Annotated in this window: 63 protein-coding genes and 1 pseudogene (2 of these 64 cut by a window edge); 47 read left to right on the top strand and 17 right to left on the bottom strand. The window is 32.6% G+C overall.

What is annotated here, in order from left to right; genetic code table 11:
- On the top strand, positions 1–1,428 hold the 3' portion of the coding sequence (locus B7R67_RS04235; protein ID WP_158095020.1) for an EAL domain-containing protein. It extends 660 nt beyond the left edge of the window; 1,428 of the gene's 2,088 nt are visible here — the last part of the coding sequence; its start codon lies off the left edge, out of view; it ends in the stop codon at positions 1,426–1,428.
- 13 nt (positions 1,429–1,441) lie between these two features.
- Here B7R67_RS04235 and B7R67_RS04230 read toward each other — a convergent pair whose 3' ends face one another.
- Positions 1,442–2,278 carry a metallophosphoesterase gene (locus B7R67_RS04230; RefSeq protein ID WP_158095019.1) on the bottom strand — a complete coding sequence of 279 codons (837 nt, stop codon included), beginning with the start codon at positions 2,276–2,278 and terminating at the stop codon, positions 1,442–1,444.
- 124 nt (positions 2,279–2,402) lie between these two features.
- Between B7R67_RS04230 and fadH the strand changes: the two genes are divergently transcribed.
- Together fadH and B7R67_RS04220 are read left to right on the top strand one after the other, a co-directional pair.
- Complete coding sequence (gene fadH, locus B7R67_RS04225) at positions 2,403–3,167, top strand: 2,4-dienoyl-CoA reductase (RefSeq protein WP_088067850.1); 765 nt, start codon at positions 2,403–2,405, stop codon at positions 3,165–3,167.
- A gap of 13 nt (positions 3,168–3,180) precedes the next feature.
- The gene (locus B7R67_RS04220) at positions 3,181–4,395 is read left to right on the top strand and encodes an EAL domain-containing protein (RefSeq protein ID WP_088067849.1); all 1,215 of its coding nucleotides are present in this window, start codon (positions 3,181–3,183) and stop codon (positions 4,393–4,395) included.
- Between the two features lie 187 nt (positions 4,396–4,582).
- On the opposite strand, the gene B7R67_RS04215 is transcribed toward B7R67_RS04220, so the two are convergent.
- Together B7R67_RS04215 and B7R67_RS04210 are read right to left on the bottom strand one after the other, a co-directional pair.
- Positions 4,583–5,314 (bottom strand): class I SAM-dependent methyltransferase, encoded by a 732-nt coding sequence (locus B7R67_RS04215; protein WP_088067847.1) that lies wholly within the window; start codon positions 5,312–5,314, stop codon positions 4,583–4,585.
- A gap of 521 nt (positions 5,315–5,835) precedes the next feature.
- Positions 5,836–6,072, bottom strand: a complete 237-nt coding sequence (locus B7R67_RS04210) for a glutaredoxin family protein (protein WP_088067846.1) — start codon at positions 6,070–6,072, stop codon at positions 5,836–5,838.
- A gap of 250 nt (positions 6,073–6,322) precedes the next feature.
- On the opposite strand from B7R67_RS04210, the gene B7R67_RS04205 reads away from it, so the two are divergent.
- The 9 genes from B7R67_RS04205 (at position 6,323) to B7R67_RS04165 (ending at position 12,523) form a co-directional block, all read left to right on the top strand.
- Positions 6,323–6,559: a YkuJ family protein gene (locus tag B7R67_RS04205; RefSeq protein ID WP_088043970.1), complete on the top strand. Its 237-nt coding sequence runs from the start codon at positions 6,323–6,325 to the stop codon at positions 6,557–6,559.
- 240 nt (positions 6,560–6,799) lie between these two features.
- The gene (locus tag B7R67_RS04200) at positions 6,800–7,273 is read left to right on the top strand and encodes a ribonuclease H-like YkuK family protein (protein WP_088067993.1); all 474 of its coding nucleotides are present in this window, start codon (positions 6,800–6,802) and stop codon (positions 7,271–7,273) included.
- Between the two features lie 54 nt (positions 7,274–7,327).
- A complete protein-coding gene (abbA, locus tag B7R67_RS04195; protein ID WP_088067844.1) occupies positions 7,328–7,519 on the top strand; it encodes an antirepressor AbbA in 192 nt (63 codons plus the stop codon).
- A gap of 311 nt (positions 7,520–7,830) precedes the next feature.
- Entirely contained in the window at positions 7,831–8,277 is a 447-nt protein-coding gene (gene cbpB, locus B7R67_RS04190) for a cyclic-di-AMP-binding protein CbpB (RefSeq protein WP_088067842.1), read from the top strand.
- 81 nt (positions 8,278–8,358) lie between these two features.
- Complete coding sequence (locus B7R67_RS04185) at positions 8,359–9,228, top strand: LysR family transcriptional regulator (RefSeq protein WP_088067840.1); 870 nt, start codon at positions 8,359–8,361, stop codon at positions 9,226–9,228.
- Between the two features lie 81 nt (positions 9,229–9,309).
- Complete coding sequence (dapD, locus tag B7R67_RS04180; RefSeq protein ID WP_088067838.1) at positions 9,310–10,026, top strand: 2,3,4,5-tetrahydropyridine-2,6-dicarboxylate N-acetyltransferase; 717 nt, start codon at positions 9,310–9,312, stop codon at positions 10,024–10,026.
- A gap of 60 nt (positions 10,027–10,086) precedes the next feature.
- On the top strand, positions 10,087–11,208 hold the full coding sequence (locus tag B7R67_RS04175) for an N-acetyldiaminopimelate deacetylase (RefSeq protein ID WP_088067837.1): 1,122 nt from the start codon (positions 10,087–10,089) through the stop codon (positions 11,206–11,208).
- A 143-nt stretch (positions 11,209–11,351) separates the two neighbouring features.
- On the top strand, positions 11,352–11,894 hold the full coding sequence (locus tag B7R67_RS04170; RefSeq protein WP_088067835.1) for a peroxiredoxin: 543 nt from the start codon (positions 11,352–11,354) through the stop codon (positions 11,892–11,894).
- 173 nt (positions 11,895–12,067) lie between these two features.
- Positions 12,068–12,523 (top strand): TlpA family protein disulfide reductase, encoded by a 456-nt coding sequence (locus B7R67_RS04165; protein WP_088067834.1) that lies wholly within the window; start codon positions 12,068–12,070, stop codon positions 12,521–12,523.
- Between the two features lie 213 nt (positions 12,524–12,736).
- Here the strand turns inward: B7R67_RS04165 and fabZ are convergent.
- A pseudogene (gene fabZ, locus B7R67_RS04160) lies at positions 12,737–13,093 on the bottom strand (3-hydroxyacyl-ACP dehydratase FabZ); the annotation flags it as partial.
- Between the two features lie 171 nt (positions 13,094–13,264).
- Between fabZ and B7R67_RS04155 the strand changes: the two are divergent.
- On the top strand, positions 13,265–14,299 hold the full coding sequence (locus tag B7R67_RS04155) for a cytochrome d ubiquinol oxidase subunit II (RefSeq protein ID WP_088067830.1): 1,035 nt from the start codon (positions 13,265–13,267) through the stop codon (positions 14,297–14,299).
- A gap of 512 nt (positions 14,300–14,811) precedes the next feature.
- Here B7R67_RS04155 and rnjA read toward each other — a convergent pair.
- Positions 14,812–16,479, bottom strand: a complete 1,668-nt coding sequence (gene rnjA, locus B7R67_RS04150; protein ID WP_088067827.1) for a ribonuclease J1 — start codon at positions 16,477–16,479, stop codon at positions 14,812–14,814.
- 3 nt (positions 16,480–16,482) lie between these two features.
- Positions 16,483–16,695: a DNA-dependent RNA polymerase subunit epsilon gene (locus tag B7R67_RS04145; protein ID WP_088067825.1), complete on the bottom strand. Its 213-nt coding sequence runs from the start codon at positions 16,693–16,695 to the stop codon at positions 16,483–16,485.
- Between the two features lie 347 nt (positions 16,696–17,042).
- On the opposite strand from B7R67_RS04145, the gene B7R67_RS04140 reads away from it, so the two are divergent.
- Positions 17,043–17,951: a DMT family transporter gene (locus B7R67_RS04140; protein WP_088067824.1), complete on the top strand. Its 909-nt coding sequence runs from the start codon at positions 17,043–17,045 to the stop codon at positions 17,949–17,951.
- Between the two features lie 16 nt (positions 17,952–17,967).
- Complete coding sequence (locus B7R67_RS04135; RefSeq protein WP_088067823.1) at positions 17,968–18,741, top strand: Cof-type HAD-IIB family hydrolase; 774 nt, start codon at positions 17,968–17,970, stop codon at positions 18,739–18,741.
- Positions 18,742–18,776: 35 nt separating this feature from the next.
- Here the strand turns inward: B7R67_RS04135 and def are convergent, their stop codons facing one another.
- Positions 18,777–19,334, bottom strand: coding sequence for a peptide deformylase (def, locus tag B7R67_RS04130; RefSeq protein ID WP_088067822.1), 558 nt, complete (start codon positions 19,332–19,334; stop codon positions 18,777–18,779).
- 193 nt (positions 19,335–19,527) lie between these two features.
- A complete protein-coding gene (locus tag B7R67_RS04125; RefSeq protein ID WP_088067820.1) occupies positions 19,528–19,680 on the bottom strand; it encodes a YjcZ family sporulation protein in 153 nt (50 codons plus the stop codon).
- A gap of 129 nt (positions 19,681–19,809) precedes the next feature.
- Between B7R67_RS04125 and B7R67_RS04120 the strand changes: the two genes are divergently transcribed.
- The 6 genes from B7R67_RS04120 (at position 19,810) to B7R67_RS04095 (ending at position 26,840) form a co-directional block, all read left to right on the top strand.
- Positions 19,810–20,490 carry a YkyA family protein gene (locus B7R67_RS04120; protein WP_088067818.1) on the top strand — a complete coding sequence of 227 codons (681 nt, stop codon included), beginning with the start codon at positions 19,810–19,812 and terminating at the stop codon, positions 20,488–20,490.
- Positions 20,491–20,954: 464 nt separating this feature from the next.
- Positions 20,955–22,034 carry a pyruvate dehydrogenase (acetyl-transferring) E1 component subunit alpha gene (gene pdhA, locus B7R67_RS04115; RefSeq protein WP_235822087.1) on the top strand — a complete coding sequence of 360 codons (1,080 nt, stop codon included), beginning with the start codon at positions 20,955–20,957 and terminating at the stop codon, positions 22,032–22,034.
- 3 nt (positions 22,035–22,037) lie between these two features.
- Positions 22,038–23,015: an alpha-ketoacid dehydrogenase subunit beta gene (locus B7R67_RS04110; RefSeq protein WP_088067816.1), complete on the top strand. Its 978-nt coding sequence runs from the start codon at positions 22,038–22,040 to the stop codon at positions 23,013–23,015.
- A gap of 108 nt (positions 23,016–23,123) precedes the next feature.
- Complete coding sequence (locus tag B7R67_RS04105) at positions 23,124–24,491, top strand: dihydrolipoamide acetyltransferase family protein (protein WP_328587362.1); 1,368 nt, start codon at positions 23,124–23,126, stop codon at positions 24,489–24,491.
- Positions 24,492–24,496: 5 nt separating this feature from the next.
- On the top strand, positions 24,497–25,909 hold the full coding sequence (gene lpdA / locus B7R67_RS04100) for a dihydrolipoyl dehydrogenase (RefSeq protein ID WP_088067814.1): 1,413 nt from the start codon (positions 24,497–24,499) through the stop codon (positions 25,907–25,909).
- Between the two features lie 691 nt (positions 25,910–26,600).
- Positions 26,601–26,840: a hypothetical protein gene (locus B7R67_RS04095; protein ID WP_088067811.1), complete on the top strand. Its 240-nt coding sequence runs from the start codon at positions 26,601–26,603 to the stop codon at positions 26,838–26,840.
- Between the two features lies 1 nt (position 26,841).
- Here B7R67_RS04095 and B7R67_RS04090 read toward each other — a convergent pair whose 3' ends face one another.
- On the bottom strand, positions 26,842–27,237 hold the full coding sequence (locus B7R67_RS04090) for a DUF1885 family protein (RefSeq protein ID WP_088067809.1): 396 nt from the start codon (positions 27,235–27,237) through the stop codon (positions 26,842–26,844).
- 156 nt (positions 27,238–27,393) lie between these two features.
- Between B7R67_RS04090 and B7R67_RS04085 the strand changes: the two genes are divergently transcribed.
- Both B7R67_RS04085 and B7R67_RS04080 read left to right on the top strand, forming a co-directional pair.
- The gene (locus B7R67_RS04085; protein WP_088067807.1) at positions 27,394–27,687 is read left to right on the top strand and encodes a DUF3055 domain-containing protein; all 294 of its coding nucleotides are present in this window, start codon (positions 27,394–27,396) and stop codon (positions 27,685–27,687) included.
- Between the two features lie 166 nt (positions 27,688–27,853).
- Positions 27,854–27,976, top strand: a complete 123-nt coding sequence (locus tag B7R67_RS04080) for a GapA-binding peptide SR1P (protein ID WP_088067805.1) — start codon at positions 27,854–27,856, stop codon at positions 27,974–27,976.
- 59 nt (positions 27,977–28,035) lie between these two features.
- Here the strand turns inward: B7R67_RS04080 and B7R67_RS04075 are convergent, their stop codons facing one another.
- Both B7R67_RS04075 and B7R67_RS04070 read right to left on the bottom strand, forming a co-directional pair.
- Positions 28,036–28,860: a protein-glutamine gamma-glutamyltransferase gene (locus B7R67_RS04075; RefSeq protein ID WP_235822086.1), complete on the bottom strand. Its 825-nt coding sequence runs from the start codon at positions 28,858–28,860 to the stop codon at positions 28,036–28,038.
- Positions 28,861–29,034: 174 nt separating this feature from the next.
- Positions 29,035–30,486, bottom strand: a complete 1,452-nt coding sequence (locus tag B7R67_RS04070; RefSeq protein WP_088067801.1) for an aminotransferase class I/II-fold pyridoxal phosphate-dependent enzyme — start codon at positions 30,484–30,486, stop codon at positions 29,035–29,037.
- Positions 30,487–30,761: 275 nt separating this feature from the next.
- Between B7R67_RS04070 and B7R67_RS04065 the strand changes: the two genes are divergently transcribed.
- Positions 30,762–31,031 (top strand): UPF0223 family protein, encoded by a 270-nt coding sequence (locus tag B7R67_RS04065; protein ID WP_088067799.1) that lies wholly within the window; start codon positions 30,762–30,764, stop codon positions 31,029–31,031.
- 222 nt (positions 31,032–31,253) lie between these two features.
- On the opposite strand, the gene B7R67_RS04060 is transcribed toward B7R67_RS04065, so the two are convergent.
- Positions 31,254–31,883 carry a YktB family protein gene (locus tag B7R67_RS04060; RefSeq protein ID WP_088067797.1) on the bottom strand — a complete coding sequence of 210 codons (630 nt, stop codon included), beginning with the start codon at positions 31,881–31,883 and terminating at the stop codon, positions 31,254–31,256.
- 197 nt (positions 31,884–32,080) lie between these two features.
- Between B7R67_RS04060 and B7R67_RS04055 the strand changes: the two genes are divergently transcribed.
- Both B7R67_RS04055 and B7R67_RS04050 read left to right on the top strand, forming a co-directional pair.
- Positions 32,081–32,269, top strand: a complete 189-nt coding sequence (locus tag B7R67_RS04055; RefSeq protein WP_056468536.1) for a hypothetical protein — start codon at positions 32,081–32,083, stop codon at positions 32,267–32,269.
- Positions 32,270–32,483: 214 nt separating this feature from the next.
- Positions 32,484–33,284, top strand: coding sequence for an inositol monophosphatase family protein (locus B7R67_RS04050; RefSeq protein WP_088067795.1), 801 nt, complete (start codon positions 32,484–32,486; stop codon positions 33,282–33,284).
- 20 nt (positions 33,285–33,304) lie between these two features.
- Here the strand turns inward: B7R67_RS04050 and B7R67_RS04045 are convergent, their stop codons facing one another.
- Complete coding sequence (locus B7R67_RS04045; protein ID WP_088067793.1) at positions 33,305–33,490, bottom strand: DUF5325 family protein; 186 nt, start codon at positions 33,488–33,490, stop codon at positions 33,305–33,307.
- Between the two features lie 198 nt (positions 33,491–33,688).
- Between B7R67_RS04045 and typA the strand changes: the two genes are divergently transcribed.
- From typA to B7R67_RS04030, 3 genes are all read left to right on the top strand, one after another.
- The gene (gene typA, locus B7R67_RS04040) at positions 33,689–35,536 is read left to right on the top strand and encodes a translational GTPase TypA (protein WP_088067988.1); all 1,848 of its coding nucleotides are present in this window, start codon (positions 33,689–33,691) and stop codon (positions 35,534–35,536) included.
- A gap of 79 nt (positions 35,537–35,615) precedes the next feature.
- Positions 35,616–35,930, top strand: coding sequence for a YlaH-like family protein (locus B7R67_RS04035; RefSeq protein ID WP_407920375.1), 315 nt, complete (start codon positions 35,616–35,618; stop codon positions 35,928–35,930).
- 32 nt (positions 35,931–35,962) lie between these two features.
- Positions 35,963–36,235, top strand: a complete 273-nt coding sequence (locus tag B7R67_RS04030) for a hypothetical protein (protein WP_088067791.1) — start codon at positions 35,963–35,965, stop codon at positions 36,233–36,235.
- Positions 36,236–36,593: 358 nt separating this feature from the next.
- Here B7R67_RS04030 and B7R67_RS04025 read toward each other — a convergent pair whose 3' ends face one another.
- Complete coding sequence (locus B7R67_RS04025) at positions 36,594–36,794, bottom strand: YlaI family protein (protein ID WP_088013081.1); 201 nt, start codon at positions 36,792–36,794, stop codon at positions 36,594–36,596.
- A gap of 153 nt (positions 36,795–36,947) precedes the next feature.
- Between B7R67_RS04025 and B7R67_RS04020 the strand changes: the two genes are divergently transcribed.
- Positions 36,948–37,409: a PNPOx family protein gene (locus B7R67_RS04020; protein WP_088067789.1), complete on the top strand. Its 462-nt coding sequence runs from the start codon at positions 36,948–36,950 to the stop codon at positions 37,407–37,409.
- A gap of 155 nt (positions 37,410–37,564) precedes the next feature.
- Entirely contained in the window at positions 37,565–38,893 is a 1,329-nt protein-coding gene (locus tag B7R67_RS04015; RefSeq protein WP_088067787.1) for a PhoH family protein, read from the top strand.
- Between the two features lie 183 nt (positions 38,894–39,076).
- Here B7R67_RS04015 and B7R67_RS04010 read toward each other — a convergent pair whose 3' ends face one another.
- The gene (locus B7R67_RS04010; RefSeq protein WP_088067786.1) at positions 39,077–39,565 is read right to left on the bottom strand and encodes a hypothetical protein; all 489 of its coding nucleotides are present in this window, start codon (positions 39,563–39,565) and stop codon (positions 39,077–39,079) included.
- A gap of 298 nt (positions 39,566–39,863) precedes the next feature.
- Between B7R67_RS04010 and B7R67_RS04005 the strand changes: the two genes are divergently transcribed.
- The 3 genes from B7R67_RS04005 (at position 39,864) to pyc (ending at position 45,003) form a co-directional block, all read left to right on the top strand.
- Positions 39,864–40,154, top strand: coding sequence for a YlaN family protein (locus B7R67_RS04005; protein ID WP_088067785.1), 291 nt, complete (start codon positions 39,864–39,866; stop codon positions 40,152–40,154).
- A gap of 176 nt (positions 40,155–40,330) precedes the next feature.
- The gene (locus B7R67_RS04000) at positions 40,331–41,473 is read left to right on the top strand and encodes an FtsW/RodA/SpoVE family cell cycle protein (RefSeq protein ID WP_088067783.1); all 1,143 of its coding nucleotides are present in this window, start codon (positions 40,331–40,333) and stop codon (positions 41,471–41,473) included.
- 80 nt (positions 41,474–41,553) lie between these two features.
- A complete protein-coding gene (pyc, locus tag B7R67_RS03995; protein ID WP_088067781.1) occupies positions 41,554–45,003 on the top strand; it encodes a pyruvate carboxylase in 3,450 nt (1,149 codons plus the stop codon).
- 119 nt (positions 45,004–45,122) lie between these two features.
- Here the strand turns inward: pyc and B7R67_RS03990 are convergent, their stop codons facing one another.
- The gene (locus tag B7R67_RS03990) at positions 45,123–46,058 is read right to left on the bottom strand and encodes a COX15/CtaA family protein (protein WP_088067779.1); all 936 of its coding nucleotides are present in this window, start codon (positions 46,056–46,058) and stop codon (positions 45,123–45,125) included.
- Positions 46,059–46,456: 398 nt separating this feature from the next.
- Between B7R67_RS03990 and cyoE the strand changes: the two genes are divergently transcribed.
- The 7 genes from cyoE to B7R67_RS03955 all read left to right on the top strand — a co-directional run bounded on the left by cyoE (position 46,457) and on the right by B7R67_RS03955 (position 53,066).
- Positions 46,457–47,377: a heme o synthase gene (gene cyoE / locus B7R67_RS03985; protein ID WP_407920374.1), complete on the top strand. Its 921-nt coding sequence runs from the start codon at positions 46,457–46,459 to the stop codon at positions 47,375–47,377.
- A 95-nt stretch (positions 47,378–47,472) separates the two neighbouring features.
- Positions 47,473–48,513, top strand: coding sequence for a cytochrome c oxidase subunit II (coxB, locus tag B7R67_RS03980; protein ID WP_088067775.1), 1,041 nt, complete (start codon positions 47,473–47,475; stop codon positions 48,511–48,513).
- 32 nt (positions 48,514–48,545) lie between these two features.
- Positions 48,546–50,402 carry a cytochrome c oxidase subunit I gene (gene ctaD / locus B7R67_RS03975; protein WP_088067773.1) on the top strand — a complete coding sequence of 619 codons (1,857 nt, stop codon included), beginning with the start codon at positions 48,546–48,548 and terminating at the stop codon, positions 50,400–50,402.
- On the top strand, positions 50,402–51,025 hold the full coding sequence (ctaE, locus tag B7R67_RS03970; protein WP_088067771.1) for a cytochrome c oxidase subunit III: 624 nt from the start codon (positions 50,402–50,404) through the stop codon (positions 51,023–51,025). The genes ctaD and ctaE overlap by 1 nt, the downstream gene beginning before the upstream one ends.
- 4 nt (positions 51,026–51,029) lie before the next feature.
- Entirely contained in the window at positions 51,030–51,368 is a 339-nt protein-coding gene (ctaF, locus tag B7R67_RS03965; RefSeq protein WP_088067769.1) for a cytochrome c oxidase subunit IVB, read from the top strand.
- 322 nt (positions 51,369–51,690) lie between these two features.
- A complete protein-coding gene (gene ctaG / locus B7R67_RS03960) occupies positions 51,691–52,590 on the top strand; it encodes a cytochrome c oxidase assembly factor CtaG (protein WP_088067767.1) in 900 nt (299 codons plus the stop codon).
- Positions 52,591–52,601: 11 nt separating this feature from the next.
- Positions 52,602–53,066, top strand: a complete 465-nt coding sequence (locus B7R67_RS03955; RefSeq protein ID WP_088067765.1) for a DUF420 domain-containing protein — start codon at positions 52,602–52,604, stop codon at positions 53,064–53,066.
- A 289-nt stretch (positions 53,067–53,355) separates the two neighbouring features.
- Here the strand turns inward: B7R67_RS03955 and B7R67_RS03950 are convergent, their stop codons facing one another.
- Positions 53,356–53,727: a YugN family protein gene (locus tag B7R67_RS03950; protein WP_088067763.1), complete on the bottom strand. Its 372-nt coding sequence runs from the start codon at positions 53,725–53,727 to the stop codon at positions 53,356–53,358.
- A gap of 176 nt (positions 53,728–53,903) precedes the next feature.
- On the opposite strand from B7R67_RS03950, the gene B7R67_RS03945 reads away from it, so the two are divergent.
- From B7R67_RS03945 to B7R67_RS03915, 6 genes are all read left to right on the top strand, one after another.
- Positions 53,904–54,947 (top strand): CAP domain-containing protein, encoded by a 1,044-nt coding sequence (locus B7R67_RS03945; protein ID WP_088067761.1) that lies wholly within the window; start codon positions 53,904–53,906, stop codon positions 54,945–54,947.
- A gap of 115 nt (positions 54,948–55,062) precedes the next feature.
- Positions 55,063–55,476, top strand: a complete 414-nt coding sequence (locus tag B7R67_RS03940) for a YlbD family protein (protein ID WP_158095018.1) — start codon at positions 55,063–55,065, stop codon at positions 55,474–55,476.
- An 11-nt stretch (positions 55,477–55,487) separates the two neighbouring features.
- Positions 55,488–55,778, top strand: coding sequence for a YlbE-like family protein (locus tag B7R67_RS03935; RefSeq protein ID WP_088067757.1), 291 nt, complete (start codon positions 55,488–55,490; stop codon positions 55,776–55,778).
- Positions 55,779–55,842: 64 nt separating this feature from the next.
- A complete protein-coding gene (locus B7R67_RS03930; protein ID WP_088067753.1) occupies positions 55,843–56,415 on the top strand; it encodes a histidine phosphatase family protein in 573 nt (190 codons plus the stop codon).
- 61 nt (positions 56,416–56,476) lie between these two features.
- Complete coding sequence (locus tag B7R67_RS03925; protein WP_088067751.1) at positions 56,477–56,932, top strand: YlbF family regulator; 456 nt, start codon at positions 56,477–56,479, stop codon at positions 56,930–56,932.
- A gap of 559 nt (positions 56,933–57,491) precedes the next feature.
- Positions 57,492–57,671 carry the 5' portion of a YlbG family protein gene (locus B7R67_RS03915; protein ID WP_088067747.1) on the top strand. It continues 93 nt past the right edge of the window, so only the first 180 of its 273 coding nucleotides appear in the window; its start codon is at positions 57,492–57,494; its stop codon lies beyond the right edge, outside the window.

Genomic DNA, 57,671 nt, shown 5'->3' with positions numbered 1-57,671 from the left:
CTTCTAAATAAAAATGGTCACTATTTAAGGAGTCATATTAAATGTATTCCGATTATGTTAGACCAGGATATAAAAGGGATCTATTTAATCATTAGAGATACAACATCTATTCAAGAAAAAGAAAATTATTTGTTTTTCTTATCTCAAAGAGACCAGCTAACAGGCTATTATAAACGTGATATGTATACAAATCTTATGAACCAATCAATCCACGATAGTGAGATTTTAAATAGTGGTGTAGGATTATTAATTGTTAATATCGACCGTTTAAAAGTATTTAATGAAACGTATGGTTATGAAATTGGAGATTATATTATTGAAGTCGTATCGAAACGAATTACATCTACCGTTAAAATGACAACAAAAAGAAGTTGTCCATTAATTCGCCATAGTGGAGACGAATTTGTCGTTATTTATGAAACAAAATCGAAAGATAAAATGAAAAAATTAGCTGAGAGCATTATCGAAGAACTAAAAGTTCCGATTGATATACCATCATTTGATGAAAAAGTGATGATTTCTTCGACGATTGGAATTAGTTCATATCCAAAGGATGGACTGTCTAGTGAAATCATTTTAAGAAATGCAGAAAGAGCACTTTTAGCATGTAAAGAAAATGAGCGGGGTACTTATTCGTTTTATGATAAGGCATATTCTACCTTAACTCAAAAGAAATTAAATTTAGAAAATTTATTAAGACAATCGCTTGAAAGAGACGAACTTGAAATTGTTTATCAGCCTCAAGTTTCATTACATAATAACCAATTAATCGGATTAGAGGCGTTATTAAGATGGAAGCACGAGAAATTAGGATATATTCCACCAAGTGAATTTATTCCTATTGCTGAGCAATCCCATTTGATTATTGAAATAGGAAACTGGGTTTTTAAACAGGTTGCTAAGCAGATTAAAATTTGGATTGATAAAGGCTACGATGTGAAAAAGGTAGCTGTTAATCTTTCTCCAAAGCAGTTCTATACAGGTGAAATAGGACAACATATTTCAGAATGTTTAGAAATTTACAATATACCTGGCGAGCTTTTATCAATTGAAATTACGGAGAGTTCAATGGTAAATCGTGAACAGACCGCATCAATTCTTCAAAAGCTTAAAAACTTAAAAATCAAAATTGCAGTAGATGACTTTGGAACGGGTTATTCTTCTCTTAGTTATATTAAGGACTTTCCTGTTGATATGTTAAAAATTGATCGTAGTTTTATTCAGTCAGTTACAAATGATAGTCGAAATGCTGCAATCGTCACAACTATAATAAGCTTAGCTCATTCACTTGGTATTGACGTTATAGCTGAAGGTGTAGAAACTACGGAGCAAATTGCCTTTTTAAAGAAAAAACATTGTTTAAAAGCACAAGGTTACTATTTTAGTAAACCGGTTTCAGCAAGTGAAATTGAAAAAATCTATTATTAAAAGAAAGGACGAATTAAGTTTTCTTAATTTGTCCTTTTATTTCGATCGAGATGATTTCTGGTGGGGTCAATATTCGAATCGGAAACTTTGTCGTCCCAATCCCATTTGATACAACTAAATGACTATTATACTTGGTTGATAAAGTATAAGAACCACGATTGTACTTTTTTGCGTATGGGGGCATAAAGAATGATTGGTAGAAAGGGAAATAAATTTGACCACCATGGCTATGGCCAGATAGTTGAAGATTAATTGGATAATTTTTTGTCATATTTGCAATATCTGGTTCATGTGCTAATACAATTGTATATGTGTTTTTCTGAATCCGTTCTAATATTTTATTATATTGTTTGTTCCCCAGCATATAATCATCAAGACCGATAAATGATATCTTTTGGCTATGTACAAAATACGTTTTTTCTTCATTTTTTAATAAAGTAAAATGACTCTCCTTCAACAACTTTTCATATTGTTCAGTAAAATAACCCCCATGATCATGATTCCCATAGATTGCGAGCTTACCTATTTTGGGTGTTAGTTCTTTTAGAAGCTGAATTACTTCTTTTTGATAAGAAAACTTTCGTATATCGCTGATTAAATCACCAGTAAATACAATAAAGTCAGGCTGCATATGGTTAATTTTCTTAACGATTCTCCCAAATCTCTCGACATCCTCTTTATCATTAAAGTGAGTATCTGATATTTGAATAATATTGAAAGCTTTATTTGAATTCACATTGTTGTTTGAAAAGCTGATCTGCTTCGTTTTGATTAATGTAGGCTCGATGAATATACCGTAAAAAATGATGCAAATAAAAATCAAAATGCATGAAAAAAGTTTCGTTTTCAATTGTTCTCCCGACCTTTTATAAGAAAAAATTGACTACATATTATATTTAATAGTTTGATAGTTAAAAATATTCTCAAAATAGAAAAATGTTGTTAAACTATAGAATACAAAGGGAGTGATACTTGTGAAGGATAAAGTTGTAATCGTTACTGGTGGCTCTAGCGGAATGGGAAAAGCAATGGCTTTGCGCTTTGCAAAGGAAGGTGCAAAAGTAGTAATTGCTGGAAGAGATATAGAAAAATTAAATGATGCAAAGAAAGAAGTTGAACAATTTGATGGTCAAGTTTTACCCGTTATGATGGATGTTCGAGATCCTGAATTAGTAAAAAAAATGGTGCAAGAAGTTGATCAATCATTTGGCTCAATCGATTTTTTAGTTAATAATGCGGCAGGTAATTTTATTTGTGCAGCTGAGGATTTGTCTGTAAATGGTTGGAATTCGGTTATAAATATCGTATTAAATGGCACATTTTATTGTAGTTCGGAAGTTGGAAAATATATGATCGAAAATAAAATAAAAGGTGCTATAACAAATATAATTGCAACATATGCTTGGGATGCTGGACCTGGAGTCATTCATTCTGCTTCGGCTAAAGCAGGAGTTCTAGCAATGACAAGGACGCTCGCGGTTGAGTGGGGGCGGAAATATGGTATTCGAGTAAATGCAATAGCTCCTGGTCCAATCGAGAGAACTGGAGGAGCGGCTAAACTATGGATATCTGAAGAATTAGCTAATAGAACAATTAAAAGTGTACCATTAGGTAGATTAGGTACACCGGAAGAGATTGCTGGATTAGCAGCATATTTATTTTCAAATGAGGCTGGTTATATTAATGGTTCTTGTTTTACAATGGATGGAGGACAGTCCTTAAATCAATACCCTTTCTAGAAGGAGGTTCAAAATGGATCCATTAGATGTAATAAGTAACTTAGATAAAGTCATACCATATTTCCAACCAATTTACGGAGCTGATACACAAAATTGTATAGGTATAGAAGTAGTTGGAAGGATGAATCTTGAAACTTTACATAGTCTTGAATTCTTCTTTGCAAATGATTTAGTACCAGACGATTACTTATTAGAGGTTGATAATCATATATTAATTCAAGCTCTAGATGAAGTATTAAGAACTAAATTCGATGGTGGAATTTTTATAAATCGCCATCCTTCTGCATTACTTTCAGATGATCCTGAAAATCTTCTTACTATTTTACAATCGTACGAGGAAAAAGGAATTAAACTTAGTAAAGTTGTCATTATTCTTCAACATCAACTTTTTTATGGATTTGAGAAAGAATTAAAGAACTTGATTACATATTATCAGACGTATGGAATTAAATTTGCAATTAATAGTGTAAATGACAAATTAATTAATTTAGAAAAACTCCGACATTTATCTCCTGATATTATAAAAATCGATTTCAAAATGGTCCAACAATTACATACTGCATCATTTCAAGATCTATTAAATTCTGTTATATATGTTGCGAGAAAAATAGGTGCATCTATGTACTATGACGGCATTATCGATTCGATTCAATTAAGAAATGCTTGGAAAAATGGTGGTAGATTCTACCAAGGTGCTTATTTATGTAAACCACAAGCTTCTATTACTAAAGCTAATTATGAATGTGAACCTCTTAAAAATGATATCGTTAAATTTATTCGAGGTGAAAAAAGTAAATTAATTGCTTTACGTGACATGACGAATTTGATCCAGCTTCGAGTAGAATCAGCAATTAACAAATACAAGTTAGGCGAAGATATCAATTCTTTCCTATTGAGTATTTCAAGTGAACTAAATTCATTTTGTTTTAGGATGTATATATGTGATGAAGATGGCTTTCAGCAATCAGCTAACTTATTTAAATTATATGGAGAGCAATGGGAGCTTCAACACCAATACAAAGGACGTAATTGGAGTTGGAGACCATATTTCTTAGAAACTGTTTTGAAAATGCAATCAAATGATCAGGGACAATTATCTGATATGTATCGAGATATCGAAACTGGAGAAAAGATACGAACATTTTCTTACCCTATGAGTAATGGTAACTATTTATATATCGATTTGAGTTATGATTTCCTGTTTAAACATAATGAGTTGCTTTTTTAAAGGCTCTGTTAATGTTAATTATTGAAAAAGATTTTATCCAATTAAAAGACATTGATTGGGCTGGAAGGTCCCCAGACACCTATGAGAGTAGCGGGAAGTTCAATTAAAAAGAGTCAATATTAAAAAATGACTGTCAATTTTTTATGACAGTCATTTTTAAGATATAGTTCTAAAAATGATCTATGTATTATTTTTTACAAGAAAAGGCTAGTACGATTGGAATTCGATGTCTTCTTAAAAATTCTTCTTCGTTTTGAAAGTGACATCGATTTGGAGTACCTTCTCGTAATTCCTCAATAAGAAATCCAGTTTTTCTTAATAGTGTGAAATACTGTTCAATTGTACGATGATATTTGATTACGTCTTTATTAATCCATGCTTCTCTTCTTTCACCCGTATGAAAGTAATCATCAACGATCCAATTACCTCGTCGATCTCCAGACGGCTTACTAAGAAACGAAGCAGTTGTTAGTGGATGCTGTAAGCTGAAGATAAATTGACCATTTATTTTCAATGCGTTATATATTTTTTGAAAAAGGGTTTCGATATTTAATACATAATGTAGAGCAAATCGCGATGTAACAATGTCGAAATCATCTTTTGGAAATTGATAACTTTCCATTGAAGAATGATGTAAAATTCCAGAGGTGCCTTCTAAATTTCTCATAGCAGCTTTAAACATTTGCTCAGAACCCTCAATTCCTGTATAGCTTTTTGCGCCAAGCTGAAGTAGTTCTTTGCCAAAACTTGCGTCACCACATCCTAAATCTAGTATGTTTTTGCTATCTACATGACCAAGTAGTTCATAAATAAGTGGTCCTTCAATTGCATTATTCGGGCTATCTTCTCTGTTTCTCCGTTTCATATAGTCTGAAAAAAAATCTTCTTGATCATAAGCAGTTGATCCTCGGAATTCCATAATAACATCTCCCAACTGTAAAATGTTTTTTATAGTTGACACAAATTAACTAACTTTAACACTATATTTAAATGGGAAATAGAGAGAATTTACCTATTTTATTTTAATGTCAAGTTTTGTAAAAAAGATGAGAACGATTCATCTAGAAAAAATAGTAATAAAGATGATACGATTAGTTAAAGTTCAGGTTTGAGGGAGGATTTTCTTTGAGAGGACTTATTTCGAAAGTTCTTTTTGTATCGTCCGTCATGTTTTTTGCTTTTCATTTTATTGGAGTTGGTTAATGAAAAACTATTTCTGGACAAGTTCTTGAATTATTCGTAAAACCAAATGTACTTTCTTAAATAAAAGGGTCTGTTAAAAAGAAGGTTGATTTCCGGTACATGATGGTCGTTTTCCATGGGGCTAGCTTACGGCTTGCAAAATATCACAAAAACTTTAACAGAGCCAAATAATAAAAACACCAAAATGAATTAAAAAAATTCAATTTGGTGTTTTTATTTTGATTGTTTTCGTAAAACTTATTTACTCGTTTTTAAAGCAGCTTCTATTTGCTCCATTTGAACGCCTCTTATAATTTCTTCACCGATTACTAAAGTAGGTGTAGAAAATGAATCTAGTTCAGTCATCATACGTTTTTTTGCACTTTCATCATTTGAAACATTATATTCAACATAATTAATTTGCATTTCTTTTAAATAGTTTTTCAAAAATTCGCAAGGAGGACAACCATCTTGTGTAAATAATTCGATCTTCATAAACTACATCCTTTTTATTAAATTTATAACTACTTCGTTTAAAACTATTATGACATATAAAAAGAATGAAGTTAAAGAAATTTCTTTTTAACTCTAATCTATTATTTCACTTGTATTTATCGAGAAATACAAGTATTCTTATTAATGGACACTTACATAGCTTATTTCTGTCATAAAATTTTGTGGATAGAAATTGTAAGAAAGTATAACCTATATTTAGGAATGACACATGGTAGAAAGGAGTTCTAATATGTCTTTATTATTAGGAATTTTAGAACGCTTAGAAAGTTTAAAACAACAAGCAACGAACGGTGAGGTTGCTCAAAGATTTTTTGAAGTAAACGGTGAAAGAAAGTGTAGCGTAAAGTACTCTGAAAAAAATGAAACATTTGAATTAGAAGTATTTCAACAAGGTGAAAAGCCACAAACGTTTCCTTTCGATAATATTGATATGGTAGCGATTGAAATATACGAAATCATCTCTTAACAATGAAAAAACAAGCGTAAGCTTGTTTTTTTTTGTTTATTCTTCTGGCCATCAATCCTACGCATAACCCCACAATTATATTTACAAAACTACCTTTTTTTTGAATAGTTTATTACAAAATAGTAAGTTCGTGCTAATCCCATTTCATAGTGAATACATTATTATGTATTGATATGAAAAAGGGAGGTCATATATGTGAATAAAGATCAGTATAGATTTTACAATGTCAGTGAAAGAAATATGAGTTTTGATAAAGTAGTTGATCGATTATATCACTTTGTAAAAAGTGATCCGAATAAACAATATCGACTTTCCATTGGAACTGACTCGCAGGTCCATAGTAATGGAACTAAATTTATTACAGCACTACACTTGCATAGAGTTGGTAATGGAGCTTGGGGATGTTTACATACATGCTGGCATCACAAGAAAATCCGAAATTTAAAAGAGAAAATATTTTTGGAAACAATGTATAGTCAGGAAATTGCTTTTTTATTATCACCTTTCCATTTAGAAAAAATATTTAGTCCACTTCATGAAAGTTCCAATTCAAATAACTTTAGTTTTGAAATTCATTTAGATATTGGAAAGAGGGGACTTACGAAGGAATTTATACAAGAAATGACATCAAAAGTGAGTGCGATGGGAATTACCCCAAAGATTAAACCAGATTCTTATACCGCTTTTAGTTATGCTAATAAATTTACAAAATAACGAGTTTAAATTAAATAAATATTGATTAAAATGAGGATTAGGAGGGATGGATGGATGCTAAGTGAACAAAATTTCACAGAAGATGAATTGTCGTTATTAGTAGATACGGTGATGAAACAAAATTATGCGATTGAACTGATTTCATCTCAAATAACTGATATAGAAAATGGCTTAATGGATGCAGGCGAAGACCAGTATGTCCGTCTAGTGCATCTATATCATAAATTAAGGGATTTGGGGCTATGATGACTATTATAGATGAACGTTTAGATAATAATAATTTATCTAAACGTTTTTTTATGCCATGAGAACGTTTTATGGATACATTGTTACGGAATCATTAAATAAAAAAGTTACATTGGAAAGGGATTACAAATCTGATAATATAGGAATGGGAAACAGTCCTTAAAAAATGAAAAGACTGTTAATAGATTTATACACATGACAAGCAAAGGAATAGGCATATGATTTAAAAGTTTTAAAGTAACACACTGAGCTTATTCAAGATTAAGATATATCTTAAAAATACTTTTGCTTTTCTATTGGGGGACGATGTTTTGATTAGTATTGACGGATCACAATTTTTTGAGCATAAAGTCGAAGAAGTGATTATATCAAGTGAAAAAGTAGCGCACGTTCAAATAGGAAATAGTTTAGAACATGCATTATTAGTACTTACGAAATCTGGCTATTCATCTATTCCAGTTTTGAATCCTAAATTTCAATTGCTTGGATTAATTAGTACTTCGATGATATTAGATGGAATACTTGGTTTAGAAAGAATTGAATTTGAGCGTTTAAGTAATATGAAAGTAGAAGAGGTAATGTGTACTGAAATACCATTATTGAAAACTACGGATACATTAGCTAAGGGTCTTGAATCAGTAGTTGATCACCCTTTTGTATGTGTAGTAGATGCTGATAATACGTTTGAAGGGATATTAACCCGAAGAGCAATTTTAAAACAATTGAATAAGAATGTGAGAAGATATAATAAGCATTAACAGTAAAAAAGTAGGTCATCATTGTTGGCTTACTTTTTTTATAATGTGAGTAAAAGTAGACAAAGGCAAGGGGGGAATGGAATGCAGATTGATGATATACGTTTAATGATTACTTTATCAGAAGAGAAGAATATGAGGAAAGCCGCAGAAAGATTATTCGTTTCTCAACCAGCGTTAAGTCAAAGGCTTCAAAACTTAGAGAAACAAATAGGGAGTGAATTATTTATTCGTTCTCAAAAAGGTTTAATCATTACGGCTTCTGGTGAAATCATCTTAAACTATGCAAGAAAAATGGAAGAAACATATCAAACAATGTTAGAGCAGCTACAAATTTTAAAAACAGATATATCAGGTACTTTAAAGATAGCAGTTTCCTCAGTCGTAGCTCAATATTGGTTACCACCTGTCTTAAAAAAGTATGTTTCATTATATCCGGATGTTCAAGTTTCACTTTTTACAGGCTGGAGTAGTGAAATTACAAATCGCTTATATGAAAATGAAGTGCATTTAGCTATTGTACGAGGAAATCAAAATTGGTTCGGTGAAAAGGAATTACTTTTTTCTGATGAATTATTATTAGTAGATACAAAAAAACATTCTCTTACAGATTATAAAGATAATCAAAGACCTTTTATACAGTTTAAAAGTAACTCAAATTATTATCAGCTTATCCAATCATGGTGGTACGAGCATTTTAACTCATTGCCTAGACATGAAATTGTAGTCGATCAAATTGAAACATGTAAACAATTTGTCTTAAATGGCTTAGGCTTTGCAATTTTACCATCATCGGTATTACATGATGTAAATGATGAAAGTGTATTAAAAACACCTTTATTTACTAAAGAGCAATCCGGTTTATATCGAGATACATATTTGCTTTATAATCGAGATGCCATGAAATTAAAACAAGTAGAGGGCTTTATTGAATCAATTCGAAAAAAAAAGTGAAGATTAATCGACAAAATCTTGCTAGTTAGATACTAGATTTGATAGAGTTATCTTATTGATATTTTAAAGGGGGCAATTTAAATGAAATTAATGGACGCAAATGAAATTATTGCATTTATCGCAAATAGTACTAAAAAAACACCAGTTAAAGTATATGTAAAAGGTCAATTAGACAAGCTTACTATTCCTGAATCAGTACAATCTTTTATTTCTCAAAATTCAGGCGTGTTATTTGGTGAGTGGGATGACGTTAAAGTAATCCTTGAAGAACAAAAACAATACATAGAAGATTATGTAGTGGAATCAGATCGTCGTAATTCTGCAATTCCACTTTTAGATGCAAAAGGTATTAAAGCTCGTATTGAGCCAGGAGCGATTATTCGTGATCAAGTAACAATTGGTGACAATGCTGTTATTATGATGGGATCTGTCATTAATATCGGAGCTGTTATTGGTGAAGGTACAATGATCGATATGAATGCTGTCCTTGGTGGACGTGCAACAACTGGTAAAAACTGTCATGTTGGCGCTGGTGCGGTTTTAGCTGGTGTTATTGAGCCACCTTCAGCAAATCCAGTTATTCTTGAAGACAATGTATTAATCGGTGCAAACGCTGTTGTTTTAGAAGGTATCAAAGTAGGTGAAGGTGCAGTAGTTGCTGCTGGTGCTATTGTTACTGAAGACGTAGCTCCTTATACAGTAGTTGCTGGTGTACCAGCTCGAAAAATTAAAGATATTGATGATAAAACAATCTCAAAGACTGAAATCATTCAGGCTTTACGTCAACTAAACCAATAATGACAACAAGTACTTGTGAAGCGTAGAATATTTTTCTACGCTTTTTTTGGAGGGATACAGGTGGAAACATTTATTAAAATTAGAAGAGATCTTCATTTAATACCTGAACTTGGCTTCCAGGAATTTAAAACCCAGGCTTACTTATTAGATTATTTATCTAATCTGAATCAAGAAAGACTTGAAATTGAAACTTGGAGAACTGGTATTTTTGTTCGGGTTAAAGGCCAAAACCCGACAAAGACTATTGGCTATCGAACAGATATAGATGGTTTACCAATGAAAGAAGATACAGGATTAGCGTTTTCTTCCATTCATGAAGGGAATATGCATGCTTGCGGACATGATGTCCATATGAGTATTACACTTGGTGTTCTTACGAATTTAGTAAATGAGCCGATTAATGATGATGTTGTCTTTCTTTTTCAACCAGCGGAAGAAGGACCAGGTGGAGCTGAGCCTTTACTAAAGAGTGATGAATTTAAGCCATTTAAACCAGACGAAATATACGCATTACATATTGCACCTGAGTATCCAGTTGGCACTGTCGCAACGAAACCTGGGATGCTATTTGCACATACTTCCGAGCTTTTTATTGATTTCCATGGCTTAAGTGGACATGCAGCGTTTCCTCATTTAACGAATGACATGATTGTTGCATCTAGTCATTTTATTACTCAAATCCAGTCAATCGTTTCTAGAAATGTTAATCCATTGGATAGTGCTGTTATTACGATTGGAAAAATAACTGGTGGGACAGTCCAAAATGTTATTGCGGACCATGTTCGATTAGAAGGTACAATGAGAGCGTTAAATGAAGAAGCAATGTTGAAATTAAAAAATAGAATTCAAAGTCTTGTGAATGGATTTCAAGAGAGCTTTCAGTGTAAAATAGATGTAGATTTTGGAAGTAATTACTATGGAGTTATAAATGATGAATCACTAACGAATGATTTTTTCGATTTTGCGAGACAATATGATGGTATCGATGTGATCGAGTGTAATGTCGCAATGACAGGTGAAGATTTTGGGTATATGACAAAAGAAATACCTGGGATGATGTTTTGGATTGGTGTAAATTCTAAATACGGACTTCATCATCAAAAGTTAAATCCCGACGAAAATGTCATTCCATTAATGATTCGATTTATTACAGACTTTATGAAACACACTGTTAAAGCCTAAATGTAAAAACTTTTGAAATTTAATTTTATGAAAATGGTTTTCAGTTAATAATTATTATAAATTAATATTGACTTTAAATAAGTAGTTTACTATAATATCATTTGTATGATAAATAGTTACATAAATTATTGGAGGTAATTATAATGGCAGAACGTTTTGTAGGAAAACAAGCACCACGCTTTGAAATGGAAGCAGTATTACCAAATAAAGAATTTGGTAAAGTAAGTTTAGAAGAAAACATGAAAAACGATAAATGGACAGTATTATACTTCTATCCAATGGACTTCACTTTCGTATGTCCAACTGAAATCATTGCGATTTCTGATCGTTATGATGAGTTTGAAGATCTTGATGCTGAAGTTGTAGGTGTTTCAACAGATACAATTCACACTCACTTAGCATGGATTAACACAGATCGTAAAGATAATGGCTTAGGTCAATTAAAATACCCATTAGGTGCTGATACTAACCACGCTATCTCTCGTGATTATGGCGTTTTAATTGAAGAAGAAGGTATCGCATTACGTGGATTATTCATCATCAGCCCAGAAGGTGAATTAATGTATCAAGTAGTTCACCATAACAATATCGGCCGTGAAGTTGATGAAGTATTACGTGTACTTCAAGCTTTACAAACTGGTGGACTTTGCCCAGCTAACTGGAAACCAGGTCAAGCAACTTTATAATTCAACGTTTAAAAAAATAATGTCAAAGGTCTAACATAATCGTTAGGCCTTTTTTAAAACTGCACAAATGAAAGGCTTCTTTAGCCTCGACAATTGGAAAAGTTAAACAACAAGCTCTCTCAAATATGGGGATCAGCCAAAAGAGAAGAGAGAAATAGTTAGGAGGAATTTAGATGAGACTACGCTCACCAATGCCGGAATTAAACGGTGCAACTACAGTATTAAATGGAGAGGTTCAAAAAGAGACTCTAATTGGCGAAAAACCAACTCTAATTCATTTTTGGTCCGTTAGTTGTCATTTATGTAAGGTAGCAATGCCTAATATTAATGCTTTTAGAGATGAATATAAAGATCGTTTAAATGTAGTTAGTGTTCATATGCCAAGATCTGAAGATGATTTAGATATTGAAAAAATTAAACAAGTAGCAGAAGAACATGGGATTACACAAACGATATTAGTTGATAATCAACATACAATTACAGATGCTTTTGAAAACAAATACGTACCATCTTATTATGTTTTCGATAAAACAGGAGTATTACGCCATTTCCAAGCAGGCGAAGGTGGAATGCCAATGTTAGAAAAGCGTGTAAACCGAGTGCTAGACGAAGCTGCAAAAGTAGAATAAGGATAGGGTTCTGTTTCTATCATAAAATGTTAAAAAACACCGCAATCCGCGGTGTTTTTTGTTTTCAACAAAAAAATAGTCCAGTCCGATATTTGATACGACCGAACTAAGTTTATGTATTTATTTTTATACTTGAAGTTTCATTAAATCCCCTGCTAAATAAGACAACCTTATGTCCAACTATTTGAGTAATATTTTAGAAATTAATTGCTTTTAATCACCAAATGCAAATAATAGTTCTGTTTCGCAAACTAATTCTCCATCAACTGTAGCAATTCCTTTGCCTTTTCCAATAGGACCTTTTAATCTAGTTGTTTCAACCTCGAGACGGAGTTGGTCTCCAGGTTTTACTTGCTGTTTAAATCTACATTTATCTATACCTGCTAAAAGCCCTAAACGTCCTTGGTTTCCTTCTTTCGTTAACATCACAACGGCACTTACTTGGGCTAATGCTTCTATAATTAATACGCCTGGCATAACTGGATAATTGGGGAAGTGTCCTTTAAAAAAATCTTCATTCACAGTCACATTTTTTATCCCAACTGCTCTTTTTCCTTCTTCTAATTCTAAGTGTTAGGCGACTTTATGATGAAGAAGTTGATTGGAGCGGAAGGGTACTGTCTTTTCCTTGATCCTGCTCTTAAATATTTCCATTATCTTCTTATCGAAACTAGAAGTATTAGTATTTTATCGGTATAATTAAAGAAAACTAATGGAAAATTTCTGTAGGAGGAAATAAGTTTGGATATTCAAACGATCGCAATCTTTATATTATGGTTGTTTTTATATGCCTACATGATTATAGCTTCAATTGATTTTGGCGCTGGATTTTATGCATTTTACGCCATTTCAACCAAAGAAGAACCAAAGTTAATTGGCTTAATTAATAGACATCTATCATCAATTTGGGAATTGGCTACATTATTTTTTATCTTCTTCTTCGTAGGGGTTGTAGGTATATTTCCTAGAGTGGCATATTATTACGGAGTTCCTCTACTAGTACCAGGCAGTGTTGCGATGATATTTTTAGCAATCAGGGGATCGTTTTATACTTTTCAGCAATATGGAGGGAATAGGAGTAAAGTCTTTTTACTTTTATATGGAGCAACTAGCTTATTAATACCCGTTACATTATCAACCGTTCTAACAATTTCCGAAGGTGGCTTTATCATTGAAAATGGAACGGATATACGATTTTATCCCTTTAAATTAATTACGAATTTCTACTCATTATCGGTTATGCTTTTAGCAGTATGCTCTGTATTATTTATTAGTGCAATGTTTTTAATTTACTCTGCTAAGCTAATCAACGATTCAGAGTCAGAAATAAAGTTGAGAAAATATGTATTAGTGTGGTCATTGCCTACTATCCTATCTAGTATCATTGTATTTGCTTCGATGAAATTACATAATAGTCAGCATTTCGATCGGATGCATAATGTATGGGGATTTTTCCTTATCTCATTTATCTGTTTTGTAGTTGCCATTTATTTTGTATTTAAAAGAAAAAATTATGGATTAGCGTTCTTACTTGTATTATTACAATATTTTTTCGCTTTTTTCGGTTACGGCATAAGCCATTTACCGTTTATTTTATATCCGTATCTCAGAATTGAAACAAGTTTTGCTAAAAGTAGTTTAGCTTTTGTTTTAATCATCTTATTTGTTCTATTTTTCATATTGTTCACGATTTATTTTATATTTTTAGTTCTTAATAAACCTTTTTTTATAAAACATATTTTGAAAAATAATGAAAGAAATGACCTACAGGATTAAAGAAGCTTATATTATAAGCTTTCAGACTGGCCGCCAAACGCTCGCTTTCTTCGTTGCTTCGCCTGCCTGCGGTGCTCATTACCGTTAAGGGTAACTCCGCTCCTCGTCAGGCTTCGCGCGTCGAAAGACAAGCGTTTTCAATCAGTCTGAAAATCAGATAAATAGGACTTTGTCTACACACTGGAAGCTTATATTATAAGCTTTTTTTTATTCCTTAGTTGAAATGGAAATAAAAAAGGGAATGTATAAATGTTGTGATTTTACAAATGGCATTTGAAAAAGATTTTTAGAATTAAAAGTATAGGATATTTGAAGACATTGATTGGAGAGGAAGGTGGGAGACTCCTATGGGAATAGCGGGAAGGGTGAGACCTCGCAGGCTAGCCGAGGAGGCTAAAGCCTCACGCCCCATGGAAAGCGAGCATCCTGTAACGGAAATCAACATATTTTTTGCAGAACATTACAATAAAAAAAGGTGTCTCAAAATGAGACACCCCTTTTTAATCAAAAGATTAAACTTCCATAATGATTGGAAGAATCATTGGTTTACGTTTTGTTTTTTCGTATAAGAATGGTGATAAAGTATCTGTAATTTCATTTTTAATTTCTGACCATTGAGATGTTTTTCGTTCCATGATTTTGTTTAAATGTGCAGCGATCATTGCTTGCGCTTCATTAATTAAATCGCCACTTTCTCTCATATAAACAAATCCGCGAGAAATAATATCTGGGCCAGCAGAAATTTTAAATTCTTTCATATCGATACTTACCACAACAATTACAAGGCCTTCTTCTGATAAGATTCTACGGTCTCTTAATACGATATTACCAATGTCACCGATACCGCTACCATCAATATACACATTACCAGATGGTACCTTACCAGCTACCATTGCTTCGTCAGCACGTAGAGCTAAAACCTCACCATTATCCATAATGAAGCAATTTTCCTCAGGTACACCACAGTCCATAGCAAGCTTAGCGTGCATACGCTGCATTCTATACTCTCCATGAATAGGCATAAAATACTTAGGTTTCATAAGTCTAAGCATTAACTTCTGCTCTTCTTGACCACCATGACCACTTGTGTGGATATCGTTTAAAGATCCGTGAATGACTTCAGCACCAGCACGATATAATAAGTTGATTGTTCGATTTACACTCATCGTATTCCCAGGGATTGGAGATGAAGAAAATACGACTGTATCACCAGGGATAATTTGAATTTGACGATGTGTTCCATTAGCTATACGTGATAATGCAGCCATTGGCTCACCTTGGCTACCTGTACATAAAATTACAATTTGATTAGCTGGAATACGGTTAATTTGAGATGCATCAATAAATGTATCTTTAGGGCATTTAATATAGCCTAAATCATGACCAATCTCAATATTTGCTTCCATGCTTCTTCCAAAAACAGCAATTTTACGTCCAGTAGCAATAGCAGCTTCAACGACTTGTTGAAGACGATGTATATTAGATGCAAATGTTGCAAATATAATACGACCGTCTACTTTACGGAAAATTTCATTAATCGTGTCTCCAACTTTGCGTTCTGACATTGTAAAATGTGATACTTCACTATTTGTACTATCAGAAAGTAAACATAAGACACCTTCTTTACCGATTTCAGCCATTTTTGTTAAATTAGCTGTTTCCCCAACTGGAGTGAAATCGAATTTAAAGTCTCCTGTATGTACTACTTGTCCTTGAGGAGTTTTAACAACGATACCATAACAATCTGGAATACTATGAGTAGTACGGTAAAAAGTAACACTTGTTTTTCTAAATTTGATGATATCGTCTTCTTTAATTTCAATTAATTTAGCTTTTCTTAGTAAGCCGTGCTCTTCTAGTTTATTTTTAATTAAACCAAGAGCAAGTTTGCCGCCATAAATTGGGATATTTAATTCTCTTAATAAATATGGAATTCCACCAATGTGGTCTTCATGTCCGTGAGTGATAAATAAACCTTTAATTTTTTCCTCATTTCGAACCAAATAAGAATAGTCTGGGATAACATAGTCTATTCCTAGTAGTTCATCTTCAGGGAATTTGATTCCGGCATCAATTAATATAATTTCATCTTGGTATTGTACTGCGTATGTATTTTTTCCAATTTCCCCTAAGCCACCTAGTGCGAATACGGCAGCTTGATCATTTTTAAGAAATTTCATAGATTACGCTAGCTCCAAAATTTTAAAGCTTTCACTTTGTTTTTCAAATTCAAGATGAGCACCGGTTAAAGCTTGAACAAGCTCAATATTATAATTGAAAGGTAATAATTTCGCACGAACTTCTCTTTCACTTTCTGCTTCAACATAAACAGTTTTAGTTTTTTCTCTTACAGGTACCTCTAAAGGTAATTCCTGATAGTATACTTTAAAAATCATTTAAATCTCTCCTTGTCAATTCACTATCTTCTCAATATTATAAGTGATTTTCTTTATATTTTCATTCTTTTTATTGAAGAATAGCTAAAATACGGTCATTTTAAAAGTTTATTTGAAAATATCGAGATATATTTTTTCCTTTTTAATAATTGCTTTAGCCGTTTTTTTAGTTTTTTTCTAAGTTTACGTAACATTAGTTTTACCTCCTTAGCATGAAATTAAACTTATATGTAGATATCACGGACATAGTATATTTATGTGTAGTATTTAACGAAAAAACATTTTCATACAATCTATACGAAAAAGAAGTTAAAATAGAGAGTATTAAAGATTAAGGGGAGAAATCTGTGAAGAAATTATATGCTGCTTTGTTTTTGTTAAGTATGATTTGGAGTACATCTTTTCTATTTATAAAATTACTGTTAGACGACATAGGTCCAGAAGGAATTGTGTTTTACCGTTGTTTCTTTGGGGCACTAACTTTATTAATCATCATGTTCATTAAAAAGGTTAAAATTGATTATAAAAATTTGCCTAAAATGACTTTGATTATTGCAATCTCTTTGTTTAATCATGCAATTCCATGGCTTTTTCTTTCTTTTAGCGAAACACATCTACAAAGTAACGAAGCTGCCGTTTTAAATGCATTTACTCCGATTGCAACTCTAATAATAGGCTATTTTTTCTTTACTCAAAAAATCCACAAGAAACAATGGATTGGACTTTTTGTTGGAATCATTGGTCTTATGATAATGATGAACATAAATCCATCAACAATTTTCTCCAATAATATAATTTATTCATTATTCATGTTATTTGTTACATTTTGTTATGGGCTTGGTTCACATTTAACTAAAAAGTATTTACAAAAAATTGATGTATTAATCGTTTCTTTTCTAACGCTTAGTATTTCTGGTCTTTTCGGCTTTTTTTACATGATTATTTTAGGGAAAGGCACGATTAAACCATTCATTAATTTTAATGTTTTTAGTGGTGTTTTTGGTTTAGGCGTATTATGTTCAGGGTTGGCATATTTATTATTTTATTATATGGTTAAAGAGGGTAGCGCAGAATTTGCAACAATGGTTACTTATATAGTTCCTGTATTTGCATCAGTTTGGGGATTTTTATTTTTAGATGAACCAATATCGATCAAGATGATCGTTGGATTATTAATTGTACTTCTAGGAGTATTTATTACAAATAGTAAGGGAAAGTCAAAAATTAACAATTCAAAAGCAAATGCAGCATCTTAGTGAGGAGAGATAACAAATGACGAAACCAATCGTTTTTTTTGATATAGATGGTACAATTTTAAATCATGATAAAGTAATTCCAGAAAGTACAAAACAAGCAATAACTGAGCTTCAAAATAAAGATATACATGTAGCAATCGCGACTGGTCGTGCACCATTTATGTTTAAAGATATTCGTGAAGAATTAAACATAAACAGCTTTGTTAGTTTAAATGGGCAGTATGCTGAATTTGAAGGTGAAGCAATTCATACGCATGCTTTACATCCTGAACAGTTACATTTATTTTCTAAAAAAGCAAAGGAACTAGATATTCCACTAATCTATTTAAATAATGAGACAATGAAAGCATCAACTGATGCACATCCACACATAAAAGAAGCTATGAGTTCGATTAAAATGTTTCATCCTGAAGTAGAACATGATTTCTATAATGGCCGTGATATCTATCAAGTATTACTATTCTGTGAAGAACAGAAAGAATCCTCTTTAACAGAGGGGTTTGAACAATTTAATTTTATTCGTTGGCATGAATATTCGTCAGATGTATTACCTGTTGGAGGCTCTAAAGCGAATGGTATTCAACAAATGGTAAATCACCTTGGTTTTAATATGGAAAATGTTTTCGCTTTCGGAGACGGTTTAAATGACTTAGAAATGATTGAAAAGGTCGGCACTGGTATTGCGATGGGGAATGCAGTAGAACCACTTAAAAAATTAGCAAACCATGTTACAACGAATGTTGATGAAGATGGTATCTTAAACGGACTAAAATGGGCAGGATTACTTTAATCAAAAAAGCGAATGATTTAATCATTCGCTTTTTTTTAATTTCTTTCTAAAGGAGAAGCTCCCTCAGGTGCGGAAAAAGGATTGTCTTTATTGATTCGATCATAAAACATTACACCGTTTAAATGATCAATTTCGTGTTGGAAACAAATAGCTGGTAATCCCTTTAAACGAATTTTCACTTCACCTTGTCTTGTGTCAAATCCAGTTACTGTTATCCTAGCGTAACGAGGGACGTAACCAGGTACATCACGATCTACTGATAAGCATCCTTCACCACCTGAAAGATAAACTTGCTCAACAGAATGACTAATGATTTTTGGATTTAATAACGCGTAACTATATAAATTTCCTTGTGAGTCCGTTACATGAACCCCGATTGCTCTTTTATTAATTCCAATTTGAGGTGCAGCTAATCCTATACCAGATCGTAAACCATACTCTGCAACGATTTCAGGGTTTTGACTATTTATTACATATTCTAATAAAGAGTTCGCTAAATTTATGTCATCATTCGATGGTGGTAAACTAACTTCCTTAGAGACTTCCCTTAATCTTGGGTCGCCTTCGCGGATAATATCTTTCATTGTAATCAAAAGAATTTCACTCCTAACATAGTTTATGCCTAAATATAAATATGTACTATTCAGCAGTATTATTAGTTTAGTCTAACAAATCTTTTTTAAATTGTCAGTAAGGCATAAAAATAACGAATATGAAAAAGGAGCGAAAAAATATCGCTCCTAAAGTTTGTGGTTATACATTAAAAATAGAGGTAATTAGTGGAAATTATAAAACAAATGCTGCACCAACGATAATTAATAAAATGAATAGAACAACGATTAATGCGAAACCGCCGTAACCGCAACCGCATCCTCCACCGTATCCGTATCCTGGGTAACCACCTTTTCCGAATCCACCACCGTATCCGTAACCGTACATAAATTTAACCCCCTTTTTAAACTGATTCCGCAAGTAGCGGATAATACAAATTATGAAAAAATAGCTAAAGTGTGTGGGTATGTGACCATATATTTTTCTGAACGTATAAAAACTCAGAAAAGATGCAACATGAAAATAATCATGAAAAAAATAGGTGAAGTTATGTATAAAAAATCTCATGCTTTATTTTTGATTATTGTTCTTTTGTTAATGTTCTGTTCAGCCTGTACTTCACAAATAAAACAAAAAAAATTAGTTTTTCAAAAACTTAATAAAATTACGAAGATGGAACAAAAATTCGAAAAAGCCGGTGAAACGATTCAAAGCTTAGAAATAAAAGAATTGGAGTTCTATGAAAAAATTTATTTATATAAGGTTAATGAAGTAAATAAAAGGCAAGATGCAGCGAAACATGCAATCAATTTATTAAATAAACGGAAAGAAAAAATTAATGAGGAGTCAAAATTAATTCACGACATAGACATAAAAATTGAAGAACTTCAAACAATAAATATTGAAACAAAAGATGAAAAGTTTCGAAATGAAGTCTATCTGTTTGTAAAAACATGGAGAGAGAGAACTAAATTATACGATCAATTAAATAAGAAATATAAACAAGCAATTGAAACAGATTTATCAATTTATAATTTATTATCTCAGAAAAAAGTTGATTTAAATAATGTTAAGAGTAAAACAAAGAATACAAACCGAATTTATAAAGACGTAATTAATTTAAATGATCAATTAAATCTTTATACTCAAAAATTAAATGATATCAGAAATCACTTAATTGAAAAATATGGTAAATAATGCATTTTATTCAGAGCCTATCAATAAAAATCGTTGTAGTACAGTTTGAAATTCCAACTAAAATAAATCGCTTTTTCGCTATTTAAGTATAATTTAAAGGAGATTCTGTTATTGTATAACAGTTTGCTGTTTCAAAGATAGTACAGGTGAAAATTTTAGTAGAAAATAATTTGGAAAATCGCTAATAAAATAATACAACAAAATATTTGACGAGTTTATGAACGTGTTATAAACTGTACTAGTGTTCAATGTTGTACTAGTGTAATACACAATTAGAATAAGTACAGTTTTTAATTATGAGTACTAGTTACTTGTAATTACTCTTAAGAAAATACACATGATGGATATAGTAAATAAATCCTCGATAATTAAAGAAGGGTGTGGGTTAAGTGGCAACTACTACGAAGAAAGTAGATGGAAAGGGAGCAACAGAAATGAAGAATACACAAACTGTTTCTGAATTAATGAATCATATGCTTCAATTTGGTGATTCAGTTGAAACTCTTCAAATTTTAAATGAAGAGGGCGAAATCGTTAATGAAGCAGCAATGCCTGATTTATCTGACGAAAAATTAAAAGAATTAATGAAACGTATGGTATGGACTCGCGTTCTTGACCAACGTTCTATTTCATTAAACAGACAAGGTCGTTTAGGTTTCTATGCACCAACTGCAGGACAAGAAGCTTCTCAATTAGCAAGTCAATTTGCTCTTGAAAAAGAAGACTTTATCTTACCTGGTTACCGTGATGTGCCTCAAATGATTTGGCATGGTTTACCTCTATATAAAGCATTTTTATGGTCACGTGGACATTTAGTAGGAAGTCAAATTCCTGAAGATGTAAATGTAATCTTCCCACAAATTATTATTGGTGCTCAAATTATTCAAGCTGCTGGTGTTGCGCTTGGTAAAAAATTAAAAGGGGAAAACTCTGTTGCTATTACATATACAGGTGATGGTGGAGCTTCTCAAGGTGATTTCTACGAAGGGTTGAACTTTGCTGGTGCTTATAACGCTCCTGCGATTTTCATTGTTCAAAATAACAGATATGCAATCTCAACTCCTGTTTCTAAGCAATCAAAAGCTAGAACAATTGCACAAAAAGCAATTGCAGTAGGTATTGCAGGTATTCAAGTTGATGGTATGGATCCATTAGCAGTTTATGCAGCTACTTCAGAAGCTCGCAAACGTGCAATCAATGGTGAAGGTCCAACATTAATCGAAACATTAACATTCCGTTACGGTCCTCATACAATGGCTGGAGATGACCCAACTCGTTACCGTACAAAAGATACAGAAAATGAATGGGAAGCAAAAGATCCAATCGTTCGTTTCCGTAAGTTCTTAGAGAAAAAAGGTCTTTGGACTGAAGAAGAAGAAAATGCGATTATCGAAGAAGCAAAAGAAGCAATTAAAGAGGCTATCAAAGTTGCTGACCAAGAGCCAAAACAAAAAGTTACTGATTTAATGGAAAATATGTTCGAAACTAAAACAAGTAATATAGAAGAGCAATATGCAATTTACAAAGAGAAGGAGTCGAAGTAAGTCATGGCGCAAATGACAATGATTCAAGCTATCACAGATGCATTACGCGTTGAAATGAAGAACGATCCAACTGTAGTAGTATTCGGTGAGGACGTTGGAGTAAACGGTGGTGTATTCCGTGCAACTGAAGGTTTACAAGCTGAATTCGGCGAGCAACGTGTATTCGATACACCACTTGCTGAATCAGGAATCGGTGGATTAGCAATCGGTCTTGGAATTCAAGGATTCCGTCCAGTACCAGAAATTCAATTCTTCGGATTCTTATTTGAAATTATGGACTCAATCGCTGGGCAAGCTGCTCGTATGCGTTACCGTACAAGTGGTCGTTTTACTTCACCTATTACTTTCCGTTCACCATTTGGTGGAGGTGTACACACACCAGAAATGCACGCGGATAGTTTAGAAGGTTTAATGGCTCAAACTCCAGGTTTAAAAGTTGTTATCCCATCAACACCTAAAGATGCGAAAGGTCTTTTAATTTCAGCTATTCGTGATAACGATCCAGTTATCTACTTAGAGCACATGAAATTATACCGTTCATTCCGTGAAGATGTACCTGAAGGTGAATACACAATTGAATTAGGAAAAGCTGATGTGAAACGTGAAGGGAAAGATGTATCTGTATTTGCATACGGTGCAATGGTTCACGCTGCATTAAAAGCTGCTGAAGAATTAGAAAAAGAAGGTGTATCAGTAGAAGTTGTTGACTTACGTACTGTTCACCCATTAGATACTGCTGCAATCGTTGCATCTGTTGAGAAAACTGGTCGTGCTGTTGTAGTTCAAGAAGCTCAAAAGCAAGCTGGTATTGCTGCAAATATAGTTGCTGAAATTAATGATCGTTGTATCCTTTCATTAGAAGCACCAGTTGTACGTATTACTGCAGCTGACACTGTATACCCATTCTCAGAAGCAGAAACTGTTTGGTTACCAAACCATAAAGATGTAGTTGAAGGTATTCAAAAAGTATTAAACTTCTAAGAGTAATTAGCAAAAATAGTGAAAGGTATTTGATGAATTCATCAATACCTTTCTTACATTATAAATAAAAATTTAAAAATAATTAAATTTGTTCGGAGGTAGAAATCTGTGTCAAACTCAGTGGCAAGTCTATTTGAATTTAGATTACCAGATATCGGTGAAGGTATTCACGAAGGTGAAATTGTAAAATGGTTTATTAAAGCAGGCGATGAAGTAAACGAAGATGATATCATTTGTGAAGTACAAAACGATAAGTCAGTTGTTGAAATTCCATCACCAGTAAAAGGGAAAGTGTTAGAAGTACTAGTTGCAGAAGGAACAGTTGCAGTTGTTGGTGACGTTTTAGTACGTTTAGACGCACCTGGTTATGAAAACTTAAGCTTCAAAGGCCAACATGCTGAAGAAGCTCCAACTACTACTCCAGTACCAGAAGCTGCAGAAGCAGTTCAAGCAAAAGTACAAGAATCTTATGAGCAAGCTGAACCAAAAACAGATGCTGCACCACTTTCACCAGTAGCTGCAATTGAACCAAAAGCTCATGTAATTGCAATGCCTTCTGTACGTAAATATGCTCGTGAGAAAAACGTAGATTTACGTATCGTTCCAGGATCAGGTAAAAATGGTCGTGTAACAAAACAAGACGTAGATGCATTCTTATTAGGTGGAGTAGCTCCAGCTGCTGCAGCTCAAACAGAAGTTGCTGTGGAGGTTGTAACTGAAGCTCCTGCTGCTAAACAAGAAGAGACTAAAGCAATGCCAATTCCAGAAGGTGCATATCCTGAAACTCGTGAAAAAATGAGTGGAATTCGTAAAGCAATTGCTAAAGCAATGGTTAACTCTAAACACACTGCTCCACATGTAACATTAATGGATGAAGTAGATGTAACAAAACTTGTTGCTAGTCGTAAAAAATACAAAGAGGTTGCTGCTGCACAAGGTATTAAATTAACGTTCTTACCTTATGTTGTAAAAGCATTAACTTCTGCATTACGTAAATTCCCAGCTTTAAATACATCAATCGATGATGCTACAAGCGAAATCATTCACAAGCATTACTATAACATCGGTATTGCTGCTGATACTGACAAAGGTTTATTAGTACCAGTTGTTAAAGATGCTGATCGTAAAGCTATTTTCTCAATTTCAGCTGAAATTAACGAGTTAGCTACAAAAGCTCGTGATGGTAAATTAGCTCCAGCAGAAATGAAAGGTGCAACTTGCACAATCACAAATATCGGTTCAGCAGGTGGACAATGGTTTACTCCAGTAATTAACCACCCTGAGGTAGCTATTTTAGGTATTGGTCGTATCGCTGAAAAACCAGTGGTATTAAATGGAGAAATCGTTGTAGCACCAGTATTAGCGTTATCATTAAGCTTTGACCACCGTATTATCGATGGTGCAACAGCTCAAAACGCTTTAAATCATATTAAACGATTATTAAATGATCCAGAATTATTATTAATGGAGGCGTAAGATAAATGGTAGTAGGAGATTTTGCAATTGAACTAGATACGGTCGTTATCGGTGCCGGTCCTGGTGGTTATGTTGCAGCAATTCGTGCAGCACAACTTGGACAAAAAGTTGCGGTTATTGAAAAAGGTAATCTTGGTGGAGTTTGTTTAAATGTTGGTTGTATCCCATCAAAAGCATTAATTACTGCTGGTCACCGTTACGAAACTGCGAAACATTCTGATGATATCGGTATTACAGCTGAAAACGTAAAAGTAGATTTTACAAAAGTTCAAGCTTGGAAAAGCAGTGTTGTTAATAAATTAACTGGTGGTGTAGCTGGTTTATTAAAAGGGAACAAAGTTGAAGTTATTAAAGGTGAAGCTTACTTTAATGATGCAAACACTCTACGTGTAATCACTGAAGATTCAGCTCAAACTTATACTTTTAACAATGCAATTATCGCAACAGGTTCAACTCCAATCGAAATCCCAGGATTCAAATGGAGTAACCGTGTAATCGATTCAACAGGTGCATTAAACTTACCAGAAATTCCTAAGAAATTAGTTGTTATTGGTGGCGGCTATATCGGTATGGAATTAGGTACAGCATACGCTAACTTTGGTACTCACGTAACAATTCTTGAAGCTGGTGACGAAATCCTAAACGGTTTCGAAAAATCTATGAGCTCAATTGTTAAACGTGGATTAAAGAAAAAAGGTAATGTTGATATCGTTACAAAAGCGTTCGGTAAAGGCGTTGAAGAAACTGCTGACGGCGTAACTGTTAAGTTCGAAGCAAATGGAGAAATGAAAGAAATCGAAGCTGATTACGTATTAGTAACAGTTGGACGTTTCCCTAACTCTCGTGACATGGGCTTAGAAAGTGTTGGAATTGAAATTAACGAACGTGGCGTAATCACTACTGATAAACAAGCTCGCACAACAGTTAAAAATATTTATGCAATTGGTGATGTAATTGCAGGACCTCCATTAGCTCACAAAGCTTCTTATGAAGGTAAAGTAGCTGCTGAGGCAATTAGCGGAATGTCAAGTCAAATTGAATACTTAGCAATCCCTGCAGTAGTATTTACTGATCCAGAATTAGCAACTGTTGGTTATACTAAAAAACAAGCGGATGATGAAGGTTTAGCTGTAAATGTAGCAAAATTCCCATTCGGTGGAAATGGTCGCGCATTATCACTTAACTCGACAGATGGCTTCGTTCAATTAGTTTCTCGTAAAGAAGATGGAGTACTAGTTGGTGCTCAAGTAGCAGGTGTAAATGCTTCAGATATTATTTCTGAACTTGGACTTGCAATTGAAGCTTGCATGAGCGTTGAAGATATTGCACAAACAATTCATGCTCACCCAACATTAGGTGAAATCTCTATGGAAGCTGCTGAATTAGCAATGGGTCATCCAATCCACATTTTAAAATAATTAATTAATTAAAACCTCCTATAATTAGGAGGTTTTTTTATGTAATGAATTTGAAATGATGTGTAGTGTGTAGTAGCAAATATAGTCAGAACTGCAATTAAGACTAAAAGAATCGAAAATAAGAAGTCAATCTCTGCAAATAAATGAGGAGATGATGCAAAAAATCAGCAAACTGCAAATAAAATCCGAAAATCGCAATTAAAATTGACAAAATCGCAATTAAAATTGGCAAAATCGCAATTAAATTAAAAAATTACCTATACCAGTTAGAGTATTATGAGCTAAATAGTGTACAAACTACACTCTTTCAAATGATAAAATAGTAATTTTCGTTCTAATACCTGGAAAATACTATAATAAATGATAATAATCTGCTAAAAATCAATAAAAAGGTATTTAATTTCAACTACAAAAATAAAAGAATCTCCGAAATACCCCACACATACTTTAGAAGCAGGAAGAGCAGGAAGAGCAGGAATAACAGGAAGAGCAGGAATAACAGGGAAAGGCAGGCAGGGAAGGTATATTTGCCAGAAATTACTTAGAGGAAATACCAATTCTATAGAGTCTTTTTCCTTTACCTTGCAATTCCTTGTTCATGCTTTTAATTTATAGCATGATTAAATAATTTTTAGCATAACGTATATAAAAAACACTTACTTGTCTTATGAATTGAATGGTGGGAATGACGATGAAAAAACAATTAATTATACTACTCGTTCATCAATTATTTTGGGTAGGGTTTTCAATAGTGATGTACTTGTCTAAACGTGATCAAACTTATTCAAAAATAATACTGTTTCTAGTCTTTTTTTATCAGCTTTATTTAATCGCAAAATATGTTGGAAACACAAGAAAAGCAAGTATTATGATTACTTGCTTTTATGCATCGATCTTTTTCTTTTGTCAGGCAATTGTAAACTTGTTTTAAATTATCGTTTGTAAAAATACATGATACGTTTGTTGAATAATTCAAGTTTTCCTTCGATTTTTTGAGCTAAATATCTGCATAGCTCATTTGCTTTACCTTTATCACCATAAGTAGAGTTTGGTAAAAGTGTTATTACGATGTTTTTTTCATCCTGAATGGAAACAACAAAATGATTATAGCGTGAATCATTACTTTTTAAATAAAGAGCTTCCTGTTCATCTAATTTTTTATTTGAAATCAAATAAGGAAATGAAGCCCTTTCATAATTCCAGTCAACTTGTTGGCCTATTTTAGTTGAAGATTGTATGTAATCATTAATTAAAGTATTTAGTAGCTCTAAATTTGCTTCTTGATATTTTGATTTATCCATTAATTGAATGGTAGCTTGTTGAACCATTATAAATTTCCCCCTAAGTTGTCTTTCCAAAAAAATCACTTTTAATCATTAATATCATAACATTATTTCAAATTTTTAGACAAGTATTCGGTATGAATTTAACTCTTTCTTCATATGTATTAACTTACAACTATAATTTGAGGAGTGGGTGAAAAGATGTTTGAAAAATTATATGATGATCATGAAAATGTTAGGGTTCGATTTGCTGGTTTCGTTACAAATGATGTAAGATACGATATTGGCATTGTATATACGAACATGTTCTTTGGGAAGCCACTCGTCATCTGTATGCAATCTAGACAGTGTATCGTATTGGATCGCCAAGATGTATCGTATCCAAATCAATTAAAATTTTTATGCAAACTGAAAAGTGATGAAGAGGCAATGAAACTTGCAGAATATTTATCGGATTGGTTACCTGCACCAAGTATTGAGGAGAGTTATGAATAATTAAAAATAAATGTGTTATACTAATCGATTCACGTACACATTAAATAACCCTTTGAATAATGTAGTATTAAAAAAAAGTTATACTTATTTGCCTGTTGCGTAAATAAGTATAACACTTTATAATGAAGTTAGATGAATAATACAACATTATGAAAGGGGTTACAAGATGGGAACGTTCGTGTGTAAATGTTGTGAAAAAACAGTAGGTCATTTCGAGGATGAAAAAGTAACAACTCTTTATGTAAAAGAGTGTGATGACTGCGAATCAGCAGATAAAGAAGTGTGTTAATAATAATATAGCAGCTAAACATAAAGAGGGGACTAAATAGTCCCCTCTATTTTTCTTTATTATGCAATTTGGTTCTGATCACCAATTCGAGCAGTGATTACCTCAGATGAAACTTCTTTCGTAGTAACAGGAATTAATTTTGAATTATCCTTCAAATATGGAGCCATTTCATTCGGATTGATTCTTGTATTTAAATTCGTTAAATAAGCAGAAATCATTGCAAAAGGATATCTATGCATATTTAAATGGAAGATTATTTCTTGAAGTGTACGAATTCCGATACCATGTCCGTAATAAAAATTACTTCCCATGTGAACAGCGTTTTCACCTTGCCACTCTGGATTAATTGGATCAACCTGAGGGTTTTTAATATAAACTACATCTCCAGGAGCTGGGCGATCAACTTCAGAAGTTAGTATCGCTAATTTTGGATCGTAATTCCAAGTATATAAGTAAAAGCCATTATTGAAGATTTCATCGAAAATTTCAAAGCCATATAAATCTAATAAGGCTTTATAAAATATCATTATGATTGCAGTTGCACATTCCGTAGCATAAAAGTGACCATTGCGAAAAATATCATAGATTCCCATAGAAGGTCTTACACCTGGCCTAAGGCGAAATCCTCCCATTGGTGTACGAATCCAAAACATAGGATTACAATATGCTCTTCTAAATACTCTAAACTGCATACCACTTGTCATCAATTCTTTTGAAGCTTTTATAATATTTGATCTAAGAGCTAAATCAAATGATAATTCTCTATTGGATTTGTAAATATGTGATTTTTTACTAGATGTTAAATTTGATAATATTTCTTTATAAAGTTGATTATTCGAATCCCCACTGTCATTTAATGAAGCATGAACAATTTTATTATTCACGACTATCAATTAGTCCACATCCTTACGTAAAAGCAAATTTTAAATACGAATCAAATGATATTCTTATCTATCATATGCCTACTTAATTTAGATGTGATTTTCAAAACAAAAAAACTAGGATACTTTTCCTAGTTTCTTCATTTAAGATATGATTTTTATGATCAATACTGATTTCTATTTTAATACTTTTAATGTTAATAATTCTTCGTCTTCTGGGCCTTGAACTGGTAAACCAGCTTCAATATTCTTTTTAATGTAAACTAAATTCTCAAGTGTAATTTCTTCGCCAGGTAAAAAGATTGGAATACCTGGTGGATATACCATTACGAATTCAGCAATAATTCTGCCTACTGATTCCTCTAATGGAACTGATTCTGTTTCCGCGTAAAAAGCATCTCTTGGAGAAACAGCTAGATTAGGAATTGTAGGTATTTCAACATTTAGGCTTGTAGTTTGTTTTGAAATTTCAAATTCAGAAACAAGAACTTCAAGAGCGTGAATTAACATTTGGACATCTTCTTCGCTATCTCCTGGAGTAAGGATGCAAAGTACATTATATAAATCAGACATTTCCACTTCAATATTAAATCGTTCTCTTAACCACACTTCAACATCGTGGCCTGTAATGCCAAGTTTTTTAACGCTAATTAATAATTTAGTTGGATCAAAATGGAATGTTGCCTCTTTTCCAACTAATTCATAGCCAGGGCAATATAAACCTTCTATACTATTAATTTTATTTCTTGCATTATTTGCTAGTTTAATTGTATCAGTTAGTAATTCTTCGCCAACTGTAGCTAATCGCTTTCTAGCTACGTCAAGAGAAGCTAATAATAAATAGGAAGTAGAAGTTGTTGTAAGCATGCTTAATACAGATTGCACTCTGTGGACATTTACAATCCCTTCTCTTACGTTTAAAATTGAACTTTGAGTCATGGAGCCACCAAGCTTGTGAACGCTCGTAGCGGCCATGTCAGCCCCTGCTTGCATCGCGGAGATCGGTAATTCATCATGAAAATGAATATGTACACCATGAGCTTCATCAACTAATACAGCAAGACCATGAGAATGTGCTAAATCAACTATACTCTTTAAGTCAGCAACGAAGCCAAAATATGTAGGGTTAATCACAAGAACTGCTTTAGCATCTGGATTATTTAATATAGCTTCTTTCACTGCATTTGTTGTAATACCATGTGAAATACCTAATTCACTATCAATTTCAGGATGAACAAATATTGGAGTTGCACCAGAAAAAATAATTGCTGATAGTACAGACTTATGGACATTTCTTGGTACGATTATTTTATCTCCAGGTCCACATACGCTCATGACCATTGTCATTATGGCACCACTTGTTCCTTGTACAGAGAAGAAAGTATGGTCAGCGCCAAAAGCTTTAGCTGCTAGGTCTTGAGCTTGTTTTATTTTACCTTTTGGATGATGTAGATCATCTAAAGGAGCAATGTTGATTAAATCAATCGATAAAGCATTGTCGCCTATAAATTCTCTAAAAGTAGGATCCATTCCATTTCCTTTTTTATGTCCCGGAATATGGAATTGAATAGGATTCTTTTTCGCATGCTCTAAAAGAGAAGAAAATAACGGCGTTTCATTTTGTTTCATAAAACATACACCCCATTTATTGAATAATAGTGTTTTTCGGAAGTGGTATGTTTGTAAACAATTCTACTGTTTACTCTCATTAAGTTAAAAACTGTTTTACCTTCATTTGAAAAACAAAAAGATTATATCATTCTATGAATTTTCTGTATAGAAAAAAATTGTAAAAGATGAAATTTTATTCATTTAGATGAAATTATATCAATTATAAGAAAAAGAATGGAAATAACTAAATGTGTTAAAATGGAAATGATTAGATAGAAATAGGAGTGAAATAAATGGATTACCAATACCCAATTCTTTACGACTGGAGTACAAATGAAACAATTGAAGTCATACAATTTTACACATCGATCGAGAAAGCTTATGAAAAAGGAATCGATCGTGAAGAACTAATGGCAACATATAAACAGTTCAAAACAATCGTCCCAAGCATTGCTGAGGAAAAAAAATTATGTGGAGAATTAGAAGAAATATCTGGCTACTCAGCATATCGAGTAATGCAGAAAGCTAAAAAGGCCTCACCTGGTGAAAAAATAAAAATGTAGTTGGGAATTTTCGGAATCTCCAATATATTCCAATTAATAGCTTAATTCGCGAAAATTAAAGCCCATTGTAGGATTTTTACTTCCTTCAATGGGCTTTATCTTATAGTTGACGAGGTTGAATCACGATAACTAAAATTCGTCCTGTCGAAAAATGTGTAAAGAATGGGCATAGACTTTTGTTTTTCACATATGTATAATTAAACAACACTTATATTAATTTATTCATTTTATACTTATTTTGTATAAAGGAATCAAAGTATTATAAGTTTCTTTAATACGATGGATTAGTTCTTCCTTCGTAAGTGTAATTGCTTCATCTTTTTGTATTGTAATACCACATAGGAATTCTGATTTTTTTACATCATGTAATCTTTGGATTCCTTTATAAAAATCTTCTTTTTTCATTTTGCTTTTTTGAATCACATCAGGTTTCATATGGTCGTAGGAAAGTACAAAATCATTTGGAATCATTTTGAACAGTTTGCTTTTATTTTTTTCAAAGTTAATTGCGATTGATTGTTTATTTGGACTTTCATAAATAATTCCAAATAAAACAAAAAGGTGTGAACCCCAAAGTCCAAATTGGAAGTGAGGGAGCATTTTATATCCACGATTATTAGTTGCAAATGCAATCCAAGTATCTTTAGGAGCATTCACAGTACGACGAGCATGTTTTGCAATATGACCAAAAAAGATTTGATTTGCTTGTTCACTTAAAAAAGGTAAGATTTCTTGTTCTATTTCTTTAAATTTCGGTTGAATTTCATTTTGAATTGCTGCCATTCTAGTTTCTAAAGTCGAGTCAGTTGTAAATATTTCAAAATCACTTTCTTTAAAATAAGGTTGAACCATGTTGAAGCCCCCTAAATAAATATCTCTATTTAGTATACCATGTTTGTCCAAAACAAATGGGTAGAATGTTTCTCTATAAAATAGTTACATTATAAGCTCAAATAACATATATTAGTAGCAAGATAAAAATCAGAAAATTTTGTTAATTAACTTTTACAATTTGTTTTTGCCAACTTATATTCTATGGAGGGATAATGATGAGACAAGTGATTAATGCTTTAAAAAGAACTGATGCAGAAAAGAGAATTCCTGTACTTAGATTAGAATTAGATTATGAATTAGCTACTTTATTTGATGCAATGACAGTGAATGATAATGAAGCAATGATCGAATCTAAGAAGAAATTAGAATTATTAAGATTAGAATTAATTCGTCTAGAAGCTTAGCGAGTTTTATTTACCGAACCTTTAAATAGGTTCGTTTTTCTGTGCACTAATACTTTAGCCCGCCCAATGATTTATCGTATGCCCACCCTCCAAAAAAGTTCCTCATCAGTCAAATAAAATTCATTTCATTAGGTTTTTTTAGGATAAAATTGGTAAACTGATATACAGAACCATAAAACTACTAGATTAGGACGTAGAGTTTGGAGTGTTTAACATGAAAGAAGATTGGAATAGTATTGAACAATTTGCCAGAAGTTTACTGCAAGAAGCTGCCGAAAACATTAAAAGTTCTTTATACGACTCCATAACAATTAATACAAAGTCAAATGAAAATGACTTAGTAACTAATAAAGATGAAGAAATTGAAAAATTCTTTTATGAAAAAATTAAAAAGAAATTTCCCAACCATTACCTATTAGGTGAAGAAGGAAAAGGTGATGAGTTAAATCAAGTAAATGGCATTGTATGGATTCTTGATCCAATCGATGGAACAATGAATTTTGTTCATCAAAAACGTAATTTTGCGATTTCTTTAGGGATCTATGAGAATGGGATCGGAAAAATGGGCTTTATACTTGATGTAATACATAATGAACTATATTTTGCCAAAAAAGGAGAAGGTGCTTATTTAAATGACCAAGAAATAAGTCCTTTAAAAAATATAGTACTTGAAGAGGCAATCGTGGCAGTAAATGCAATCTGGTTAACTAAAAACCGCTATTTAAACCACGAAAAATTAGGTAAGTTAATTAAAAAAGTTAGAGGTAGTAGATCATATGGATCGGCTGCAATCGAAATGGTATATGTAGCGATGGGGAGAATTGATGCATATATTACACCGAGATTATCACCTTGGGATTTTGCTGCAGGTAAAATTATTGTTGAAGAGCTCGGTGGTATTTGTACAACCTTGAAAAATGAGGAGCTTTCAATTTTAAAAAAAAGCTCAGTTTTAGTAAGTAACTCTTCGATCCAAAAAGACTTAATAACCGATTATATCGAATTTTTTCAATAAAAATAAAGAGAAGGTAAAGTTTATAACTTACCTTCTCTTTTTAATTTAGCACGTAATGAAAAACCATAACCAACTAATAATATTGATGCAATTAGTGATATACAAGCCCCAATAATGCTTTGTTCTGCTAGTGTAATACCAACAAGAATTAAAAAGATTACTGATAAAAGTGCTACACAGAATAATCGAAATTTAATGCTAGACATGGTAAATCCTCCTGTTCCAATTCTTATTTTACTCCTTGTAGAATGGGATGTAAATTTGAAAAAAACAATCTTAACGAAATATTAATGATTATTTTATTTTTAAGATTAAACATTTTATTGATATATCCTACTGTGCATGTGCTATAATGTTTTAGTTAATAATGAAAACAGATGTTTAAACATTTTAGGAGTGAATATATTTTGAAAAAAAGAGAAGATTTACGCAATATAGCGATTATTGCGCACGTTGACCATGGTAAAACAACGTTAGTTGATGAACTATTAAAACAATCTGGTACATTCCGTTCAAATGAAAATGTAAATGAACGTGCAATGGACTCAAATGATATAGAACGTGAACGTGGAATTACAATTTTAGCAAAAAACACTGCAATCCAATACGAAGGTAAACGTATCAACATCATGGATACTCCTGGTCACGCCGATTTCGGTGGAGAAGTAGAACGTATCATGAAAATGGTTGATGGTGTTCTTTTAGTAGTAGATGCTTATGAAGGATGTATGCCTCAAACTCGTTTCGTACTGAAAAAAGCTTTAGAACAACATTTAACACCAATCGTTGTTGTAAACAAAATTGACCGTGACTTTGCAAGACCAGATGAAGTAGTAGACGAAGTAATCGATCTATTTATTGAACTAGGTGCAGATGAAGATCAATTAGAATTCCCTGTTGTATTTGCTTCAGCGATCAATGGTACTTCTAGTTTAGAATCTGACCCATCGAAACAAGAACCAAATATGAATGCTTTATTCGATACAATTATTGAACACATTCCATCTCCAATCGATAATAGTGAAGAGCCGTTACAATTCCAAGTAACATTATTAGACTACAATGACTATGTAGGTCGTATCGGTATCGGACGTATTTTCCGTGGAACAATGCAAGTTGGTCAATCAGTTGCATTAATGAAACTTGATGGATCAGTTAAACAATTCCGTATTACAAAAATGTTTGGATTTATTGGGTTAAAACGTATTGAAATCCAAGAAGCAAAAGCTGGTGATTTAGTAGCAGTATCTGGTATGGAAGATATCAACGTTGGTGAAACAGTATGTCCTGCTGAACACCAAGAAGCACTTCCTATTTTACGTATTGATGAGCCAACACTTCAAATGACATTCTTAGTAAATAACTCACCTTTTGCTGGTCGTGAAGGTAAATTTGTTACTTCTCGTAAAATTGAAGAGAGATTATTACAAGAACTTCAAACTGACGTAAGTTTACGTGTAGAAAACACAGATTCTCCTGATGTATGGATCGTAAGTGGACGTGGAGAGCTTCACTTATCAATCTTAATTGAAAACATGCGTCGTGAAGGCTATGAGCTTCAAGTTTCTAAACCAGAAGTTATCATTCGTGAAATTGATGGTGTAAGATGTGAGCCTGTTGAGCATGTTCAAATCGATGTACCTGAAGAGTATACTGGTTCAATTATGGAATCAATGGGTGCTCGTAAAGGTGAAATGAGAGATATGGTGAATAATGGTAACGGCCAAGTTCGTTTAACATTTATGGTACCAGCTCGTGGATTAATTGGTTACACTACAGAGTTCTTAACGTTAACTCGTGGATATGGTATCATTAACCACTCATTCGATAGCTACCAACCAGCTATTCAAGGCCAAGTTGGTGGACGTCGTCAAGGTGTGTTAGTATCAATGGAAACTGGTAAAGCTTCAACATACGGAATTATGGGTCTTGAAGACCGTGGTGTAATTTTCCTTGAGCCAGGTACAGATGTTTATGATGGAATGATTGTTGGTGAGCATAACCGAGATAATGATTTATCAGTAAACGTTGTTAAAGTTAAACACGCTACTAACATTCGTTCAGCAAATAAAGACCAAACAACTACAATGAAAAAGCCACGTATCATGACGCTTGAAGAGTCATTAGAATACTTAAACGATGATGAGTTCTGTGAAGTTACACCTACTTCAATTCGTTTACGTAAAAAGCTTCTTGATAAAAATGAGCGTGAGCGTGCAGCTAAAAAGAAAAAATTCGCTGAACAAGAATAATTAAATTTTAAAATAATTATGATATAATAAAACCGACTAGAGAATAGTCGGTTTTATTATTTAATAGGGGGATATTGATTTGGAAACTCCAAAGGGGCTAGGGTTTGTTATCACACAACTGATCAATATTACACATGATACGAAGCTTTCGATGTGGATATTATATGGTTTAATTGTAGTTTTAAGTATTGTGGTATATCATTTAGGATTTGCCAAAAAATTAAGCATTCTTAAAATGTTAATTATTTATATTTTGTTAATGGTAGGATGTAGCTTCCTTACATTCTTAGCATTAAGAATACCGATTGTAGAAGCATTACTTGCAAGTGTATTTGTATTAGGTGTTTACAAAATTCGTTTACATCAATCAAAAAAGAATAAGGCTACTACATAATAACGTAACACACGTTAGAAAGTTGGTATAAGATGAAATCTGTTCAAGACGCTTTATATAATTGGTTAACAATTAAAGTAATTTACGAAGGTAGACCTTCAGATGAAGCTGCAAAAGAGACGTATGAGATGTTTGATTCGATTTTAAAAGAGGATCATCAAGTATCTAACGTTAAAATAGATAAAATGGAAGATTTTTATTTACTTACTTTTACACAAGGAGAAAAAGAACGCACTACGCGTTTTCCGATTGAAATGATTGATTGTTTCTTAGATCAAGTAAAAGTTAATCCAGAAAAATATTAAGAGCAGGAATAAGGAAGGGCAGGATCAAGGGGATATGGAAAGATTTAAGTCTTTAAAACCTCAGAATCCTGTTTTTTTATTTCAGTACTCTGCCAGAGAAGAATTATGAGCAGGATTAAGGGAAAGCAGGATCAAGGGGATAGGGAAAGATTTAAGTCTTTAAAACCTCAGAATCCTGTTTTTTTTATTTCAGTACTCTGCCAGAAAAGAATTAAGAGCAGGCTCAAGGGGATAGAGAAAGATTAAAGTCCTTAATACCTACCGATCCTGCTTTTTGTATTTCTTTTCCCTGCCTTTCCTATCTTTACCATAAAAAAAATAGAAGCCCGCATGGAGCTTCTATTTTTTCCTGCACTATTCACCACTCATCATTATCTTTAACCGGTTTTAAGAAACGGAATTTGCCAGTTGCAATTCTTTGTTCAGTTTTTATTTTTATTCGATCATAACATTCAGAACATGTATATGTATGGATAGGACGATTTCTTAACTTTTTTGCAATTGGTGATTCATCACTAATTGATTCACTTTTATCACAAATCATACACTTAACTCTCATGTGAAATTTCTCTCCTTATATCTGTAACTTAAGTTAACATAATTATAACAGGTTTTAGAATATATTTTTAGAAATCAGTGGTTTTTGCAGGAAGTTTTAAAAAAACTTTGAATTATATTAGTATACTCTTTAATTGAAGGAGATGGAACAGTGATGGCAAACAGTATTGAAAAAACATTGTCACCAGCTTTATTTGAAGATTGTAATAAAGAGAAGATTGTTTTTTTAAGTACGTTTAGTTCCGAAAAGAATGTACCAATAATGAATGCAATTTCTTGGATCGTCGCTTTGGATGATAAAACAATTCGCTTCGCTGTCGATCAACGCTCATTAATTTTAGCGAATATTGAGGAGGTAAAAGGTGTTTCTTTAAGTTTATTCTCTAGTGAGACAGTATTTAATATTTCAGGTAATGCATCAATCTTAACGAAGCAGATGCCTGGTATCCCATTAAAATTAGCTTGTATTGAAGTAGAAATAAATGAAGTGAAAAATATAATGTTCTATGGTTCGAAAATTACGACAGAGCCAGAGTACGCAAAAACTTATGATGAAAGAGCTGCAAAAAAATTAGATGTAGCTGTGCTAAATGGTCTGAGATCATTTGAGCTTTGATGAGAAGCATTAAATCCTATTCTAAAGTAGAGAGAAATTCATATAATATATAAACGGTTCGTCCATTCCGACTAGTAACAATGTTTGTAAGATATTCATTTTAGAATCAAGTCTAATTATTCTATTCTGTGTTATTTGAGTCAGGAGGTTAAGGATTGAGTAAAATATATGTTCTCGACACCAATGTACTATTGCAAGACCCACTAGCAATCTTTTCATTTGAAGATAACGATGTAGTTGTACCAGCTGTTGTATTAGAAGAAGTAGATTCAAAGAAGAGATATATGGATGAAGTAGGTCGTAATGCTAGGTATGTTTCCAAATTAATCGATAGCTTTCGAGAACTAGGGAAATTACATGAAAGTATTCCTCTTGAAAATGGTGGTACGTTTAGAATTGAATTAAATCATCGCTCATTTCAACAGTTACAAGAAATATTTGTTGAAAAAACTAATGATAATCGAATTTTAGCGGTTGCTAAAAATTTATCTTTAGAAGAAGAAGCCAAGGAAAATGGTAAAACTGTCATTTTAGTTAGTAAGGACACATTAGTACGAGTTAAAGCTGATGCTTTAAATTTACTAGCCGAAGACTATTTAAGCGATCGAGTTGTTGAAGTTGATCATATTTATACTGGTTATTTGGAGTACTACATAAACACAGATTTATTAAATAAATTTTATGAAAAGACTGAACTACCAGTATCAGATATTGCAAATCATCCTTTTTATCCAAATCAATTTATTGTCTTAAAGGATGCACTTGGTGGGAAAAGTTCTGCTCTTGGAGTAGTAGATAAAACAGGAACAAAAATTAAAAAATTTGTTTTTTCAAATGAACATATTTGGGGAATACGTCCAAGGAACGCACAACAATCTATGGCTTTAGAATTATTACTACGTGACGATATTCCACTTGTTACATTAATAGGTAAAGCTGGTACAGGAAAAACTTTATTGGCTTTAGCTGCGGGGTTAATGCAAACAGAAGACCTCCAAAACTATAAAAAATTGTTAGTAGCTAGACCAATCGTTCCTGTAGGGAAAGACTTAGGATATCTACCAGGTGAAAAGGATGAAAAGCTTCGACCTTGGATGCAACCAATCTATGATAATCTAGAGTATTTATTTAATACAAAAAAACCAGGTGAACTTGATGCCATTTTAGCGGGTATGGGATCGATCGAAGTGGAAGCATTAACCTATATAAGGGGCAGGAGCATTCCTGAGCAATTTATTATAATAGATGAAGCTCAAAATCTAACAAGGCATGAAGTGAAAACCATTTTAACTCGGGTTGGAGATAAGAGTAAGATTGTATTAATGGGAGATCCAGAACAAATTGATCACCCGTATCTAGATGAGTACAATAACGGTTTAACATATGTTGTTGAAAAATTTAAAGACCAAAAAATAAGTGGTCATGTAAAATTAGTAAAAGGTGAACGATCGTCAATCGCACAACTTGCTGCTGATTTATTGTAAAAAAACATCCTACCAAATTCGATTGGTAGGATGTTCTTTCTATTTACAGTAAGAAAGTATAAATGGAGATGTATAGAAAACTCGACATAGTTGCCAATTTTAATAAAGTATAAGTGTAACTAAGCCTTTGTGTTCTCTTAAAGGCTCGCCAATCGGCGAGTTTTCTTTCTATTATAAGAAAACTTATAAAATTATTTTTTGAATAGAAGTGATAGGTGCATCTTTGTTTGAACCATCATAAAAATATAAATGTACTGGTCCATTTTCAATAATTCTTTTTCCGTTATATGAAAAAGCTAAATAACTTTCGTATACAGTTTCAAAAGGTAATTTTATGACTTCACCTTCAGTTTCAATTGTAACTTCTGAATGACGATCTTTTGGCTTACTATTATCGATAAAATATGAAAACGGCATTGCATAAGATTCTTTAAGCCATTCTTTTTTTTGTGTTGCATAGAGAGGAGTATTATCAACTTTTGCTCCTTCTACAATTTCACGATCCCAATGCTTTGAAACACTTTTAGTATATTGTTCAAGCTCATCAACCTTTTTTACATCACCAGCTAATAAGCTTTCTAGTTTTACTTTTCTTTCATCAAAGATCCAAACACTTGGATCAATCGTTAATGGAAATTCCACGTTACCAGTCAATTGAAATACATCACTCATACTAAAACTCCTTTTATGAATTGAATCTATCTATAGTGTACGACTAATTGTGGTAAAAAGACAATTAAAAGGCAGGAATTAAGAGCAGGAAGAGCAGGAAGGGTCAGGATAATACCTGGATAGTCTATTCATCAATACAAACTGAAGAAATACTCTAATGTAATTTTAATAAAGAAAGTGTTGCAAAAAAACATTTTTCTAGTAATGATATTTGTAATTCGTATGATTTAAGTTGATTTTTCCTAAAAAGAACTATAATATTAAGTAGTATAGCTTGTACGGAAGCGGAGGGAGAAAATTGAGGTCTGATGCTGTAACAGATTACAAAAATAAAGCATTTGATTTATTAAAAAAAGATGCTGAAAAAATATTAAAGTTAATAAATGTACAACTTGATCATTTAACAATGCCACAATGCCCTCTATATGAAGAGGTTTTAGATACTCAAATGTTTGGCTTATCAAGAGAAATTGATTTTGCTTCTCGATTAGGTTTGATTGAAGCAGAACAAGGGAAAGAGCTTCTTTCTGAACTTGAGCGACAACTATCTGCCCTGCATGAAGCGTTTACAGATCAAAAGAATAAATAGATATAATTTACAAGAACTCAAACAATTTATTGTTTGAGTTTTTTTGTAACTTTTTTTTATTGGTTATTAGGAATAAATCTATTAATCTATGTTACAATATTTTTATTTATAAAGGGAATTTGACAAAATAGTTGAATACATAAAGTATAACGAATCAAAGCAGGGATGATTAAGTAATGTTAAAAAAATATTTAAAAAATGTGGATTATATGATTTTTGTTCCATTATTAGTTTTATGTTTATTTGGTTTAATTATGGTATATAGTGCAAGCTCAGCATTACCAACTATTCGTTATCAGAGTGAGCATTGGCCAAGCGATTATTTCTTCCATAAGCAATTAGTTGCATTTGAAGTAGGTATGCTTGTATTTCTTATCATGACGATCATACCCGCAACAATCTTCAAAAAGAGAATAATAGTATTACTGAATGTAATTGTTAGTATTGGATTGCTCTTAGCAGTTTTAGCATTTGGTGAAGTTAGAAATAATGCAAAAAGTTGGGTATTTGGAATTCAGCCAGCAGAGTTAATTAAATTAGGCTCAATTATGTTGCTAGCTGCATGGTATTCAAAAAGGCAAAAAGGGATTACTAAGAACTGGAAAATGTTATTTGCTCCATGGGCAATTGTAGCAGTCTATATTATCTTATTAAGATTACAACCCGATACAGGTACTGCGTTACTGATCATTGGTACTTGCGCCGTTATTTCGTTTTGTAGTGGTTTTATTGTAAAGAGGTTAATCCTCATATTTGCAGGAGGAATTGTCCTTCTTTATCCAATTATTAGTATTTGTATCAGCTTTGGAATTGGTTTAACGAATGTACAGGTAAACCGATTTTTAGCTTTCCGAAATCCTTTTGAATACGCACAAAGTATAGGCTTTCAAATCGTTAATTCTTTAATTGCTTTCGCAAATGGTGGATTAACAGGAGTTGGGCTAGGAAAGAGTATTCAAAAATTGGGTTATTTACCTGAACCTCATACTGACTTTATCTTAGCGATAATTGGCGAAGAGACGGGCTTAATTGGTGTCATTGTAGTACTATTATGTATCTTTATCATTGTATGGCGAGGATTGCTAATAGCTCATCAATCAAATGATTCATTTGATTCCCTATTAGCTACAGGAATTAGTGCAATTATCGTCATTCAATCATTTGTAAATATAGGAGGAGTTACTTCGTTAATTCCACTTACAGGTGTACCGTTGCCTTTTGTTAGTTATGGTGGTACCTCATTGATTGTAATGCTTTCCATGGTAGGTATTTTAATGAATATATCAATACGCAATAAGATTAAAAAAGAAACTTTATAAATTCTTCATAAATGCATTTTGAAAAAGTTTGTTCTTAATTTATTGATAATTATCTTTCATAAATACAGGAGGCTTAAAAAATGACTTACACGAAACAGATTAAAAAAGTTCTTGTTGCTAACCGAGGTGAAATCGCGATTCGAGTATTTCGAGCGTGCACTGAATTAGGGATTAGAACTGTTGGAATTTATTCGAAAGAGGATGAAGGGTCATATCACCGTTATAAAGCTGACGAAGCATATATAGTTGGGAAAGGTAAAAAACCAATTGATGCTTATCTTGATATTGAAGGTATTATTGAAATTGCAAAGAAGAACAATGTAGATGCAATCCATCCTGGTTATGGATTCTTATCAGAAAATATTAAATTCGCTGAGAGATGCGAAGAAGAGGGCATTCTATTTATAGGTCCTTATTCAAGGCATCTAGATATTTTTGGAGATAAAATTAAAGCTAAGCAGCAGGCGCAAAAAGCAAATCTACCAATTATTCCAGGTACCAATGGTCCGGTTAGATCATTAGAAGATGTAGTTGAATTTGGTGAAACTTATGGTTTCCCAATCATCATTAAAGCTGCACTTGGTGGTGGCGGGCGTGGAATGAGAATAGTGCGCACAAACGCTGGTTTAAAAGATGCTTATGAGCGTGCCAAATCGGAAGCAAAAGCTGCTTTTGGTAATGATGAGGTTTATGTTGAAAAATATATTGAAAATCCTAAGCATATTGAAGTTCAAATATTAGGAGACCATCAAGGAAATATCATTCATTTATTTGAACGAGATTGTTCGATCCAAAGAAGACATCAAAAATTAGTTGAAGTTGCACCATGTACTTCAATTTCTGAAGAGCTTCGTATCCGTATTTGTGATGCAGCGGTTCAGTTAATGAAAGATGTTGAATATGTAAATGCGGGAACTGTAGAGTTTTTAGTTTCAGGCAATGATTTTTATTTTATAGAAGTAAATCCTCGTGTCCAAGTTGAACATACGATTACAGAAATGATTACAGGAATTGATATCGTTCAAACGCAAATCTTAATTGCACAAGGACATAGTTTACATAGTGATAGAGTAGGAATTCCATTACAAGAGGACATTCCTAGAATTGGTTTTGCTATTCAAGCCCGCGTTACAACAGAAGATCCATTAAACAATTTCATGCCAGATACAGGGAAGATTATGGCTTACCGTTCTGGTGGTGGATTTGGTGTAAGATTGGATACTGGAAACAGTTTCCAAGGTGCAGTTATTACACCTTATTATGATTCTTTACTTGTAAAATTAACGACACATGCACTTACATTCGATGGTGCGATAGCAAAATTAAATCGTAACTTAAAAGAATTCCGTATTCGGGGAATTAAAACGAATATTCCATTTTTAGAAAATGTTACAACTCACCCTGACTTCTTGTCTGGTGAATACAATACGTCTTTTGTTGATTCTTCTCCTGAATTATTTGTTTTTGCAAAACGAAGAGATCGTGGAACAAAATTATTAAATTATATTGGAAATGTAACAGTAAATGGGTTTCCAGGTATTACTGTAAAAGAAAAACCAACATTTGATGACATCATCATTCCAAATGTTAAAGATATTAAAGTTGCAGAAAATGGAACAAAGCAATTATTAGATAAGCTAGGTCCTGACGAATTCTCAAAATGGTTAAAAAATCAGCCGAATGTTTTATTCACTGATACAACATTTAGGGATGCACATCAATCATTATTAGCAACACGAATTCGTTCGAAAGATTTAATTACCGTTGCAGAGCAAACATCTAAATTATTACCTAATTTATTTTCTATGGAAATGTGGGGCGGAGCGACTTTCGATGTTGCATATCGTTTCTTAAATGAAGATCCATGGGAAAGATTATTAAATCTAAGACAGCTAGTACCAAACGTACTATTCCAAATGTTATTACGTGGTTCTAATGCGGTAGGATATAAAAACTACCCAGATAATTTAGTCAAAAAATTTATTGAAGCATCGGCTCAAGCCGGAATCGACGTATTCCGAATTTTCGATAGCCTAAATTGGATTAAAGGAATGGAAGTAGCAATTGATGCTGTTCGAGAAAATGGTAAACTTGCTGAAGCGTCGATTTGCTATACAGGTGATATTTTAGATCCAACTAAGACGAAATATAATTTAGCTTATTATAAAGAGCTTGCTAAAGATCTAGAATCGGCAGGGGCACATATTCTTGCAATTAAGGATATGGCAGGTCTATTAAAGCCTCAGGCTGCTTATACATTAATTAGTGAGTTGAAGGATACTGTTAATTTACCGATCCACTTACATACACATGATACAAGTGGAAATGGGTTATTTACGTACGTTAAAGCTATTGAAGCAGGTGTTGATGTAGTAGACGTTGCGATTGGCAGTATGTCAGGGTTAACTTCTCAACCAAGTGCAAATAGTTTATATTACGCACTTCAAGGTTCAAATCATGAAACGAATTTAAATATTAACGGTTTGGAACAATTATCAACTTATTGGGAAGGCGTACGTAAATATTATAGTAGTTTCGAAAGTGGTATGGTTTCACCGCATACAGAAGTATACCAACATGAAATGCCAGGTGGTCAATACTCAAATCTAAAACAACAAGCTAAAGGTGTTGGATTAGGAGACCGTTTTGAAGAAGTTAAGGATATGTATGGTCGCGTAAATCAACTGTTTGGTGATGTAGTAAAAGTTACACCGTCTTCTAAAGTAGTAGGAGATATGGCATTATTTATGGTTCAAAATAATTTAGATGAAGATGCTGTTTATGAAAAAGGTGAAGGGATCGATTTTCCTGACTCAGTTATCGAATTCTTTGAAGGTCAATTAGGACAGCCTCATGGTGGATTTCCAAAGAGTTTACAGCGCATTATCTTAAAAGGTAGACAACCTTTAACAGAGAGAGCTGGAGAGACTTTAAAACCTATTGACTTTAAAGATGTTGAGGAATACTTATTTAGTGCTTTAAAGCGTCAAGTTACGAATTTTGATATACTAGCTTATTGCCTATATCCAAAAGTATTTATGGACTATCAAAAGAATGTAGAGAGCTATGGTGATTTATCGGTGTTAGATACACCAACTTTCTTCCATGGTATGAAATTAGATGAAGAGATTAAAGTTGAGATCGAACGCGGAAAAACTTTAATTGTTAAGCTAGTTTCAATTGGACAAGCTCAGCCGGATGCTACAAGAGTAATTTATTTTGAATTAAACGGTCAACCACGTGAAATTGTTATTAAGGATTACTCAATCAAATCGACTGTTGTTCAAAAAAGAAAAGGGGATTCTAGTAATCCGAATCATATAAATGCGACAATGCCAGGAACAGTATTAAATGTATTAGTTAAAAAGGGCGATGTTGTAGAAAAAGGTCAAACTTTAGCAATTACTGAAGCGATGAAAATGGAAACAACTGTTCAATCTCCATTTATTGGTGTCGTTAGGGACATCTTAATTACTTCTGGTGAAAGCATTTCAACAGGAGATCTATTAATCGAATTAGAACAAAAATAAAGAAATCTCATGAGTTAACGAGCTTTAGAGAAAGAATGGGGAGTAGGTAACTACTCCTTAACTCATATACAAGAAAAAAAGGTATTTCTTCTACAATCATGTGGAAGAAATACCTTTTTTTATGAGATGTTTTTATTTTGAACTAGCATTTGATTCGAGCTTTTACTTCTCGTACAAACTAAACTTTGGAAACTAAATATTGCAAATAAGCAGGAAATCAAAATAGCATGTGTTAACGCTACGAAAATATTTAAGTTTGTTAGAACAATTAAAGCGCCACAAATTACTTGTAACGAAACTAGAATAAGTGAAACTAACCATCCTAAATAAATGCCACGTTCTTTACGGTAGTTTTTAAATGCATGGACAAATGCAATAACGACCCAAACAAACAGTAGAAATGCTGCGAATCGATGCCCCATTTGAATCCATTCATGTAATTGAGTCGGAATACCATTGTTTACTTTACTACATAAAGGCCAGCTAGGACACGCTAAGCTAGCGTTTTCATGACGAACTAGAGCACCTGTATAAACTACTAAGTATGAATAAATCCATAATCCATAAGTATGAAATTTCAATTTTTTTCCGACGTAAAATGTATCTTTTTGGTAATTGCGGTCACGTTCAAAAATTAATAAAGTTAACATGACAACTGCTGCGAAACAGATTAGTGAAATACCAAAGTGAATGGCTTTAACTGCGGGATTTTGTCCCCAAACTACAGCTGCTGCTCCAATTAATGCTTGAGCAACTAAAAAAATACAAGATATGATTGCTAAAAACTTTGTTTCTCTTTTATGAGGAATGATGATCCAAGCAAGCACTGCTAATAATAAAACAAATATTCCAGCTAGACCTGATGCAGCTCGATGTGATAATTCAATTACCGTTTGAATTGTTAAATTATCAGGAATGATTTGACCTTTACATAATGGCCAAGACCTTCCACAACCGAGTCCAGAATTAGTCTTTGTTACGAGCGCCCCACCCAATAAAACAATTAAGAGAATGAATGAGGTTATTAATGATACCCCTTTTAAAACACGTAGCAAAGTATACACACCCACTTTTATAAAATAATAATTATTTTAAAATTTATTTATTAAAAAAATTATTCTGCAAATAATACTTCTATATCATATAAGATTACGACATAAAATTCAAAGGTAACCTTCATAATTAGACATAATATTTGTTTTTTCTTAAGTTTGAATGTATTCATTTTAAAAATATAGAAATAATTAATTTTATAATTAAATAGTATTTAGTATTGAAAAGATAGGCTGTATACGTTAAAATTTTTGTGATACGTACACAATTTGTTCATATATTTATCACAAAAATTTCATTTAATTTAGTTTAATAGATGTATACTTAAATTAAAAATTCATTAATGTCCATTAAAATATGGGATGAGTTATGAAGTTTTGTTGAAAAGAGGAGGATTGACTTGGCACAATTAGCTAATAATGTTTCTAAAGACGGAGATGCGGATCATCCTTCTACTTCGCTAAAGAAAGACTTACTTTCTTTAATGAAAATAGGGATCGTAAACTCTAATATTCTGACAACGTTTACAGGTATCTGGTTAGCAATCCAAATAAATGGATTAGATATATTAGACTCTTTACCAACAGCAATATTGACAGTAATTGGTTCATCGTTAATTATTGCAGGTTCATGCGTAATCAATAACTATATTGATCGTGATATTGATCCTTACATGGAAAGAACTAAAAACAGACCAACTGTAACGGGTAATATTAAACCAAGTGTTACAATATCAATTGGTATTCTTTTATTAATTGTGGGCTTTACTTTTATGGCTTTCACAACCTTAATGGCTGTTGTATATGCATTTATTGGTGCATTTACATATATCGTACTATACACTCTTTGGACGAAACGTAATTACACGTTAAACACAGTAGTAGGTAGTATATCTGGTGCAGCACCCCCATTGATTGGATGGGCAGCAATTGATGCTAATTTGCATCCTATTGCATGGATGCTGTTTTTAATCATGTTTATTTGGCAACCACCACATTTCTTAGCTCTTGCGATGCGTCGTTCTGAGGAATACAGAAGAGCTGGAATTCCAATGCTTCCAGTTGTTTATGGATTTGAAATGACGAAACGTCAAGTTATGATTTGGGTATTATGTTTATTACCATTGCCATTTTACATGCAAGCTCTAGGTTTACCATTTATTATTTTTGCAACAATATTGAATATTGGATGGGTTATTTTAGGAATCTATTGTTATAAACAAAAGGACGATCAAAAGTTCTCTAAATTAATGTTTATATACTCAATTAACTATTTAACTCTTCTATTTATGTCAATGATTGTGTTTACAATTTCGTTTTAATTAGGGGTATTACGGGGGATTTTTTTATTGTTTGTTTAATCTTATTTTTAAATAAGAATGAAACACTTTAAATTGAAAGAGGGGGAAGTATACTTATGAAACATTGGCGATTAGTCTCGCTAATTTCCTTGATAGCAGTTATATTGAGTGCATGTGGTCATGCAAATCAATCTACACTGAATCCTCAAGGTGAAGTAGCAAAAATGCAATACGATCTAATGAAGCTTAGTACGATCATCATGGTATTCGTTGTTGCTGTTGTAACAGTACTTTTCCTTTATGTGATCGTGAAATATCGTCACCGTAAAGGTCAAGAAAATATTATTCCGAAGCAAGTAGAAGGTAGTCATACTCTAGAGTTACTTTGGACTATTATTCCTGTTATTTTACTTATTGTATTAGCAGTTCCAACAGTATCACAAACGTTTAAGCTTTCAGATGAGAAGCAAATTGCAAAAGATGAAAAGAAAAAGAATGCAATTGTAATTAATGTAAACGCTCATCTTTTCTGGTGGGAATTTGAGTATCCTAAACAAAAATTTATCACTTCTCAAGATATGTACATCCCAGTTGGTAAAAAAGTTATCTTAAACTTAAAAGGTCAAGATATTAAACACTCATTCTGGGTACCATCATTAGCTGGTAAAATTGATACAAACGTTGAAGGTGAAAATAGAATGTGGCTTTCAGCGGATAAAGAAGGTACATATAATGGATTCTGTGCAGAGTTTTGTGGTCCTTCACATTCATTAATGCAATTTAAAGTTAAGGTTGTAAGTCAAGCAGCCTATGATAAATGGTTAGCAGATATGAAAAATCAAAAAGGTCAAGCTGTTACAGCAGATGCTCAAGAAGGTGAAAAAATCTTCAAACAAAGCTGTATCGGTTGTCATGCTGCAGATGCAAATGATACAAGACCTCCAGCTGCACGACTTGCTCCAAACTTAGCAAACTTCGGTGATCGAGATATGGTTGCTGGTATTGCTAAAAATAATGAAGCAAATATCAAAAAATGGTTAACAAATCCAGAAGCTATGAAACCAGGTAACCTGATGACAGGTAAATATGGTGACTTATCATCTGATCAAATTGATGCGTTAACTGCTTACTTAACAAGCTTGAAAATTGCAAAATAATTTAATGGATATGAAGCAAAGGGGGTAATACTGTGAGTTCTGTAGCGAAAAAGAAACCACTATTGTGGGACTACTTAACGACAGTCGACCATAAGAAAATTGCGATCCTGTATTTAATTGCTGGTGGATTCTTTTTCTTAGTTGGTGGAATGGAAGCGTTATTTATTCGTATACAATTAATTAAGCCAGACAACACTTTCTTAGTTGGTGACGCTTATAACCAAGTATTAACAATGCATGGTACAACAATGATTTTCTTGGCGGCGATGCCGTTGATCTTTGCATTTTTTAACGCAGTAGTACCATTACAAATTGGTGCTCGTGACGTAGCGTTCCCGTTTTTAAATTCTTTAGGTTTTTGGTTATTTTTCTTCGGAGGAGTTTTCTTAAACTTAAGTTGGTTCTTAGGTGGAGCACCTGACGCAGGTTGGACATCTTATGCGACTTTAGCTCTACATAGTAAATCACATGGTGTAGACTTCTATTTATTAGGTCTACAGGTTTCAGGTATTGGTACATTAGCAGGTGGTATTAACTTCCTAGCAACGATAATTAATATGCGTGCTCCAGGAATGACTTACATGCGTATGCCACTATTTACTTGGACAGTATTTGTAACATCAGCACTTATTTTATTCGCGTTCCCAGCATTAACAATTGGGTTAGCGCTATTAATGTTTGACCGCCTATTTGGAACAGCATTCTTTGATGCTTCATTAGGTGGAAACTCAATGATCTTTGAACATTTATTCTGGATTTTCGGACATCCAGAGGTTTACATTCTTATTTTACCTGCATTTGGTATCTTCTCTGATATCATTCCAGCATTCTCTAAGAAAAGATTATTCGGATATTCTTCAATGGTATTCGCTACAGTATTAATCGGTTTCTTAGGATTCATGGTGTGGGCTCACCACATGTTTACAGATGGTCTTGGTGCAGTAGCAAATGCAATCTTCGCAGTTGCAACAATGGCAATTGCAGTACCTACAGGGGTTAAAATCTTTAACTGGTTATTAACAATGTGGGGCGGACAAATTCGTTTTACAACGCCAATGCTTTGGTCAGTAGCATTTATTCCATCATTCGTACTTGGTGGGGTAACAGGTATCATGAACGCAGCAGCTCCTGCTGACTATCAATTCCATGATAGTTATTTCGTAGTAGCTCACTTCCACTACGTAATCGTAGGTGGAGTAGTATTTGGTATCTTTGCCGGTGCACATTACTGGTGGCCAAAAATGTTTGGTAAAATGCTTAGTGAAAAACTAGGTAAACTTACATTTGCATTATTCTTTATTGGTTTCCATTTAACTTTCTTTATCCAACATTTCTTAGGATTAATGGGTATGCCTCGTCGTTACTTTACATATTTACCAGGACAAGGCTTAGATACTGGAAACTTAATCAGTTCCATTGGAGCAATGTTCATGGGACTTGCTACAATCGTATTATTAATCAATGTAGTTTACACTGCATTTAAAGGTAAAAAGGCAGAAGCAGATGCATGGGGTGTAGGTCGTACACTTGAATGGTCAATCTCTTCTCCAGCACCAGAATATAACTTTGCTCAAATTCCATATGTTCGTGGATTAGATGCTTTATGGGTAGAAAAAATGGAAGGTGACGGCAAAATGACACCTGCTGAGCCATTAGGTGATATTCATATGCCAAACTCATCTATTTTACCGTTTATTATGTCACTTGGATTATTTATTGCTTCATTTGGGGCAATGTATAATGATCAACTTAAGAACCACACGGCAGTTGGTGTATTAATCCTTGGATTATTCATCACTTTCGGATCAATGTTCTTACGTTCATGGATTGATGATCACGGATTCCATATCCATAAAGAAGACATAGCTAAAGAGGGGGTTAAGGCATAATGGAAATGAATCAAAAGTTTACAGCTGAAACGTTTCCTCATAACCCTGAAAAAGCTACTGAAGAAGGCAAAAATAAGTTTTTAGCATTTTGGCTATTTCTAGGTGGAGAAACAGTTTTATTCGCTTCTTTATTTGGAACGTTCTTAGCATTAAGAAACTCTACTGCTGGTGGAGCTAGTGCTGCGGAAATGTTTGAACCTAAACTAGTATTTATTGCTACTATGTTACTTTTAACATCTTCACTTACAAGTGTTTATGCTATGTACCATATGAAAAACTTTGAACACAAAAAGATGATGTTATGGTTAGGCATAACTGTATTATTAGGATTAGGATTTTTATTATTAGAAATTTACGAATTTAGACACTATATGCACGAATATCACTTTACAATTAAGAGCAGTGCATTTGGTTCTGCATTCTATACTCTAGTAGGTACTCATGGTGCTCACGTATTTGTAGGTTTACTATGGATTACTACTTTAATGCTTAGAAATGCTGGAAGAGGTTTAAATTTATACAACGCTCCGAAGTTCTACGTAGCTAGCTTATACTGGCACTTCATCGACGTAGTATGGATTTTCATCTTTACAGTAGTATACTTAATGGGAATGGTGGGATAAGGAAATGGGTGCAAATACAAACTCTCATCAAAGAAATCAAGTTGAACTTAAGTATCACAGACGTAAACATGCTGAAGAAATGAAGCAACAATTAATTTCATTCCTTCTGATGATCATTTTAACATTAGCATCATTCGCAGCAGTAATTTACCGAGATAAAATGGATCCATATTTTACAATTCCATTTATCCTATTACTTGCTGTAGTTCAATTAGTGTTCCAACTTTATTATTTCATGCATATGAAAAATAAAGGACATAGTACAACATCGTTCTTCTTATATTCTGGATTAACTGTTGCGATTATTACACTAATTACATTCTTAACACTTATCTGGTTATGATAAAAAAAGGAAGTGAATTTATTCACTTCCTTTTTTATGTTTAATGATAAATACTTACTATATGGTTAGATTTGAATCTAATATATTTTTTATGTTATTGGGAAAACTTTTCACATTATCTTTTAATTTGAACTATATGTTATGACTGTTATATAATTTAGTAGTATAATAGTTTGGATTATGTCTTCAAGTATTATATGATTAACATAATGCTTAGGTAGTAATAGTATTCATTTTAATGGCTTAATAAGGTTATTGATATTTATCTAAGTATTAGTTAAAAATAATAAGAGTGAATAGATCATATAAAGGGTGTGCATTCATGATTAACTTTGGGATGTTTGGGTTTAAAGCACTTTGGAGTCCGTATTTTTTAGTGTTTTTAGTTTTAGTCACATTAGGTTATTTTTACATAATTAATAAACAGAAAAAACCAACTCATACAACCTTGACTAAAGAAAAAGTTTATTTTGTTATCGGTATTTTACTAATTTATATCTCCCAAGGAAGTCCAATTGATTTAATCGGTCATATCATTTTTAGTGCGCATATGACTGAAATGGCTATATTATATTTAGTAGCACCAATCTTTATTATCATTGGGATTCCAAATTGGTTGTGGAGAAACATATTGAAAAATAATGTAGTAAATTCGATTTTTAAATTTGTTACAAAACCACTTATTGCTTTAATAGTCTTTAACGTAGTTTTTTCAATTTATCATTATCCACTAGTCTTTGATGCAGTAAAAACGAATAATGTCTATCATTTCTTATTTACGAATATGCTATTTTTCATGGCATTATTTATGTGGTTTCCTGTTATTAATAGCTTACCTGAACGACAAACATTATCTGATATTCAAAAAATCGGATATATGTTTGGTAATGGTATTCTATTAACTCCAGCGTGTGCACTAATTATTTTCGCAGGTCATCCTTTTTATGCTACATACAATGATCCAGTGCTATGGAGTAAATCGATGGAGTTATGTGTATCACCTGATATATTAAAATCGTTAAATATTTCTGGTCCGGACGTATTAAATATAATGTCAGCTAGAGAAGATCAACAGGTCGGTGGAATCATAATGAAAATTATCCAGGAAATAGTATATGGTTCTGTTATCGGATATAATTTTTTCAAATGGGCTAAAAGAGAACAAAATGGAAATAAAATTGATCCAATTAGTAGTAATCCATTATTGCTTAAAAAATCGTAGGGGTGGAAATTTTGAATTCGTTACCAATTTTACCAACAATAAGTACAAGCTTTATTGTCATTAGTGCAATTTTAGTTGCAATTGGCTGGGTTCTTATTGCAAAAAGAAAAGTAGAAGCACATAAGAAAGTAATGTTTTTTGGTGGAGTGTTTGCACTTTCATTTTTTATTGTCTATGCAACAAGAACAATTTTTATTGGAAACACATCTTTTGGAGGACCAAAAAATTTAAAGTTGTATTACCATATATTTTTGTTTTTCCATATATTCTTAGCTACAACAGGCGGTGTATTTGGACTAGTATCAATTATTTCGGGTTTTAAAAATAAATTAAAACTTCATAAAAAAATTGGTCCTGTTACAAGTATTATCTGGTTTTTCACAGCAATTACAGGAGTATTCGTATACTGTTTACTATACGTCTTCTATAAAGGTGGAGAAACTACCTCAGTAATTAAAGCTGTTTTAGGATTTTAATTTTTAAAAGAAGGTATGTTAATCTTTGATATAAAAGACATTATCAAAAGATTATATAGAATTTAAATTATAAAATGTTTAATGAGATTGATTTGAGTGGAAGGTGCTCGACTCCTATGGGAGTAGCGGAAAGGGTGAGACCCCGCAAGCTTGCCGAGGAGGCTAAAGCCTCACGCCCCATGGAAAGCGAGCATCCTGTAACGGAAATCAACCTTCTTTTTTTAAGAACAAAAAAATAAAAGAGTGAGTAATAGAAGTTGTACTTCTTTTTACTCACTCTTTTTAATAATTATAAAATAATGAACTTACTTACTAATGCAATTTGTTCTTCTGCTTTTTTAAGTAAATCATTACTTTTATCAATAATACCTTGCGGGAAGCTTTCGCCTTCACCATATTCCACACCATGTGGGTAATAGTATTTACCTAATAAAGGTGTAAGTAATTGAATTTTACCTTTATTTGATTCTACATGCCCTTCAACGGCAAAACCTTGTACACGTAGGTAGTAAATTTCATTACGTTGTTCAAATTTATAATCGTAAGTTACTCTTTGGTAATCCCATTGGCCAGCAAGGACGAAACCTAGTTCTTCCATGATTTCAGTTAATAAATTCACATTCACTACATGATTTTCTAAATTTGTATTTTCAAATTTCATGTTATTACCCCCTAAATTACTTAGAAAAAATCCCTACTAATATAATATTATCAATGACAATAATTAGCAATGAAAAGCTGATAAATGTATTTTAACTAATTTATATATTTTTTTGAATAATTTGGCTACAATGTAATTATACAGTTAGAGTATACGATTGAGAAGGGAAGATCGTAATGGAAAAGCTTATAAAACTTTTCTTTTTTACAATAAGTTTTATTACAGTATTTATGTTTAGTCCGTTAATTAAAGATTGGATTTCTAATTTTACGACAATAAAACACTTTCAAAAGGCTGAAGAAGTAAATAAGCCAATGATTGAGAATACGAATACGAAGAATACAAAATTTGCTGTTTCTCAATATATTGGTAAAAGTGAACAAGAAATTTTAAAGATTTATGGAAAGCCATCTAGAAAAGTTCCTTCTCAATATGACTATGATTGGCTTATTTATGATAAAGATTCTTCAAAGTATGCACAATTTGGAGTTCTAAATGGTAAGGTTGTAACTATTTTTGTTGCCGGAAATTCAGTTGATATTTCTCCATTTGAAATGGGTAGCCATTATGAAGAAACAATGGATAATATCAGTTTACATGAAAAGTTTTCCTTTTCGATACAAAGCAACCAATATACTTTTAAATTATCAGCAACTGATTTACAGGAACGTCCTCTTGTTTCTTTAAATAATTGTTATGCTCAACTTTATTTTGACCGTTTTACTGGAAGTTTATTAGGTATTCGATATTTATCACCTGAAACACTAGTTAAGCAAAGACCATACGAACTTATCTATAGCGGAAGTTTAATAAATGCTAAACCTTTAAATTCCTTACATCAAGCAGTTGTTGATCGGGAAGAAGAAAAACAAATTTTTAATTTAACAAATGTTTATAGAAAAAGAATGAACTTAACGACATTAAAATGGAATAATGAAGCAGCTAAAGTAGCGTTGGGGCATAGTAAAGATATGGTTCAACATAAATACTTTGATCATTATTCTAATTTATACGGTAGTCTAGCGGATCGGTTAAACGACGCAAATGTTCCATATCGATTGGCTGGTGAAAATATTTCCGCAAACTACGTGGATGGAATCGCATCTGTTTTCGGATGGATTAATAGTAAAGGACATCGAATTAATATGTATAAAAAAGAGTATACCTCACTTGGTGTAGGAGCATATAGCAAATATTACACACAAAACTTTATAAAATAATGATGAAATCAAGTGTTAGCGAAAGTTAGTACTTGATTTTTTTATTTCCATACATGCACCAAATTATTCTCAGTACATAATTTTGTAATAAATGCTTTTAATTGGAGTGAGATGTATGAGAAATGAAAAAAACCGTCCATCAATCGATCAATTTAGGCAATTCGTTATGGATCATCCAAAACTTCGCGATGAGGTTAATGCAGGGAAAAAAACTTGGCAGCAGTATTTTGAAGATTGGTATCTATATGGTGCAGATCATGAAATGTGGGATGCATATAGAAACGAAAGCAGAAGATCAGATCCAAAGAATTCTGCCAAAAATGTTCAATCAGAGGAAGGATACGTTGGTAAAGTAATATCATTTGTAAAAAATTTAGATCCAGATCAAATTCAAGATCACTTATCAAATGTAAACTCAACATTATCGAATATTCAACAACTTATTTCTCAATTTAAATCACCTGCAGCATCTTCCGGTCAAAGAGAGGAAAAACAAGTATCTCAGCCTTTTAACTTTAGACAGGATTAAGGGAGGGCTCTATGAGAAAAGATGTTTTAGATTTCCTTCAGAGCGAAGAAGACTATATAAAATTTATTAGACAGCAACCAAAATGGTATCGCAAACTTTCTAGAAATCCTGAGCTAACTGAAGATTTTAGATTAGCTTCACTTCAGTTTTTTGGTAAAACAATTCCACAACGAGTTGATAAATTGTCGAATCAAGTTCAAATGGCATCATTTATGATTGATATGTTCCAAGTTCTGAAAGAACAGAACGTATCAAGTAGTAATGCATCAGACGATGAAACGAATGAAGATAAAAAAGAATAATGTTTTAATCTGTCATAGCTTTTTGCTACAATGAAGAAAGCAAGTTTCGAAAGGAGTAGTAGTTATGACAGAAATTTGTTTAGTAAGACATGGACAAACTGATTGGAATTTTAACAATATAATACAAGGAAGAGAAGATATCCCTTTAAATGATATAGGAAAACAGCAAGCGAAGGATAGCGCAAAATTTTTAAGTGAAAAAGAGTGGGACTCTATCATAACTAGTCCTCTAGGTAGGGCGAAGGAAACTGCAAAGGCAATTGCAGAATTTACTAAAATGGATGCCATTATTGAGGACGAGCGATTTCTAGAACGAGAGTTTGGAGAAGCAAGTGGAAAATCTGTTTCCGAATTTCATGAACGCATTTATAATAATGATGTAGTAGGAATGGAAACGAATGAAAACTTAATGGATCGAGCATTTAGTGCTTTAAAAGACATTGCTGAAAAAAATGATGGAAAAAGAATTGTCATTGTAGCCCATTCACATACAATAAAAGCGATTTTATATGCAATTGATCCGGAAAAAGTAAATTTTAGGACAACATTAAAAAATGCTTGTGCAAATTTTATTGAATTCAAAGATGGAAAATGGAACATTATTGATTTTAATATTTCAAACCATATAAAGAGTTAGTACAAGTTCTTTTATTTTACAAAATAAATATGGTATAGTTTATACTTGGAGGTGTGAGGAAATGTATGCAACAATTGAAACCTTGCAACTTATGTCAGTATCAGAAGAACTTGCTTCAATGATCGTACAATCAGATGTTGCAGATCAGTACAGAGCTTCATATATTGCTTTAAATAATGATAAGACTGCCCAAGATATTATCAGTCGTTTTACTAGAATTAAGGATTTATACGAGGATGTTCAACGTTTTGGGAAATATCATCCTGACTATAAAGAAATTCGAAAAAAAATGAGTGAAGTGAAAAGAGAACTTCATTTAAATGATACAATTTCTGCTTTTAAGCAAGCGGAAGATGCAATTCAATTGCTTTTAGATGAGACGAGCTATCTAATTGCTCAAGCTGTATCACCATCGGTGAAAGTACCAGCAGGAAATCCATTCTTTGTAAATACAGGTGGTGGATGTAGTACTGGTGGATGTGGAACAGGTGGAAAGTGCGGTTGTAAAACAAAATAATTATTCATTATGGCTCACCTATTTTTATTAATTAGTGAGTCTTTTTTTATTAGATAGTCAAAATAGTCATTGGAGAAAACTCGACGTAGTTGCCAATTCTCTTCTTCACTCAAGGCTCACCAAACGGCAAGTTTACTTTATGTTTTTCGAAATCTAGTACAATCCGTGCATTGATTCCCACAACAAAACATTTTTTTATTTGGGACATAAAAGCGGTGTCTAAAAACAAAATGATTGTCTTCCTTCCGAATAAACTCAATTCGATAAATTAATTTAAATTCGTCCGTAAATTGTTTTGAGCAAGTAATGAATAAGTTTTTAATCTCTTCTTCTTTCATTTTGATTTCGCTTTGAACGTATAAGAAATTCACTCCACATATTAATTTGTTTGAAAAATGGGTAATTTGCTTATAATTTGAAATACAGTTAGTAAATTGCTCCCAAATGCCATCTAACATATTTTTCAACCCTTTCTAAGTAACAAATATGAAAGTTTCATTGCAAAAGAAATTTGGGATATGATATTCTATTTTTAACGGATTTTTAAAGGAGAAATAAAATGTTCGTGCAAAGACAAGGCATTATTATTTATTTACAATCATTAAAGCAAGCGAAAATGTTACGTAAATTTGGAAATATTCACTTTGTCTCTAAACGTTTGAAATACGTAGTCCTATATTGCAATATGGATGATATTGATCGAACGATAGAGAGATTGAAAAAATTTCATTTTGTGAAA

The sequence above is a fragment of the Gottfriedia luciferensis genome (genome assembly GCF_002156865.1).
GTDB lineage: Bacteria > Bacillota > Bacilli > Bacillales > Bacillaceae_G > Gottfriedia > Gottfriedia luciferensis.
Note: the sequence above shows the minus strand (reverse complement) of the source record. Positions and strands in the feature narration are given on the sequence as shown.

Bases quoted from the DNA above. Each gene is read 5' to 3' on its own strand.
- B7R67_RS04220 (WP_088067849.1), top strand. From the start codon at position 3,181: ATGGATCCATTAGATGTAATAAGTAACTTAGATAAAGTCATACCATAT.
- B7R67_RS04215 (WP_088067847.1), bottom strand. From the start codon at position 5,314: ATGGAATTCCGAGGATCAACTGCTTATGATCAAGAAGATTTTTTTTCA.
- B7R67_RS04210 (WP_088067846.1), bottom strand. From the start codon at position 6,072: ATGAAGATCGAATTATTTACACAAGATGGTTGTCCTCCTTGCGAATTT.
- B7R67_RS04205 (WP_088043970.1), top strand. From the start codon at position 6,323: ATGTCTTTATTATTAGGAATTTTAGAACGCTTAGAAAGTTTAAAACAA.
- B7R67_RS04200 (WP_088067993.1), top strand. From the start codon at position 6,800: ATGAGTTTTGATAAAGTAGTTGATCGATTATATCACTTTGTAAAAAGT.
- abbA (WP_088067844.1), top strand. From the start codon at position 7,328: ATGCTAAGTGAACAAAATTTCACAGAAGATGAATTGTCGTTATTAGTA.
- B7R67_RS04185 (WP_088067840.1), top strand. From the start codon at position 8,359: ATGCAGATTGATGATATACGTTTAATGATTACTTTATCAGAAGAGAAG.
- dapD (WP_088067838.1), top strand. From the start codon at position 9,310: ATGAAATTAATGGACGCAAATGAAATTATTGCATTTATCGCAAATAGT.
- B7R67_RS04170 (WP_088067835.1), top strand. From the start codon at position 11,352: ATGGCAGAACGTTTTGTAGGAAAACAAGCACCACGCTTTGAAATGGAA.
- B7R67_RS04165 (WP_088067834.1), top strand. From the start codon at position 12,068: ATGAGACTACGCTCACCAATGCCGGAATTAAACGGTGCAACTACAGTA.
- rnjA (WP_088067827.1), bottom strand. From the start codon at position 16,479: ATGAAATTTCTTAAAAATGATCAAGCTGCCGTATTCGCACTAGGTGGC.
- B7R67_RS04145 (WP_088067825.1), bottom strand. From the start codon at position 16,695: ATGATTTTTAAAGTATACTATCAGGAATTACCTTTAGAGGTACCTGTA.
- B7R67_RS04135 (WP_088067823.1), top strand. From the start codon at position 17,968: ATGACGAAACCAATCGTTTTTTTTGATATAGATGGTACAATTTTAAAT.
- B7R67_RS04125 (WP_088067820.1), bottom strand. From the start codon at position 19,680: ATGTACGGTTACGGATACGGTGGTGGATTCGGAAAAGGTGGTTACCCA.
- B7R67_RS04120 (WP_088067818.1), top strand. From the start codon at position 19,810: ATGAAAATAATCATGAAAAAAATAGGTGAAGTTATGTATAAAAAATCT.
- pdhA (WP_235822087.1), top strand. From the start codon at position 20,955: ATGAATCATATGCTTCAATTTGGTGATTCAGTTGAAACTCTTCAAATT.
- B7R67_RS04110 (WP_088067816.1), top strand. From the start codon at position 22,038: ATGGCGCAAATGACAATGATTCAAGCTATCACAGATGCATTACGCGTT.
- lpdA (WP_088067814.1), top strand. From the start codon at position 24,497: ATGGTAGTAGGAGATTTTGCAATTGAACTAGATACGGTCGTTATCGGT.
- B7R67_RS04095 (WP_088067811.1), top strand. From the start codon at position 26,601: ATGAAAAAACAATTAATTATACTACTCGTTCATCAATTATTTTGGGTA.
- B7R67_RS04090 (WP_088067809.1), bottom strand. From the start codon at position 27,237: ATGGTTCAACAAGCTACCATTCAATTAATGGATAAATCAAAATATCAA.
- B7R67_RS04085 (WP_088067807.1), top strand. From the start codon at position 27,394: ATGTTTGAAAAATTATATGATGATCATGAAAATGTTAGGGTTCGATTT.
- B7R67_RS04080 (WP_088067805.1), top strand. From the start codon at position 27,854: ATGGGAACGTTCGTGTGTAAATGTTGTGAAAAAACAGTAGGTCATTTC.
- B7R67_RS04070 (WP_088067801.1), bottom strand. From the start codon at position 30,486: ATGAAACAAAATGAAACGCCGTTATTTTCTTCTCTTTTAGAGCATGCG.
- B7R67_RS04065 (WP_088067799.1), top strand. From the start codon at position 30,762: ATGGATTACCAATACCCAATTCTTTACGACTGGAGTACAAATGAAACA.
- B7R67_RS04060 (WP_088067797.1), bottom strand. From the start codon at position 31,883: ATGGTTCAACCTTATTTTAAAGAAAGTGATTTTGAAATATTTACAACT.
- B7R67_RS04055 (WP_056468536.1), top strand. From the start codon at position 32,081: ATGAGACAAGTGATTAATGCTTTAAAAAGAACTGATGCAGAAAAGAGA.
- B7R67_RS04050 (WP_088067795.1), top strand. From the start codon at position 32,484: ATGAAAGAAGATTGGAATAGTATTGAACAATTTGCCAGAAGTTTACTG.
- B7R67_RS04045 (WP_088067793.1), bottom strand. From the start codon at position 33,490: ATGTCTAGCATTAAATTTCGATTATTCTGTGTAGCACTTTTATCAGTA.
- B7R67_RS04030 (WP_088067791.1), top strand. From the start codon at position 35,963: ATGAAATCTGTTCAAGACGCTTTATATAATTGGTTAACAATTAAAGTA.
- B7R67_RS04025 (WP_088013081.1), bottom strand. From the start codon at position 36,794: ATGAGAGTTAAGTGTATGATTTGTGATAAAAGTGAATCAATTAGTGAT.
- B7R67_RS04020 (WP_088067789.1), top strand. From the start codon at position 36,948: ATGGCAAACAGTATTGAAAAAACATTGTCACCAGCTTTATTTGAAGAT.
- B7R67_RS04010 (WP_088067786.1), bottom strand. From the start codon at position 39,565: ATGAGTGATGTATTTCAATTGACTGGTAACGTGGAATTTCCATTAACG.
- B7R67_RS04000 (WP_088067783.1), top strand. From the start codon at position 40,331: ATGTTAAAAAAATATTTAAAAAATGTGGATTATATGATTTTTGTTCCA.
- pyc (WP_088067781.1), top strand. From the start codon at position 41,554: ATGACTTACACGAAACAGATTAAAAAAGTTCTTGTTGCTAACCGAGGT.
- coxB (WP_088067775.1), top strand. From the start codon at position 47,473: ATGAAACATTGGCGATTAGTCTCGCTAATTTCCTTGATAGCAGTTATA.
- ctaE (WP_088067771.1), top strand. From the start codon at position 50,402: ATGGAAATGAATCAAAAGTTTACAGCTGAAACGTTTCCTCATAACCCT.
- ctaF (WP_088067769.1), top strand. From the start codon at position 51,030: ATGGGTGCAAATACAAACTCTCATCAAAGAAATCAAGTTGAACTTAAG.
- ctaG (WP_088067767.1), top strand. From the start codon at position 51,691: ATGATTAACTTTGGGATGTTTGGGTTTAAAGCACTTTGGAGTCCGTAT.
- B7R67_RS03950 (WP_088067763.1), bottom strand. From the start codon at position 53,727: ATGAAATTTGAAAATACAAATTTAGAAAATCATGTAGTGAATGTGAAT.
- B7R67_RS03945 (WP_088067761.1), top strand. From the start codon at position 53,904: ATGGAAAAGCTTATAAAACTTTTCTTTTTTACAATAAGTTTTATTACA.
- B7R67_RS03940 (WP_158095018.1), top strand. From the start codon at position 55,063: ATGAGAAATGAAAAAAACCGTCCATCAATCGATCAATTTAGGCAATTC.
- B7R67_RS03935 (WP_088067757.1), top strand. From the start codon at position 55,488: ATGAGAAAAGATGTTTTAGATTTCCTTCAGAGCGAAGAAGACTATATA.
- B7R67_RS03930 (WP_088067753.1), top strand. From the start codon at position 55,843: ATGACAGAAATTTGTTTAGTAAGACATGGACAAACTGATTGGAATTTT.
- B7R67_RS03925 (WP_088067751.1), top strand. From the start codon at position 56,477: ATGTATGCAACAATTGAAACCTTGCAACTTATGTCAGTATCAGAAGAA.